This is a genomic window from Bacteroides sp. 1_1_30 (assembly GCF_020982715.1).
Taxonomy (GTDB): Bacteria; Bacteroidota; Bacteroidia; order Bacteroidales; family Bacteroidaceae; genus Bacteroides; species Bacteroides xylanisolvens.
In genome coordinates this window covers 1-57,671 of sequence record NZ_JAJKHN010000035.1, presented here as the reverse complement: position 1 = coordinate 57,671, position 57,671 = coordinate 1, and the positions used below count along the sequence as shown (strand labels likewise).

Genomic DNA, 57,671 nt, shown 5'->3' with positions numbered 1-57,671 from the left:
GCACGCAGACGAATACGGTTAATAATTTTGCGAGCCTCTTCCAGTCCGGTAGCTTCGCCAATCTCTATCAAGGCTTCAGCCTTCCATAACAATACATCAGCATAGCGAATTATCTGCCAGTTGAGATGAGAAGCTCCCCAAGGCCAACCTTGGAACATATCTTCACTTTCAGGCGAGATGTAGAAGCGCTTTGTACAATTAAAGCCATATTCACCGCTGTTACGTATCCAGTTTGCTTTACAAGGCTCAACGGTATATGTTTTCCAAGTGATACCAGGACGACCGGTAACGAAATCCAAACGAGGATCCACAGTTGCATCAATGTTGGTGAGCTCACTTCCTTCGTATATTCCATAGTCATCGGCGTTGAAAGTATCAAACAAAGGCAATCCATAGTTATCTGTCTTATAGGCATTGATCAAGTTCTGACTGGGTAAGAAAAATCCGTCGCCACCATAAGGACCTTTAGGAGCATTCAACAGATTACTCCAGTTTATATTCCCGGCACCATCGGTTTCATCATCCATCGAATATTGTACAGCAAACACAGACTCTACCCCATTTTCATATTCCAATTGATCAAGTTTCTGAAAATCGTTCAAAAGAGTATATGCCTTTCCTTGCGCACCTACTTTGTCGCAAAGAGTCACCACTTCAGCTAACAATTGTTTATCAATAGCAACCACTTGGTTATTATCATCTTGTCGGTAAGCCTGATAAAGTCTAGCTTTGGCAGCATAAGCATAAGCAATGTTCTTAGTGACACGCCCTACTTGAGATTGAGTATCAGGCAAATCGTTAGCAGCATCAAGAAATTCTTGTGCTATTTTACCCAGAAGTTCTTCACGGGTAAACTGATTGTTGGGAATGTACTTATAGTCATCATTTTCCACATTCTCATCAAAATAAGGTACTTGCTTGAAAAGGCGAACCAGTTCAAAGAAGAAGTGTGCACGAATCACTTTCATTTCGGCTTTACGACTTTTAATCATCGGCAAAGCGTTCTCATCAAGCGTATTCATTACCCGCAATGCGCTGTTACAACGTTGCAAGCAACAATAAAGTTGAAACCATTTTTCGTCGGCATTGCCCCATGTAGCATCTATTTTAAAGGTTTCAAGCAGCGTACAAAAGTCTCCATCATTTACACCGCCACCACCTTTGTAGGCATTATCCGAACGTACTTCACCATACGTCCAATTGGTCATCGGCACCCAGTGCATATCACGATTAGGACCTTTCAATCCTGCATAAGCTGAAGTAACCAAAAGCTCTACACCATCGGCCGATGATAACAAATCGTCATTGAGTGTACCCTGAGGTTTAATATCTAGAAAACGACTCTCATCGCAACTTGCCAATAGTGCCATCACACCTACTGCAAAGATATATTTCAATTTCATAATGTTCTGTATTTAGGATAAAAATTAAAAACCAAGTGATAGACCGAATGTATAGGTACGAGGTTGGGGATATGGATAGCCCAATCCTTCCGGGTCGGCACCCGTATAATTAGTCAGCGTAAAAACGTTCTGTGCTTGCAGATACAAACGCAAATTGGAAAGATGCGCTTTCTTAATCCACTTATCCGGGAAAGTATAACCCACAGTTAAAGTTTTCAACTTCACATAAGAACCATCTTCAATAAAGAAAGTGGAACTGCGTGTTTCTACATTATTATCAACCACAGTCAATGCAGGGATATCACAATTATAAACTCCGGTTTGCTCATAAGCATTCCAAGCATGCATTGCATCCATCAAACGTACAGAGTGATTACCTGTCCAACCTTGAAAAAGGTCGGTATAAAACTTGGAATTGTTCCATGCATCGCGAATCATACCATTGAAGAATACAGAAAGGTCAAATCCTTTGTAAGATGCACCGATGTTCAAACCACCAATAAATCTAGGTTGGTCACTCCCTTGCCAATCCATATCAGCAGTATTGATAATGTTATCACCGTTAAGGTCTTTGTAGCGAATACGCCCTACGCCGGGAGCACCAATCTGTACATCATATTTGCTTAGGTATTCATATACCTCCTGTTTTGTTTTGAATACACCATCAGCTTTATAGGACATCCATGATCCGTAAGGTTGACCTACAATAGTTTTGTCCACACCATTACCACCTCCCCAAGTATATTTGATTACATCCGGAAGTTCGGTAATTTCATTTTTATAATAGGAAAGGTTGAACGAAATATCATACTTGAAATCCTTTATTTCATCTCGCCAAGTAAAGGTTGCTTCCACACCGCTATTATCCATACTGGCAGCATTGTACCATTTATATCCACCTTCACCGATCACTCCTATATAAGGTTTCTGGATTAACATACCAGTAGTCTTTTTTTGAAAATAATCCAGTGTCAGTCCCAAACGGTTGTCAAAGAAAGCAGCATCAATACCAAAGTTCAGTTGTTTGGTCTCTTCCCATTTCAGGTCGTTGTTACCCGAACGGTCTTTCTGTACTCCGGGCAATACCGTTGTACCATCCCCATTGAAATTGTATGAGCCATTGGACATGTTAGTGTAATAGAGGTTGTAAGTAGCATTGTTATCAATCTGATCATTACCATTTATCCCCCACGATGCACGCAATTTAAGATCTGAAAGCCAGTTTTGCGTACATTCCATAAATTTTTCACGCGATACTCTCCAACCGGCAGATACTGAAGGAAAGATAGCAGAATTATTCCCTTTACCGAAACGTGAAGAAGCATCACGACGCACTGTTCCTGATATAAGGTATTTATCATCAAACGCATAGTTCACCTTACCAAAGTAAGAGACCATAGCATAGGTAGAAGCATTGTTACTCACACTTTTTCCTTCAGTTACAGTGTCTAAGTAACGATAATCGAGATCTTCTATCACCAATCCGCGACCATATCCCTGTAAATGTTCACCATTCTCTTTCTTAGCTTCAGTTCCTATCACTGCACTGATATTGTTCTTCCCAAGGTCTATGCTATAATTGGCAGTGTTCGACCATACCCATTGCACGCTATTATCTTGTCGTACGGTCAGTTCATTTACATCTACCTTACGATCGGCTTCACTCCATTTGGGGACGAAAGTTGAGTTGAAACCGGTAGTATAGTTCAAACCAAATTGACTCTTCAACACTAGATTTTTAATGGGTTCCACTTCCAAATAAACATTGCCAAAGATACGCCAACTTTTGTGACGATTATTGGCTTCATTGTCTGTCAAGCGAATGGCATTCGGCTTATCCCCCAATATATCCACATAGCCACCGGCATACCCTCCATTTTCATCATACACAGGAATGGCCGGATGCTGGGCAATAACCAATTCTTCTATACCGGCAGGATTAAGATGCTCCAACCAGTGATTCACCGAAATACTTTCACCCACACGCACTTTACCATCTACAAAGCGAAAATTAGAGGCTAAACGCGAATTAAAACGTTCGTAGTCTGTATTACGGCAAAGACCATCCTGATTCATATAATTTAAGGTAAGAGCCACATTCCCATCCTTAAACCCTTTAGAAAGAGAAAGATTATAATTTTGCATTAAAGCCGTACCAAATATTTCCTTTGCCCAATCAGTGTTGCCCGACTTTATTTTCACTCCATTCTGGTCAAAATAATATTCTTGCAGTTGGGCCTTTTCTCCATTTCCATATACTACACTATTGGGATTGGTTCCAAAAGTATTTTTATAAGCCTGCCAATACACATCACCCCATTGGTAAGCGTCAAGCATATCAATACCACCAGTAAAAGTCTGGGCAGTGAGCGACATATCAAAACTTACTTTTACATCGCCTTCCTTAGCACGTTTTGTGGTGATAATAATGACACCATTGGCAGCTTGCGCACCATAAATGGCAGCCGAAGCTGCATCTTTCAACACCTGAATGGATTCAACATCATTGGATGAGATAATAGAAGCCACATTATCATGTGTCTGAACACCGTCTATTACATAAAGAGGAGAAGAATTGTTGATGGTAGTAATACCACGTAACTTAGTATCTGTGTTACCACCTCCGGGTTTACCATCAGTTGTTACGTTCATACCGGCTACACGTCCCTGCAAACCTGACATCACATTACCAGTAGGTATGTCAGCCACCTCTTTCATCTTCACTACAGCTACCGAACCTGTCAGACTGGCTTTCTTTTCAGCCATATAACCTGTCACAACCACTTCGTCAATCATCTTAGCATCCTCTTCCATCACTATCTTCAATGAAGGTTTAGCGGCAATAATTACTTCTTTATATCCTATATAAGAAATTGCCAATAATGCATTCGTTGGTACACTAAGAGTAAAGTTACCATCCAAATCTGTGATAGTTCCAGTTGATTTAGAATCATTTTGCACTACGGAAGCACCAATAATTGGTTGACCATCAGTCTTTGAAGTAACGTTTCCTTTCACTGTTATGTTTTGCCCCCAAAGGACTGACATGAAAGTAAACAGGAAACAAACGCTACAAAGAAGTTTTTTGTTCTTCATAATACTAAGCATTAGTTTGATGTTATTAAATTAAAAGTACGAATTTTACTAAATCGATGATGCAAATTACGGTTGATTTATATCAAACGACTGAAAAAAATGTTTCAAAGGCTATAACATTTGTTGCATAGAACGCTATTTTATAGGGTTTTATACATTATTCTTCGAAATAGAAGAATTATAGAATATCTATTCTCCAGTAAGTATGGAAAATATTACCTTTGCAGGTGATAAGAACTTAAAAAATGGAGTTAACTACTGGTTGTAGTCAACTGAAAAAATCAACGATATGAAAACAATCTCCAACAAACAACTCACGATTCAAGTATCTCCTCACGGAGCTGAACTCTGCAGCATCGTCGCCAATGGAAAAGAATATCTGTGGCAAGCCGATCCTGCTTTTTGGAAGCGACACTCTCCTGTCCTATTCCCGATTGTAGGGAGCGTATGGGAAAATGAGTATCGGAATGAAGGGATTCCTTATACGCTTACTCAACATGGTTTTGCCCGTGACATGGAATTTACTCTTATTTCTGAAAAAGAGGATGAAGTACGTTACCGCCTTGTCAGCAATGAAGAAACTTTGCATAAATACCCTTTTTCATTCTGTCTGGAAATAGGCTATCGCATCCAGGGAAAGAAAATTGAGGTTATGTGGGAAGTAAAGAATAGCGGTGAAAAGGATATGTATTTTCAGATTGGGGCACATCCAGCTTTCTATTGGCCGGAGTTCGATGCAAGCAATTCTGAAAGAGGGTTCTTCGGATTTGACAAGGAAAACGGTTTGAAATATATTCTCATTTCAGAAAAGGGATGCGCTGATCCTTCCACAGAATATTCTTTAGAGTTGACAGACGGATTATTACCACTGGACACGCATACTTTTGATAAAGATGCTTTGATACTGGAAAATGAACAGGTCCGTAAAGTTACCTTATATAATAAAGAGAAACAGGCTTATCTTAGTTTACATTTTAACGCTCCGGTAGTCGGTCTTTGGTCTCCACCTGCAAAGAATGCTCCTTTCGTCTGCATCGAACCTTGGTACGGACGTTGCGACCGCGCACATTATACTGGTGAATATAAAGATAAGGACTGGATGCAGCACTTACAACCGGAAGAGATATTCCAAGGAGGATATACAATTGAAATTGATGAATAATTGATGAATAAAAAGTAGCTGCCGGATTTCACATCTGACAGCTACTAAATACCTAATTCTAATCTACAAAACCTAACTTATAAATCTAACCTATGAATCCTTAAAAAGCAATCAATACTTGTTGCTTTTACTGAATCTATGCAAACATCTATTGTGTAACTTCTATTTCTATTATAAACCCAACCGATACGCATTGAATGAATCTACTTGAAATGAACCTCCTTTGCTATAAAAACACATACGGTTGTATGGTTCCGATGGAAAGATAAGATTAGTCATTGCTACCTTTCCTCCATTCAGGAATATTTCTACAGAACATTTATCAACAAAGACATCCAACGTATATTTATTCTCTTTCTTTATCGGTGCCCAGGTAGCTAATGCGAAATCATCTATATAATTGATGGAAGTCGTCTTTCTGCGGTCGTGAACCTCTATTTCATGAGGTACACTCTTCTTTCCGAAATCCACGATACCACTTTTCGTCCGGTCCATAACCAATCTCTTTTCCGGAAGATTGAAGTAGATATCCACCTTTTCCCCTTTATCATTAAAGAGGCTGAATCCCATTATCTCCGCTTCTCCGGCGGTAATTTCCAATGCCAGTTCATAAGCACCATCATTATCAGCCAATAAAGAATCAATATGATAATCATTGGCAACCGTAAATGCCGGAATCTCTTTCTTTTCTTTTCGCAGAGTCTTTATCTCCAGTACCGGAGCTGCTGAAAGATAAATTTCACCGTCTTGTGTATAAAGGCTTAACTCACGCGGCAAAGCGTTAGCACTACGAAATTGCTTTGTCGGGACAATATTACAATATTGCCAGTTACTCATCCAAGGAACAGCAATCGTCCGTTCTCCAGTGTTTGAGAAACAAACGGTAGCATAGTGATCTTTGCCCCAATCCAACCATTTCGTGACATTCGACTGACTATCACAACTGAATTTCTTTCCATCAAAGTCTCCTGTAAAGTATTGAGTGGCACTTCCTCCAAAATAACATCCTGGATTGACGTTCACTATCAATGCCCATTTCTTACGGTTCAGATCTCCATCTACCGGAAGTTCCACCATGTCCGGACATTCAAATTGACAAGGTTGCACTCCGTATCCTTCTCCGAAGCTGCTCATATAGTTCCAGTCCTTCAGATTCTTAGAGTCATAGAAACGCATTTCTTTATCGGCGGAGACAATCATCACCCATTTATCTTCCGGTTCATACCGGAACACTTTTGGGTCACGGAAATCTCTCAAACCATCAGCAGGGCACAAGATGGGGTTCTTCTCATATTTAATAAATGTCCGTCCATTATCCTTGCTAAAAGCAAGACATTGGACCTGCCCGTTTTTGTCACTGGCAGAAGTATAAAAAACCAGGATGCTCTCTACTCCATACCCCGCTACATTCTCCTGATCGACAATAGAGCTGCCGGAAAAGATATGTCCCAATGTATCACGGGCAATAGCTGGGGCCAAATGTTCCCAATGTACAAGGTCCTTACTGACAGAATGTCCCCAATGCATATTTCCCCATTTAGAACCGTAAGGGTTATATTGAAAATACAAATGATATTCTCCATCTTTATACACCAATCCGTTGGCATCATTCATCCAGCCATAGAGAGGAGTATGATGGTAAACAGGGCGGAACTTTTCCGTATTGGCTGTATCAAAAGTATCAGATAGCTTGATTTCTTTCCAGCAAAGTGCATCCTTTGATTTATTACGAACACGGACGGTGGCAGCCTTCGCTCCGGCAGGCAAAGCAAAGGGAACAAAATAGTCCACTTGAGTCTGTGCCAGACGAATATCCATATCGGTATCCGCAGCCTCTCCGGTATCAAGCAGAACCTGACTTTCCGCAGCTTCCTCTTCTATAGGAAGCAATATATAATTAGTCGGATTGGTAATGTGGATGACAGTCAGGCTATCCCCTTTCTGTTCCAAGGTCAACTTGCTTTTAGTGGTGTGGCAATAAGTCAGTCCGTAAGAGACTGCCAATGCAAGTATTGCACCTTTACATAGTTTCATCCAAGGGTTTGTTTTCATGGCAACAAAGTATTCCTAGTTTATACAAGCTTTTAATCCAAAATAGACGAAGGCAAAGATAGGGGGTATCTTCGCCTTCGCCTATAAACTTTGTTTCAAAGGGTATCAAATTTGATACAAATCCTAAGAATTTTCTTTTATCATCCAAGAATAAAGACCTGTAACCTCTTTGTTTTCCTGAATTTATTTTTCTACTTTTGAAGCCAATCTTTATTCTTCTACTTATGCCAGCAAATAGAAATGCCTTAATCCGTTATAAAACAATTGATAACTGTCTGCGTAATCCTTATCGACGCTGGACGTTGGAAGATTTGGTAGATGCTTGCTCGGATGCCCTTTATGAATACGAAGGCATCGATAAAGGCATAAGCAAACGTACGGTACAAATGGATATACAGATGATGCGCAGCGAGAAGCTGGGTTATAACGCTCCGATTGTGGTGTACGAAAATAAATACTATAAATACGAAGATCCGGAATACAGCATTACACAAACTCCGCTGAACGAACAAGACCTGAAAACGATGTCGGAAGCAGTGGAAGTGTTGAGGCAGTTTAAAGGCTTCTCCTATTTTACGGAAATGAGCGATATTATCAACCGCCTGGAAGATCACGTTGCTTCTGCCCGGATGAAAACCACTCCTGTCATTGACTTTGAAAAGAATGAATCATTGAAAGGACTGGATTATCTGGATACGATCTATCACGCGATTGTAAACGAGCATCCGATACAGCTCAAATATCGTTCGTTCAAGGCACGTTCGGCCAACAGCTTTATTTTTTATCCTTATCTATTAAAAGAGTATCGCAACCGATGGTTCGTTTATGGTGTCAGAGGAAACGGACGGATCTTGCAAAATTTAGCTTTGGACAGAATACAATCATTGGAGGTTCTGCCACAAGAACATTACATAAAAAATACGTTCTTCGATCCGAACACGTTCTTCGATGATCTGGTAGGAGTCACTAAAAACACTGGAAGTGTAGCGGAGAAAGTCGGTTTCAAGGTAGCGGCTGCCGAAGCACCTTACATCATAACCAAGCCTATACACCGCAGCCAGCAAGTGGTGGAAAGATTAGCTGACGGAAGTGTCATACTGGAAATTGAAGTCGTCATCAACCATGAGTTAGAACGAGTATTCTTCGGATATGCCGAGGGAATACAAGTTCTTTATCCGAAGACTCTGGTAGAATTGATGGGTAGGAAACTAAAAAAGGCTGCTGAACAATATACCCATTCGAAATGAAAAGGGAACACGCCCAATTATCCTATCTGACATTCAAGAAAAACAAAAAAGCATGGAGAGCCTGTCTATTGTTCAACTATGGAAACTTTATTCTTCAAGTAAGGCTCTCGCACATTCGTACCCTTCCTGATAAAACTCTGTCAGCTTTTGCACATCTTTCTCGATGCGGTCTACGGCTACAGGTTTTAACGGGCGAATAACAATAATCTGTCCTTCATCCTCCATGCGCTCTACCATTTCCAACTGCTCATTATAAACAGCACACCGCCGACTTAACGCTTCGCGCAACTTCGGATATTTCCGATATACAAATGAAGGGATACGAATGTCTTTCGAATCTTTCCGATACCCTCGGTTACGGGTGAGTACCACAACATTTCTCGTGCAGCCATCCGTAATGGCTCTTTGCAAAGGAATGGAATCTACAATTCCTCCGTCGAGCATGGGAACCCCGTCTACATAAGTAATAGGACATACAAAAGGGAGACTGCTGGATGCGCGGACAATATCAATCACCCTGCGACTGTCTTTTTTCTCTTCGAAATAGTTGGCTTCTCCCGTGATGCAATTCGTAGTCACCATCACAAAACGTTCCGGTGAAGCAAAATATGTTTCATAATCGTAAGGAAGAATATGTTCGGGGAATTCATTGAATAACAGATCAAAGTCCAGTATATTACGCTTTTTGAGCAAATGTTTCAGACCGATATAATCATACTTCTCCAACAAGTCAATGTTGCTGTACTTGGCACGTCCCCGTTGCCGTGATGCATACGACAACCCGTTGCACGCACCGGCAGACACTCCTATCGCATAGGGAAACCGGATATCGTGATCCATAAAATAATCAAGCACACCGCAGGTGAATACTCCACGCATTCCCCCGCCTTCCAACACTAATCCCGTAGATTCATCAATTTTCAAGTCCTTCATTTTTATCTCCCGTATTCTTATTCCGGCGGATTACCAGCAAAGATGACAATTCACGCATCACAGCCTCATCCTCGGATAATTTCGTATAAGAAAGATGGCTCATTATCAATAACCCGTCTTTCTCTTCAGTCACTAAATCTTCTACTCCCGCAAACCACACTATCATCGTTTGTTCCGGATAACGCACCTGCAAATCGTCAATGCGTCCACGGAACTCTTCATCGTCCGTATCAAAAAGGAAAAGACGTACCGAGTGTCCGTTCTGCAACATCTTATCCAAATAGGAAAAAAGAAACAGATCAATCATTCCGCCGAATACGAAACTGACCGTCGTGCCTTCCCGATACTGACGATTGACAAATACGGCCACCGGACACTTCACCTGCTCCATAATCTCATCAATCTTATCCCGGAAGAGCGTTAACCATAAAATTGCTCCCGGAGTTCCCGGCATATCCGAACGATAATGACTCCCGGCTCCCAAAAGCAGCATATCAGGATGTTCGTTACGGACAAAGTGGATGATTTCCTGTACAAGTTTGTCTGTCACCCGATAATGGTTATCTACCTGGATATTCAATTTCGCTGCCTGTTGATTGAGCAAAGCAAAACTCTCGCTGGCATAATGTTCGGCATTCAACGGATTCAGATCCGTGCCCACCGTATAGTGTGCTGCAATCAAATGATTTTTCTTCAACTGCTTCCCAAATAACAAATCATAAATGGAAAGCAACACACGCCCGGATTCCGGACGCCCGAAACAAAATATCAATTTGTGCTTCAAAGATAATTTTTCTTCCCGACGTACGAAAATATGTTCCACCAAATGAAGCAAAGGAGTAGTCATAAAGGTCGTAACTAGCGCCATAATGACCAAAATTACAAATATAGAAGGAGGAAGAACTCCCATTTCATAACCGATATTCAAAGCGACAAGCTCCATTAATCCCCGTGTATTCATCAATGTCCCTATCGTCAGACTATCCTTCCACGACTCACCCACCAAACGGGCGGCAATGGCACATCCACCCAGTTTGCCGACAACAGCAACCGTCACCAACAGTAAACATACCATCCACAACTCCGGACTGTTTATCAAACCGATTTCCGTGCGCAATCCGGTGAAGGCAAAGAACAGAGGTAAAAAGAAGACTAATGAAATATCTTCCACCTTCTCCATCATCACCTTCCGGAAACCCAGATTGGACGGCATCACTAGCCCTGCCATAAAGGCTCCGAATAGTGCATGAATACCAATAATTTCGGTCAGACAAGAAGAAATAATAAGAATGAGCAGAATAAATGCCACGAATGTTTTATTGATTGCTTCCCGGTTGGCATATACTTCTCCCACTTTCTTCAGAAATGGGCGAACGACCAAAAACATGACCGCAATATAGACAACTGCCAGCCCCACTGAATAAAGTGCACTGGCAAAACTTCCTGCTTTGGAGATAGCAATCACCACTGCCAACAGACACCAGGCTGTCACATCATCATTGGCAGCGGAAGCAATGGTCAGCGTCCCTAAAGGAGTCTTCGTCATATTCCGCTCCTGAATGATGCGCGCCAATACCGGAAAAGCGGTGATACTCATAGAAATACCTATAAACAAAGCAAATGGAAGAAACGGAGTTTGGGCAGCTGCATATTCTTCGTACACCCAGTAAGAAGACAAGATGCCCAGAAAGAAGGGTACTAGGATTCCGGCATGACTAATCACCAGCGTTTCATTGATTTTATTTTTCAGTACACTGAAATCCAGCTCCATACCGATGACAAACATAAAAAGGATCAGTCCCACCTGACTCAACAGTTCAAGATTGGTAAGCGAGTGTGCCGGAAAAAGGAAATGAAAAGCATCCGGAAAGAAAAAGCCGAGTACGGAAGGTCCTAACACAATACCGGCAACAATCTCTCCAATCACTCCCGGTTGCCCGATCAGACTGAACAAATAGCCAAAAAGACGCACCATCAGCAGTACGGCTATAATCTGAATCAACAAGGTAGTGAGCGGATGATGAAGATTATCCTGTATAAACTGGAGAAACATAGTGAATGGATTCCCCTGTACCATGTTCTGCGCATTTACCGCATAGTGCGAAAACCGGTCACCCTCTTCAATAGCAACATAAATCAACCCTCCAAACAGGAGTAACATCAGTACATAAATGACATAATTCTTCCGGGCCCTGTTCCGCATAAACTTTATTTTTACGATTTGTGCATATTTATGGTAAAAACAAACGAAAAAGGCAGATAGTTTGGCGAAAATAACAAATTCTCAAACAAAATCTTGTTTTTTTGCTTCAATCTATGTAACTTTAGGCTAGCTTAATTGTTTAAGGAGGAAAAAATCAAAAAAGTCCTGCCCGCAGGCAAGCACCATGAGAATACAGTTTGAGATTAAAGAAAATTTGCCGGAAATTATCGAAGAAATCTTACACTCTGATAAGTGGCAAACTTCCGTGAAGGAAGAACTGAGCGGTCGGACGACCGTTGTGATCCGTGACCAAGCGTATGGTTCAGAAGCTACCATTGAAATTTATGCTACATCTATTGAAATCAAAACCGCATGGTCAAAGTACTCCTATCGTATATTTGTAACCAACGATATCGTATGGTGCGAATATAACGGTGCCTATCGTGGTCTGTTGGAACAAGTGCTCCTACCTACTATTACTCCTAAAGAAAACCTGCTCAATTCTGACGTGACTGAAAGTTCGCTCTACGGAAATGAGCATAAGAAATTGAGAGAGTATGCAGAAGATAACCTGAAACTGAAACAATTCCGCAGGGAAAACTTCAATGAACAGAAGAATGGAACCGCTCCATTCGATCATCCCAAGCGTGTGTATGATGAGTTTATTAAAGAAGATTATGTAGTAGCACCCAAAGAAGAAGAGAACAAATAATCTGTACTTAATGCTTTACCTTGTGCCATCGTATTGGCACTCCAGTGCCACCATATTGACACAGTCGTGCCAGTAAGGTGGCATGATTGTGCCAATAAAAAAGGTTGAACAATTATCAAACGCTCTCTCTCATAAATTTTATAGCCGTACCCACTACCTCCAACCCGGGTCACTTCCAAACGGTATCTATTTACCGGATGCACATACACATACATGATTCCCACTAAAAGCAGTAAGACAAAGCAACTAACACCTATTACTTTTTTATTTCTCTTCATATTCGTATGGTTTCAACTCCCAGGTATCATCGTAATAATAAGTGGAAGATCCTCCTGTAGCTATAATTCCCCGTTTTCCGGTAGAAAAACATACAGCTTTCGAGCGTGTGCTTCCTTCGAAATCGGTCAAATCCTCCCCATCTCACAGGTCTGTCAAAGGGTCGTAAATCCAGTAGTTAGAGCGGTAACTGCTTCCTGCAGTCTGTCCTGATCTCAATTTTCCTTTATCTTCCTCTGTGTCCTCTGCGTCCTCTGTGGTGAAATAATCTGTGTAAATCTGTGTAATCTGTGGTGAAACTTTCCTATATTTGTAGCCAAAACAATTTAATATTAATTTCATAGGAATGAAAAAGACAATCCTTATTGCTGCTTTAGGCTTGTTCAGCCTAAACATCATGGCACAAGATGCAAAACCTGAAGAAGGTTTTGTTTTCACGACAGTGAAAGAAAACCCGATTACTTCTATCAAGAATCAAAATCGTTCGAGCACTTGCTGGAGTTTCTCAACTCTCGGATTCATTGAATCAGAATTGCTTCGCTTAGGTAAAGGCGAGTATGACCTGTCTGAAATGTTTGTCGTACACAAAACGATGCAGGATCGCGGAGTAAACTATGTACGCTATCATGGTGACAGTTCTTTCTCCCCGGGCGGAAGTTTTTATGATGTAATGTACTGCATCAAGAATTATGGTATTGTTCCTCAAGAGGTGATGCCGGGTATCATGTACGGTGACACGTTGCCGGTGCATAACGAACTGGATGCTGTTGCTTCCGGTTACATCAATGCTATTGCGAAAGGTAAGTTGAGCAAACTGACTCCGGTATGGAAAAACGGACTAAGCGCTATTTATGATACTTATCTGGGAGCATGCCCGGAGAAGTTCACATACAAAGGCAAAGAATATACTCCGAAGACTTTTTCTGAATCACTGGGATTGAACTGTGACGACTATGTATCACTGACTTCTTATACACATCATCCATTCTATTCTCAATTCGCAATCGAGATTCAGGATAATTGGCGCAATGGTTTATCCTACAACCTGCCTATCGAAGAGCTGATGGCTGTGATGGACAATGCTGTAAAGAAAGGTTATACTTTTGCATGGGGTAGTGACGTCAGCGAACAGGGATTCACACGTGACGGTATCGCCGTTATGCCAGATGTAAACAAAGAATCTGAACTTTCCGGTTCGGATATGGCTCGCTGGACCGGCCTGACTGCTGCTAACAAACGTCAAATGATGACAACCAAACCATACCCGGAAATCGACGTCACTCAAGAAATGCGCCAAGTTGCTTTCGACAATTGGGAAACTACGGACGACCACGGAATGGTAATCTACGGTATCGCTAAAGACCAAAACGGAAAAGAATACTTCATGGTGAAGAATTCTTGGGGTAAATCAGGCAAATACAATGGTATCTGGTATGCTTCCAAAGCATTCGTTGCTTACAAGACTATGAATATTCTTGTACACAAAGACGCACTGCCTAAAGAGATTGCTAAAAAACTGGGAATCAAATAAACGAGTACCCATCCTTTATAAATAAAAAGCCTCATTAGCTACAAATAGCTTCTGAGGCTTTTTTAAGCAGTTATTTTCCGGGATTACTCCATGTTATCGAAACCAAAGTAAGACTGCTGCTTTTTTCCTCCAAATAGAATCGACCAAAGAACGGATTTCAACGGTAAACAGTTTTGTTCTATTTTTAAGATTCTACCGTTTGACAGTGGCTATGAATCAAATCAAGCAGAGAATAAAATGCATGAATTAATGCAAGATTATACACATACAGCCCCTTATTATGCATAAATACAAGGAAAAACAGACGGTCTTTATGGTATAAATGCACCCTTGCTTTTAATGAAACGCAGGCTTGGTCGGTGAGAAACGCATCCTTGCTCACCGACCAAGCCAGCGTTCATCGGTGAGAAAGGATTTTGGGGCTGAAAGAAGAGCCATTTCCAAGTTATTTCACTTCAGAATCCATTGATTCTTTATATAGCAAATAGCTATATAATAGGAAAAGAATCATTCATTTACTCCGACTCTGAAAGCAAATAAGTACCAAAAGGATCTTCCATCAGCAAAGCGCTGTCTTTTCGCATTTCCCTGATACATATTTAAGCGATTTTTTATCAACCTCTTGCATACCGGCTCTGATTGACAGCAGGGAGAATGTATAAAACATCCCATTTTTATGTATAGTCCAATTTTAAGCAGACGCAGATTTATTTCTCGCGATATTCCAGCGGAGTCATCTTCACCTTTTTACGAAAGTATTTATTGAAAAAAGAATGATTGTTAAAGCCTAACGAGAAAGCTATTTCTTTCACCGGCAACCGGGTGGTTTTCAATTGGGCCTTCGCATTCATAATAATAATTTCTGTAATGATTGCCAACGGACTGTATCCGCTTGCCCGACGGATGGCACTTGAGAAATGTGCCGCAGTAACCCCACACTTCTCCGCATAAAACGCCACTTCATGCTCTTTGGTATAATGAACCATCAACAACTGTATAAACTGCCTGTACAACTCCTGTTCTCTTCTCAAAGGTTCATCGAGCTTCTTGCCATAGCGTTTATACAATTCTTTCGTTCCCTGCAAAAAAATAGCCAGTACGGAACGTATGATCTCTTTATTTTCTAATGAATGTGGGAGTGTATAAGCACGAATCAGTAAAAGATATACATTCCGGTATAAGCCGGCAACATCCTCTTGCAGAGAAATGACCGGACTGTTCAATATCATAGGCATAAAGTCCAGCAGGATTTCCACATAATTGCCCGAAAGCATAAAATCGGACGAGAAACCGGCAAAAGAAATACGGGTATCGGACGAAACTTCGTGTATCTGAATGAATGAATTAGGAAGAACAACGATGAAATCATTCTTACGAATGACAATCTCCAACAAATTAATGGTAGCTCTGACCATCCCTTCCGTACAAAGCATAAAGACACCGGCTTTTATTTTACAGGGGAAATTACCATAGTAGTTTAAGATATCTCCGGTGATACTGTCATCTGCTATAAAATCAACCGGAAGGTCAAATTTAGGAAAGGATTCGTTAGTTGTCATCGTCAGTTCTTTTTTAATTTACCAAAAATATCCATTTCATCCGGATTCCGGACAACAAGTTCAAAAATGGTATATTATATCCTACAAATAGAACATTATTTTCTTCTTTATTAGAATTGTATTTAAGAAAATAGCAAATATAGAATATTGAATCCCAAGAATGGAGCTTGACGGCAGTCACCTATTAGCCGTACTTTGCATCGTTTTAATAAATATGTTGAAATAAAACCTAGAAGAGAATGAGAACTTTAAAAAGACTTTTTTATGTAGCTTGTACGGCTTTCCTCCTTACATCTTGCGAGGAAACCTATAATGGCAAGCTATTCTGGCCGGGTGAACTCTGCCAGGAGTATGGCTCATACATCAAACCGGCTACCTTGAACCTGACCTACAGCGGGGAGAAACTCGTTGGAAAAACTGTCGATTTTAAAACAGAAGACAGTGAAAAAGGAACCTTGACACTGAATGACATTATCCCGGGAGAGAAACAAACTCCTCTTCCAATCAGTCTGTGCGAACAGGAAGACTCTTATACATTTAGCGGCAAAAACGTCACGATGGGAGGAGCAACCGTGACATATAGCGGTGCCATCACTCCGAAAACAATGAAACTAGATTTGGATGTAGTAATGCCGCAAAGTAAATGGAAGAAAAGTTATGGCATATCCAATTTCACTAAAGGAAAGAAAATGACTGTCACTTACAGCGGAGGGCAATATGTATGGAAAGAAACGAATGAAATCTTAACCGGAGGATTTTATGTCCATCTGGATGACGTGGAACTGACCAAAGCGGGCAGTACACTGTTTTTAAGGATGAAACTGATTCAAAATGCACTTTGCTATTTCATACCGCAACTTCTTCAGACAATCACCCTACAACCCGACGGTAACCTTGTAGCCAATTATACGACGAGTCCCGTTTACATCGGCAGCGTACCGATCAATAACATAGATCCGGATAAAGACGTCGGTACCATCGCAACATTTGTCACCAAGTTTATGATTGGTTTACTGACGGAAAAAGATATCAATAATGCATTGACAGACCGTACGTGGACCGCTTCACCAATTAATCTAATCACCTGGACAGAGGAGAGCGATAGACTTAAAATAAACCTGAACTTACCGGCAATTATCAGTCTGGCAACCAAGGACGGTGAAACTCCTATCGATTCAGGACTGGTTTCCGGAATTATGGAAGCTCTTGCCCAATCCAATCCTGTACAACTGAAACTGTTGCTCGGAATCGTAAACTCCATGATCGACAATCCATTGCTCGGTATCATAACCAGCATGGATACGGCGAGCTTCCAGCAGGTATTCTACTTACTGACTGAAGGAATTATCTTTCATATAGAAGAGGAAGACGGACATACCCATCTTTACTTAACCAAAGAGTCGACAACTGCTTTCATTCAATTATTGCCCGGACTGCAACCAATAGTGGAAGGAATGTTGCCGGAAAGCATGGCCAACAATACTGTATTTAAAAACCTGCTCGGACTTCTCATGGGAAATGACGAAAATGGTCTGCCGGTTTTATGGAATGCAGCCAATACTATTGACTTAGGATTGGATCTTCTGCCACAAGAATAAACATCAACTATGAATATCAAAAAAGAAAACAATGAAGAAAATATATATTCTAACTTTGCTACTATGCTTCACCAGCCTTGGGAGTAGTTTTGCCCAAACGCTGAAAGGACATATATATGATGCAAATACCAATGAGCCATTGGTGGGAGCAGCCGTTACGTATAAGTTACAGGGTAACCAGGGAGTAGTGTCCGACATCCATGGGGCTTATGAAATCAAACTGCCCGAAGGGGGTGTCGATCTCGTATTCAGTTATGTGGGCTACGAAGATGTACTGATGCCGATCGTAATCGACAGACGTGAGGTAATCACCAAAAACGTCTACATGAAAGAAAGCACCAAACTGTTGGAGGAAGTCGTGGTCAGCGCCGGACGTTTTGAACAGAAATTGAGTAATGTCACAGTTTCCATGGATGTAGTGAAAGCCGGTGACATTGCCCGCCAGGCACCAACAGATATATCGTCTACCCTCCGCACTCTTCCGGGAGTGGATATTGTAGACAAACAACCTTCCATACGTGGTGGTAGCGGATGGACATACGGAGTAGGTGCACGTAGTCAGATTCTGGTGGATGGTATGAGTACCCTGAATCCCAAGACAGGCGAAATCAACTGGAACACCGTACCTTTGGAGAATATCGAGCAGATTGAAGTAATCAAAGGAGCCTCTTCCGTTTTATATGGTTCATCGGCTTTGAATGGTATCATCAATATCCGCACCGCACGTCCGGGGTTAGCTCCGAAAACACGTTTCAGCGCATATCTCGGTATCTATGGCGACGCGGAGAATGACGAATACCAATGGAGTGACAAGAGTTTCTGGAAAGAAGATAAATATTCGGTCAAACCGATTCTGCGCGGAAATCTTCTTAGTGGTGTGCGTAATCCGATTTACGAAGGATTCGATCTCTCCCACGCCCGTCGTATCGGTAATTTCGACGTCAGTGGCAGCCTTAATCTTTTCACCGATGAAGGATACCGCCAGCAAGGATATAACAAACGTTTCCGCATGGGAGGTAACCTAACCTATCACCAACCGGACATGGGAATGAAACTGTTGAACTATGGTTTTAATATCGATTTCCTGTCTAATCAATATGGTGACTTTTTTATCTGGCGTTCACCGACAGAGGTGTACAAGCCCTCTCCTTTCACCAACATGGGCAGGGAAGATAATAATTTCCATATCGACCCGTTTGTCAACTATGTGAATCCGGAAAACGGTACGTCACATAAGATCAAGGGACGTTTCTATTATAGTGCCGACAATATCGTACGTCCTAACCAGGGAGCATCCATCATGGATATTCTGGGCAATATGGGGACAGATGCCCAAACGATACAGAATATTGCAGGCGGTGATTACAGCTCGCTCTATCCGGCATTGGTGGGAATCGGTTCAGGACTAATCAATGGTAATCTGGAAGACGCCATGAATGGAGTATTCACTTCATTAGGCAATATCTTCCCTAACGCGACGACTGCCGATTATTGTGATCTGATTTCCTGGGTGATGGACAGCGGGCTACCCAGTGATTTGGGAGGACTGACAAACGGACAATTGCCTGGTGATCTGATTCCCTGGGTGTCCGACGTACTCAATCCTTCACGAAATACTCCTAAGACGCAGACTGATAAAAGCACTAACTATTATCTCGATTATCAGTTCAACAAGAAATGGGACAGTGGCGCACAAATCACTACCGGAGCCACTTATGAGCATGTACGGTATAATTCGGCCATCATGGACGAAGTCTACAAAAGCGATAACATAGCTGCTTTCTTCCAGTACGACCAACGTTTTTGGGATCGTCTAAGCGTATCTGCCGGTGTGCGTGCCGAATACTATCGTGTAAACAATCACCATCGTGAAGCAGAAACAAAGATATTCGGAACTAAAGTTCCATTCCGCCCCGTGTTCCGTGCCGGACTGAACTATCAGTTGGCTGATTACAGTTTTATCCGTGCCAGCTTCGGACAAGGTTACCGTAACCCGTCCATCAACGAGAAATACCTGCGCAAGGATATTGGAGGAGTCGGCGTTTACCCGAATCTGGATATCAAACCGGAAAAAGGGTTTAATGCGGAATTGGGATTCAAGCAAGGGTATAAGATTGGCAATTTCCAGGGATTTGTAGATGTCGCAGGATTCTATACACAATATAAGGATATGGTCGAATTCCAGTTCGGACTATTCAATAATGCGGACTATACGATGATTAACAGCATCAGTGATGCCATCCGGATGATAACCGGTGGTCAAGGTTTCGGAATCGGAGCACAGTTTCATAACGTATCGAAAGCACAAATCTACGGAGTAGAAATATCGACAAACGGTGTTTATAACTTCAATAAGAACACAAAGTTGTTCTATAACTTAGGATATGTATACACCGAACCCCGTGACGCGGATTATAAGGAACGCAATGAAGCGGAAGATCTTTATACCGATCCTCTTCAAATGAAAGAAAAATCGAACACCGGAAAGTATTTGAAGTATCGTCCGAAACACAGCTTTAAAGCGACGGTAGATTTCCAGTGGAAACGTATCAATCTGGGTGCAAACGTTGCCTGGAAGAGTAAAATCCTCGCAGTGGATTACCTGATGATGGATGAACGTCCGAAAGCACAACTCGACTTGATGGATTACGTTCGCGGCATCGCGTTCGGTTATTCTAAAGGAGAGACTTTGGCTACTTATTGGAAAAAACATAATACGGACTATGCCACAGTAGATATGCGCCTTGGAGTAAAAGCGTCCAAAGAAGTAGCTTTTCAGTTTATGGTCAACAACTTGTTAAATAAAGAATACAGCTACCGCCCGATGGCAGTTGCCGCTCCACGCACGTTTGTTGTTAAGATGGATATTACTTTCTAAATAACTTTTAGAATTTACAACCGATTCAGAAGCGGCTGCACGATGCAGCCGCTTTCTTTTTTTCCGCATCTGTCATCATTTATCTATATATTGCGTATCTTTACCCCGCGAAAACGAGAAAAAACAGTCGATAAAATGAAAAAACAAATCCTACTTATTGCCATCTTATTATGTTCAGCCTTTGTACAGGCACAAGAAGTTTTTGTAACCGCAGATTTTGTAAGTAGCTACATCTGGCGTGGTATAGACAGCGGCAATGCAAGTGTGCAACCCTCACTCGGCCTCAACTGGAAAGGCCTGACCGTCTATGCATGGGGTTCTACCGAATTTCGCGAAAAGAATAATGAGATAGACTTGTCACTGGAGTACGAATACAAAAACCTGACTCTCTACGCCAACAACTATTTTACCCAAACAGAAGAAGAACCTTTCAAATACTTCAATTACAATTCACATTCCACCGGACATACTTTTGAAGTAGGAGCCGGATATATGCTTAGTGAGAAATTTCCATTATCAGTCAGCTGGTACACCACCTTTGCCGGAAACGACTACCGTGAAAACGGAAACCGTGCCTGGTCCAGCTATTGCGAATTGAGTTATCCGTTCAGCGTGAAAGATGTAAATATGAGCGTCGAAGCAGGTTTTACCCCTTGGGAAAGTATGTACTCCGACAAATTCAATGTAGTCAATATCGGATTATCCGCAACGAAAGAAATCAAAATAACGTCCAACTTCTCTCTGCCCATATTCGGAAAGCTAATAGCCAACCCCTATGAAGAGCAACTTTATTTTGTATTCGGAATTACGTTGTAGATGATTCTTACACTCAATTATTAACTAATAAATTACCCCCATGAAAAAACACTTTCTTATTTTCGGAGCAGGCCTCCTTCTATTAAGTGCCTGTAATTCGGTCAAAGCACCGGAAGCTATCCTGCCCATTCCCGAAGCCAAGCAGGTAGAATGGCAAAAAATGGAAACGTACGCTTTCGTACACTTCGGACTTAACACATTCAACGACCGCGAATGGGGATACGGTGATTCCGATCCTAAAACATTCAATCCTACCCGACTGGATTGCGAGCAATGGGTACAGACCTTTGTGAAATCCGGCATGAAAGGAGTGATCCTGACAGCCAAACATCACGACGGATTCTGCCTGTGGCCTACTCAACTGACAGAATATTGCATCCGTAACACCCCGTATAAAGACGGAAAAGGCGACATCGTTCGCGAACTATCGGATGCCTGCAAGAAGTACGGCATTAAATTCGCAGTTTATCTTTCTCCCTGGGACAGGCATCAAGCCAACTACGGTTCTCCCGAATACGTAGAATACTTCTATAAACAGCTCAACGAGCTATTAACCAACTATGGTGATGTTTTTGAAATCTGGTTTGACGGTGCCAATGGCGGAGACGGCTGGTATGGCGGAGCAAAAGACAGCCGTACTATCGACCGCAAAACTTATTACGATTATCCGCGAGCCTATAAGTTGATCGACGAGTTGCAACCACAAGCTGTTATCTTCTCGGATGGAGGTCCGGGCTGCCGTTGGGTAGGTAACGAAAACGGATTTGCAGGAGCTACCAACTGGTCTTTTCTCCGTGCCGGAGAAGTTTATCCGGGTTACCCCAAATATCGTGAATTGCAATATGGCCATGCCGACGGCAACCAATGGGTAGCCGCAGAATGTGACGTATCCATCCGTCCGGGATGGTTCTATCATCCGGAAGAAGACGACCGTGTGAAAACAGCGGATGCATTGACCGATCTGTATTACCGTAGCGTAGGTCATAACGCAACATTGTTACTCAACTTCCCGGTCGATCGTGACGGACTGATTCATCCGACAGACTCTGCCAACGCCGTAAACTTCCACCAGAACGTACAAAAACAACTGGCACACAACCTATTGGCCGGACTTTCTCCCAAAGCATCGGACGAACGGGGAAAAACATCCTCTGCAAAAGCGGTGACCGATGGTGAGTATGATACTTATTGGGCTACCAATGACGGTGTCAATTCTGCCACCATCGAGTTTGACCTGCCTCAAACGGAAAAGATTAACCGCATGATGTTACAGGAATATATACCTCTGGGGCAACGTGTCAAATCATTCGTTGTAGAATACAACCAGGAAGGCGAATGGCTTCCGGTAAAATTGAATGAAGAAACGACCACTATCGGATATAAACGCCTTCTTCGTTTCGAGACAGTCACCACAGATAAGATCCGTGTCCGTTTTACAGATTCGCGAGCTTGCCTCTGTATCAATAACATAGAAGCCTATTATGCAGGAGAGAGTTCCGATACATATACCGCAAAAGCAGAAGAGTTGAAGAGTTATCCGTTCACGCTCATTGGAGTAGATGCGGAAGAAGCACAGAAATGTATGGATAAAAACAATCAGACCACCTGCTTCATCAACGGAAATACATTATTGATTGATTTGGGAGAGGAACGCACAATCACCTCCTTCCATTATCTCCCCGACCAGAGTGAATATAATAAAGGAATAATCAGCTCTTATGAAATCTCTGTCGGCACGGATAGTAATGCTGTCAATCAGGTAGTAGCCAAAGATGAATTTTCCAATATAAAGAATAATCCGATTCTGCAATCGGTTTACTTTACTCCGGTAAACGCCCGCTATGTTCAGTTGAAAGCAACACGGATGATACATGATAGTGAACCGATGGGACTGGCCGAAATCGGTATACAATAAAATAAGTAACTGTCATTTTAACACTTAAAGAGAATAAATAGCTGTATCTCTTGGCTTCTCGAATAATTTATATAACTTTGTTCGTAAATAAAAAGCAATAAATATGAAACGTCCACAAATTGTAGAACGAATACGGAAGGCTTTAACACAGGTGGCACCGGAAGCTCAAGCCATTTTATATGGTAGTGAGGCACGTGGGGATGCCCGTCCTGATAGCGATATTGATTTATTGATATTGGTTGACGGTAATAAATTGACCGTCAAAGAAGAAGACCGTATCATCACTCCGCTCTACGATATAGAAATAGAAACGGGAGTGCAAATAAATGCACGTGTCTTGCTGAAAAAGATTTGGGAAAACCGTCCTTTTCAGACACCTTTTGGTATGAATGTAATGAAAGAGGGGATCGTACTATGAAAGAACAATTAAACAGGGAAAATATTGAGGCACTGTCAGCTTACCGTTTTCTACGTGCTAAAGAAACGCTGAAAGAAATACCCTATCTAAAACAACAAGGCTATTATAATACGGCTGTAAACCGTCTTTATTATGCCTGTTATTATGCAGCAGTCGCTCTGCTTATTAAACACGAGATAAATCCTGGTACCCATGCAGGTGTCAAACAGATGATAGGATTGCATTTCGTCGCTACCGGTCGTATGTCACGTGAATTGGGACGTTGTTTTTCCTTACTTTTCGAACGTCGGCATAGTAGTGATTATGATGATTTTGCCTATTCAAGTGAGGAAGAAATAGACGAATTGCTGCCTAAAGCAACTGACTTTATTGAAGCCATCGAAGTTCTGCTGAAGGAATAAAAGGATGTTATATTTGTAACTTCCATTTCTATTCCGCCATTTTAAGAACCCTATAAAAACCCTCCTATTTTGCTCAAAATTCTTAAACCTGTGCATTTTTTACTCGGATTTCTTGTCAGAACCAAGCGTTTGAGTAAATTTGCACGCTGATAGTTAACCGGATAGTTTGGATAGCAAGAGATTACTACTTGACTACTGGCTGCTAACTTGTAGAAATACTAATACTAAAATTTATAGCATGAGTTTGAAAATTGTTGTATTGGCAAAACAAGTTCCCGACACACGTAACGTTGGGAAAGATGCCATGAAAGCCGACGGAACGATTAACCGCGCGGCACTCCCCGCCATCTTCAACCCCGAAGACCTGAATGCTCTCGAGCAAGCTCTCCGATTGAAAGATGCTCATCCAGGCTCTACCGTAACCGTTTTGACAATGGGACCGGGACGGGCAGCCGACATTATTCGTGAAGGACTTTTCCGTGGTGCAGATAACGGTTACTTATTAACTGACCGTGCTTTCGCTGGTGCAGACACACTGGCTACGTCTTACGCACTTGCCACTGCCATCCGCAAAATCGGTGAGTATGACATTATTATCGGTGGCCGTCAGGCAATCGACGGTGACACGGCACAGGTAGGTCCGCAGGTAGCAGAAAAGCTGGGATTGACGCAAATCACATACGCAGAAGAAATTCTGGAAGTAGGCGATGGTAAGATTAAGGTGAAACGTCACATCGACGGTGGTGTTGAAACTGTAGAAGGCCCGCTGCCTATCGTGATTACTGTCAACGGTTCTGCAGCTCCTTGCCGTCCGCGTAACGCTAAATTGGTTCAGAAATACAAGCATGCCAAGACTGTGACTGAAAAACAGCAAGGCAATCTTGACTATACAGACCTGTACGACAAGCGCGATTATCTGAATCTGGCAGAATGGAGCGTAGCCGACGTAAACGGTGACCTCGCACAATGCGGTCTGTCCGGTTCGCCGACAAAAGTGAAAGCCATCCAGAACATCGTGTTCCAGGCTAAAGAGAGCAAAACCATCAGCGGCAGCGACCGTGACGTGGAAGACCTGATTGTTGAACTATTAGCTAACCACACCATCGGATAATCATGAATAACTTATTTGTATATTGCGAAATAGAAGAAGGTAACGTTTTAGACGTCAGCCTCGAACTTCTGACCAAAGGTCGTTCGTTAGCCAACCAGTTGAACTGTCAGCTCGAAGCAGTGGTTGCCGGAACCGGCCTCAAAGATATTGAAAAACAAATCCTTCCTTACGGAGTAGACAAACTTCACGTTTTCGACGGCGAAGGACTTTACCCTTATACTTCACTTCCTCACACAGCTATCCTGGTGAACCTTTTCAAAGAAGAGCAGCCACAAATCTGTCTGATGGGTGCTACTGTAATCGGCCGTGACCTCGGTCCGCGCGTTTCTTCTGCTTTGACCAGCGGATTGACTGCCGACTGTACTTCACTTGAAATCGGTGACCACGAAGACAAGAAAGAAGGTAAGACTTACAAGAACCTGTTGTATCAGATCCGTCCGGCTTTCGGCGGTAACATCGTTGCTACGATTGTGAACCCGGAACACCGCCCGCAGATGGCAACCGTTCGCGAAGGTGTGATGAAGAAAGAAATCCTCTCTCCTACTTATCAAGGAGAAGTGATCCGTCACGATGTGAAAAAATACGTAGCCGATACGGACTATGTAGTGAAAGTAATCGAACGCCACGTAGAAAAGGCAAAGAACAACCTGAAAGGTTCTCCGATTATCGTAGCCGGCGGATACGGTGTAGGCTCGAAAGAGAACTTCGACCTGTTGTTCGACCTCGCTAAAGAACTTCACGCAGAAGTAGGTGCCAGCCGTGCTGCTGTTGACGCAGGTTTTGCAGATCACGACCGCCAAATCGGTCAGACAGGTGTAACGGTTCGTCCGAAACTCTACATCGCTTGCGGTATCTCCGGACAGATTCAGCATATTGCCGGTATGCAGGAAAGTGGTATCATCATCTCCATCAATAACGATCCGGATGCTCCGATCAACACGATTGCCGATTACGTAATCAACGGAACTATCGAAGAAGTTGTGCCGAAGATGATTAAGTATTATAAACAAAATAGCAAGTAAGGAAAGATGGCTAATTATTATACAGACATACCGGAACTCAAGTTTCACTTGAACAATCCGATGATGAAACGTATTTGCGAACTCAAAGAACGCAATTACAGAGATAAAGATGAATTCGATTATGCTCCACTGGACTTCGAAGATGCTGTAGACTCTTATGACAAAGTGTTGGAGATTACCGGAGAAATCACAGGAGAAATCATTGCCCCTAACGCAGAAGGTGTAGACGAAGAAGGTCCTCACTGTGCCAATGGTCGCGTAGAATATGCATCAGGAACCAAACAGAACCTGGACGCAATGGTGAAAGCCGGCTTGAACGGTATGACCATGCCACGTAAGTTCGGCGGTCTGAACTTCCCGATCACCCCGTACACCATGTGTGCAGAAATCGTGGCTGCTGCCGACGCAGGTTTCGGAAACATCTGGTCATTGCAGGACTGTATCGAAACTCTTTATGAGTTTGGTAACTCCGACCAACACAGCCGCTTTATTCCACGCATCTGCCAAGGTGAAACCATGTCAATGGACTTGACAGAACCGGATGCTGGTTCCGACCTTCAATCTGTTATGCTGAAAGCTACTTACAGCGAAAAAGACGGATGCTGGTTACTGAACGGTGTGAAACGTTTCATCACAAATGGTGACGCGGATATTCACCTCGTACTGGCACGTTCGGAAGAAGGAACAAGAGACGGACGCGGTTTGTCTATGTTCATCTATGACAAGCGTCAGGGTGGCGTGAACGTACGCCGTATCGAAAACAAACTCGGTATCCACGGTTCTCCTACCTGCGAATTGGTATATAAGAATGCAAAAGCTGAACTTTGCGGTGACCGCAAACTCGGTTTGATTAAATACGTAATGGCTCTGATGAACGGTGCCCGTCTGGGTATTGCCGCACAATCTGTAGGATTGAGCCAGGCAGCTTACAATGAAGGTTTGGCATACGCTAAAGACCGTAAGCAGTTCGGAAAAGCAATTATCGAATTCCCGGCTGTGTATGACATGCTGGCTATCATGAAAGGCAAACTGGATGCCGGACGTGCTTTACTGTATCAAACATCTCGCTACGTAGACATCTACAAAGCATTGGACGACATCGCCCGCGAACGTAAACTGACTCCGGAAGAACGCCAGGAACAAAAGAAATATGCTAAATTAGCAGACAGCTTTACTCCGCTGGCTAAAGGTATGAACTCTGAATATGCGAACCAAAACGCTTACGACTGTATTCAGATTCACGGCGGTTCAGGTTTCATGATGGAATATGCTTGCCAACGTATCTATCGCGACGCACGTATCACCAGCATCTACGAAGGAACTACCCAGTTGCAGACAGTAGCCGCTATCCGTTACGTAACCAATGGTTCGTACATCGCTACCATCCGCGAGTTCGAAACCATTCCTTGCTCACCGGAAATGGAACCGCTGATGTCTCGTCTGAAAAAGATGGCTGACAAATTCGAAGTCAGCACCAATGCAGTGAAAGAAGTACAAGACCAGGAATTGCTTGACTTCACCGCTCGCAAACTGGTGGAAATGGCTGCTGACATAATCATGTGTCACCTGCTGATTCAAGATGCCAGCAAGGCTTCCGAACTGTTCTCCAAATCTGCACATGTATATTTGAACTATGCAGAAGCGGAAGTAGAAAAGCACTCAAACTTCATCGAAAACTTCGATAAAGAAGACTTGGCATTCTACAAAAAGTAATAAATACTCTATCAAATCTCATAAAAGCATCCCTTCTTAGGAAGTGGATGCTTTTTTATTTGTCACATTCTATTATTTTTCATTATTATTCTATACATTTGTCAGTGAGATAAGTAATTTTTAATCGACGACTCTATATAAGAATAGAAATATGGCACTCAAACCTTCATATAACGACCAACTGCATTTACCGGGTTTATCAAAAACAGAAATCCTTATACTAGCTCTCGAAGCTTCGCAAAAGCTGGAGTGGAATATCGAGGAAGTGACTCCGGAAGGAGCACGATTCGAAGTCCCGTTCAATATGTATTCTCATGGAGAGGAAATAACCTTCACCATAGAACCGGGAAGCGACGGAGAAGTAGCTGTGCGCAGCCAATCCTCTTCCGTACAATTTGTAGACTATGGAAAGAACAGAAAAAATATACAAAAGCTACGCGAGACGATGGAAGAAATAAAAACATCCCTTACCCCGGAAGAGCTAACCCAAAAGGCAAAAGATTTCGAGGAAGAGTGTAACCGTCCGCTCACAGAAGAAGAGAAAGCCTATCTGGAGGAAGAAAAGAAAAGGAACTCTTTCTGGTCGTTCTTTATTCCCCGCAAAGGTTTTATGGCAACACCTATCCTGATAGACCTCAACATCCTTGTATTTATTGTGATGATTGCATCCGGAGTGGGAATCATGTCTCCTTCCACCTTATCACTGCTGAAATGGGGAGCCGACTTCGGACCGCTGACCCTTACAGGCGACTGGTGGCGTGCAGTGACCTGCAACTTCATACATATCGGTGCTTTTCATCTCCTGATGAATATGTACGCTTTCATGTACGTAGGACTTCTACTGGAAGGACTGATAGGAAGCCGTCGGATGTTCATGTCTTATTTACTGACCGGATTATGCTCGGCAGTATTCAGTCTTTATATGCACGGCGAGACAATCAGTGCCGGAGCCTCCGGAGCCATCTTCGGACTCTACGGTATATTCCTCGCCTTCCTGTTCTTCCATCGCATCGCAAAGGAACAACGGAAAGCGTTATTGACCAGTATCCTTATTTTTGTCGGTTACAATCTGGTTTATGGCATGAAAGCCGGGATTGATAACGCTGCACATATCGGCGGGTTATTAAGCGGTTTCCTACTGGGAATCATCTATGTATGCAGCTATAAATTTGAAAAAGCCGATGCGCAACGCACCGTTTCAATCCTTGGGGAGCTTGGTATCTTTTGTATTTTCCTGTTCAGCTTCTTGATGCTTTGCAAGAACGTTCCCCCTCTTTATCAGGACATACGCGGCGAATGGGAAAGCGGTATTGTAGAAGCCTATCTGAATGGTGAACTGGAAGAAGAAAACGAAAATGGTAACCAATCAGGCAGGGAGACTGCCAACAGTTCTTCTACCAGTCAATATCCTCCATACGTTCCGGTAGGCAATAACGATACATGGCTTTCTTATTACGATGCAGAAACAAATTTCAGTTGCCAGTATCCTACCAACTGGAGGAAAATAACAGGAGCGAAAGGATTGACTCCCAGCGCAGAACCTCCGTTGCTTAGGCTCGTCAACGGCGCCAACCAACTGACGATTACCGCTCTGACCTACGATACACAAAAAGAGTTTGAACATATCAAGAAGTTATCGCTCACTCTCCCGCGAAATGCACAAGGAGAACCAGCGGAAGACTATAAGCAGAGCAATGTCAACATCAACGGGCTATCCATGACAAGAACTACAAACCCTCTGCACATCGGAGCTCCTGATGAACCGGGAGAAGACATACAACAAATTGTATTACACTATTTCCAAGAAAGCAAGAAGCGAACTTTTACCATTGTTATGCTTGTCTATGACGAAGAAGCCGAAACCGATCTGAATGCTATTACATCAAGTATTCAGATCACCCAATAAAGAGAATATGAGAGTATATGTCCAAGTCAAACAGTTAGGAAAGCGAAAGTGCAATATCGAAAAGATTCCTGTCGATTTTCCTGTTCCGCCTGTCGATGTACAGGGGTTGATTGAAGCCATCGTCAGTTGGCAAGTCTGTGAATATAATGAACGCTTGCAACAAAGCGAAGTACTGAAATACCTCACACAGGAAGAAGTGGAAAATAAAGCAACTTCCGGCAAGGTTGGGTTTGCAGTAAACTATAACGGCAAACCTGCCGCAGAAGTAGAAGCAATCACCAACGCCCTGCAATCTTACGAGGACGGAATTTTCCGTATCTTCATTGACGATACGGAAACTGAAGACTTATCCTCTCCCACCGGACTCAAAGAAGAATCTACCATCACCTTCATCCGATTGGCTATGCTGTCGGGAAGACTTTGGTAATCATTTTCTTATAAACACACTTAAAACGAAAATAATCATGAGACTCATTTATAATGACGCATTAAACAAACGGATTGCTCCGTACCTGGAAAGGTTAACGAAAAAGAGAACCAGTTTAGACAAAGAGACAATGACACTGTTGGATGTATTTATGCAATACTTCAACATGGATACCCGGTATGGCACATACAGCGATAAACTAGAGCCTTGCATCATACATATTATTCAGGAAGAGAAGATAAAGAGTGTTGCCAATCTTTTCGACGGAAAGTTGAATAAAGTGCTCCGTTATCTATTGGGAGACGAATATGCTAACCTGTTCCACACCTATCTGAAGCTCAAAGCACGGTGTCCGTACACTCATGGATATTCGCGCCGGTCACAGCGGTCGGCGAATCCTCTTTTGCATTTCAGTCACATCATAGATGCGCTGACGGAATTTCTAAAACTACGTGCCACCGGATTCAGCGAACAAGCCATACTGAACGGAGGAAACACTCCGGAAGAAATAGAAACATACAAGGATGCGATGAACTGCCAAAACTGGATGGCCGCCCAAATAGCAGAAGGCAACCAAACTGTCATTGAATACCTCAACAACGTATTGACCAGCGAGAATAATGCCAACCGCCTCAATCAGGGACATCTCCAGGCTATCGCCGTGAGCGGTTACCGCCCGTTGCTGGAACTGGAAGGGAAGTTACTGCTGGCAGCCAAACTGCAGGAAGGTCTCCGTCAAGCTATCGTGGAAACGATGGACGAAGGATGCCCCGAAAGTTATCTCCATCTGTTCTCGGTGATCTGCGACAACGGCCTGCAACGATTTGCCTCCGTGAAACGCGGCATTGCAGTCTGTACGGGTATCGGAGAACAAGACAGCAGCGAGCGTATCACCAACAAATATGTGGAACTGATCCGCCGTTTTCTGAACGACCGGGAAGAAGCACGCAAAGCCCTCCAAAGCAAAGATACGGTCGAACTTTATCTGGCTCTATGGAGTATCGGATTCTATAATACGGAAGAAATCCAGACACTTGTTCCGGGAATAATTAAAGACGGTGCCAAATATCAGGTACAGACCTTACTTTACTTTTTACGCTGTACGCAATACTCCGGCATGAACCACCGTATCAGTAAAGATGCTTTTGAAAAATGGTATAACGAACCGTCGGTAGTAGCGGCTATCCTGCCACTGTATCTGTCCGGACTCTATCTTAGCCGGTACGGAGGACATAAGGACGCCCCGTCGCTCCATGATTATTTTGATAGCAAAGAAGAAGCGATCCGCCATTATGACTATCTGAAGAACGTCTATCAGTCCATCTCTGCCAAAGAGATTTATTCTCCATACGTATTCCCCTGGGAAAGTGCAGAGCTCACCCGTTCGGAAATCGTTCTCAAGATGGCGTATATCACCTGGATGACCAACGATTCTGCATTAAAAGACGATCTTTGCACTTGTCTGCCTTCTTTGGATACCTATATGCGGGCAGGCTATATCGGCGTCGTATTAAATCCCCCGACCAGCCATTTACAGGAAGAATATGTGCTGCAATCACTGGGCGACCGTTCGCAGGACGTTCGTGACGAAGCCTACAAAGTATTGTCCGAGATGACCTTGTCGCCCGAACAGAATCAGAAAGTAGAAGAGTTGCTGCGCTTCAAATATAGTGAGATGCGTATCAACGCCATCAATCTATTGATGAAACAGCCGAAAGAACAATTGTCCGGCAGTATCCGCCGCTTACTAACAGACAAGGTGGCCGAACGCCGCCTGGCCGGATTGGATATGATGAAGACTATCCACAACGTAGAATTTCTGCAAGATACCTATCAGGAACTGATCCCCACCGTCAAAGAAATTCAGAAACCGAACGCGAAAGAAAAAGTGTTGATAGAATCTCTGATTGGAGACGGAACGGAAGAAAACACCGCACAGCACTATACCAAAGATAACGGCTTCGGTCTGTACGACCCGGCTCTTGAAGTCAATCTGCCGGAGATTACCCAGGATAAAGGATTCAACGTGAAAAAAGCATTCGAATTCATTTGTTTCGGAAGGGCCAAACTCGTATTTAAAAAACTAAGCAAATACATCGAAATCTATAAGAACGAAGAGTTCAAGAATGGATACGGAGAAGCACGCCTGGTAGGCAACAGTGTCCTGATAAACTGGAGTAACTACGGAGGATTGAGCGGACTCGGTTTCCCGGAGCTGTGGAAGGCCTTCTACGAAGAAGAAATAGGAAGCTATGACAAATTACTGATGATGAGTTTCATGCTTGCATCGACAGGCGCTCCTAAAGACGATGACGACTACGATGAAGAGGATGAAGAAGACATCAAGGCAGACCAGAAATCAAGCAACACTTTCGAGCCGCTTGTTAACCGGATGTATGCCGGCATCACTTACCGCGGATTGCAGAAGGAACTCCGCAAGATGCCGTACTACGAACAGATGAGTGATATTATCGAAGCATTGTCATACGAGTATAAAGACGAAGCAGTCTACCAACGATTGGCTGTCAATATGCTGCTCCAACTGTTGCCTTTGCTGAATACTAAAAACATTTTCCGCCAGTACACCAACAAGCATGCATGGCTTCGGGACAAACTGGAATATGGAGAAAAAGAGATCATTTATCCGATACATAACAACAAGTTCGTAAACTTCTGGCTTGAAATGCCTCAAAAGCCCATGAGTGATGATCTGTTTATCCGCTACTTCACGGTGCGCTATCAACTTTACAAGCTCACCAACTACATGGAACACACACCCGAACTGGAAGAAACAGACTCTTACCTTCATGCCACGGACTTCGCCCGTGCATGGATGCTCGGAATCATCCCGACAGAAGAAGTATACCGCGAAATGATGGGACGCATCAGCTCGCCCGCCCAGATCAAGGCAATCACCACGGTATTGAACGACAACGTTCGTTTCAATAAGGAAAAAGAAAGATACGCCGACATCAAAAACGTCGATTTCTCTCTCTTCCGTTCTCTTGCACAGAAGATAGTAGACCGGATTCTTGAAATCGAACTAAAACGGGGAGACTCCGAGACACAAGTCACCAGCCTTGCGGAAGAACTAAGTTATATTTATGGAGCGGACACATTTATCCACATTCTGCAAGCATTCGGCAAAGATACGTTCATACGCGACAGCTACAACTGGGGCAGCACCAAACGAGGTGTATTGAGCAGCTTGCTCCATGCTTGCCATCCCCTACCAACAGATACCAGCGAAAACCTGAAGAAACTGGCGAAGCAAGCCGAAATCAGTGACGAACGACTAGTAGAAGCCGCCATGTTCGCTCCGCAATGGATTGAACTGACCGAAAAGGCAATAGGCTGGAAAGGACTGACAAGTGCCGCCTATTATTTCCACGCCCATACCAATGAAACATGTGACGACAAGAAAAAAGCAATCATCGCCCGCTACACCCCTATCGACGTGGAAGACTTGCGGGAAGGTGCTTTTGATATCGACTGGTTCAGGGATGCATTTAAGACAATTGGCAAACGACGCTTCGAAGTGGTCTACAATGCCGCCAAATATATCTCATGCAGCAATAGCCATACCCGTGCCCGCAAGTTTGCCGATGCCACCAACGGCGCGGTGAAAGCGGCAGATGTAAAGAAAGAAATAGTTGCCAAACGCAACAAAGACTTATTGATGAGCTACGGCCTCATCCCATTGGGACGGAAACCGGACAAAGAACTGCTGGATCGTTATCAATACCTGCAAAAGTTCCTGAAAGAGAGTAAGGAGTTCGGTGCTCAAAGGCAGGAAAGCGAAAAGAAAGCGGTAAACATCGCCCTGCAAAACCTGGCACGTAACTCCGGCTACGGAGATGTTACCCGTCTGACCTGGAGCATGGAAACGGAACTAATCAAAGAACTTCTCCCCTACCTGTCTCCCAAAGAGATAGACGGCGTAGAAGTGTACGTGCAAATCAACGAGGAAGGCAAATCGGAGATTAAACAAATCAAAGACGGCAAAGAGCTCAACAGTATGCCTGCCAAACTGAAAAAGCATCCGTATATAGAAGAACTGAAAGCGGTACACAAAAAGCTGAAAGACCAGTACACCCGCTCCCGCGTGATGCTGGAACAGGCGATGGAAGACTGTACCCGTTTTGAAGAAAGCGAATTGCGCAAGTTGATGCAGAACCCTGTCATCTGGCCATTGTTGAGACATCTTGTCTTTATCTGTAACGGACAGACAGGCTTCTACACCGACGGATTGCTGGTGACTGTGAATGCCGTTTGCCTACCGTTAAAACCGAAAGACGAGTTACGCATCGCCCATCCCACAGACTTGTACGCAAGCGGTGACTGGCACGCCTATCAGAAATTCCTGTTCGACAAAGCAATCCGCCAGCCTTTCAAACAGGTGTTCCGTGAGCTCTATGTTCCGACTCCGGAAGAAGTGGAAGCCACTCAATCCCGCCGTTACGCCGGCAATCAGATCCAACCGCAGAAAACGGTTGCCGTACTGAAAGGCCGTCGCTGGGTAGCCGACTACGAAGACGGTCTCCAAAAGATCTATTACAAAGAGAACATCATCGCCACCATCTACGCCATGGCAGACTGGTTCTCTCCTGCCGACATCGAAGCTCCGACGTTAGAATATGTCTGCTTCCACAACCGCAAGGACTACAAGCTGATGAAAATCTCGGAGATTCCTCCTGTCATCTTTTCGGAAGTGATGAGAGACGTAGACTTGGCAGTAAGTATAGCCCATGCCGGAAGCGTCGATCCGGAAACCAGCCACTCTACCATCGAGATGCGCAGCATGTTAGTGGAACTGACAATGCCGTTGTTCCATTTCAAGAACGTGACGATAAAAGGAAGTTTCGCTCACATCGAAGGCAAACTGGGTAAGTACAATATCCATCTGGGCAGCGGCGTGATCCATCAGGAAGGCGGCGCGCAGATTGCCGTTCTTCCGGTACATTCGCAAAATCGCGGACGCCTGTTCCTGCCTTTTGTAGATGAAGATCCGAAGACAGCCGAGATATTGACTAAGATTATCTTCTTTGCAGAAGACGATAAGATAAAAGACCCAAGCATCCTGAACCAAATCAAATAGAAAAGAGATGGCAGAGAATTTAATCATCGGCACAGGAAATAAGGAAGAGAAATACCGGGAGTTACTTCCGCAACTACACGCTCTGGTAAGTACGGAAACGGATCTCATAGCCAATCTTGCCAACGTGGCAGCAGCGCTCAAACAGACTTTCGGTTTCTTTTGGGTAGGCTTTTACCTTGTGAAAGAGGATGAACTCGTACTGGGTCCGTTTCAGGGTCCCATTGCCTGCACCCGCATCCGCCTCGGCAAAGGGGTTTGCGGCACAGCTTGGAAAGAGGCCCGGACACTGATTGTACCTGACGTAGAACAGTTTCCCGGACACATTGCTTGTAGTTCGGACTCGAAATCGGAAATAGTAGTACCGATCCTCCAACAAGGTGAAGTTGTTGGAGTGCTGGATATTGACAGTAATGAACTAGATAGTTTCGACACCATCGACGCACGCTATCTGGAAGAGATTTGTACGTATATTGGATAAGTTGACAACCATGCAAACGTCCTGAAAAAACAGAGGCTCTGATTGAGTGAATCAGAGCCTCTGTTTACTATAAATAGAGCCTCTGTTCAGGTCAAACAGAGGCTCTATTTTTTTACCAGTCCATATCTTCTATTTCCCGTTCCCGGTACAGTAGAAGTTGTTTGCGAAGCGAACTCATTTCGCGTCTCATATCTTCCATCTTTTCCAGTAAATGATGAATGGCATCGATACCTTCCATATTGATGGATAAGTCGTAGTACATTCTGCTGTAACGCTCCACGTTCGGGAGTTCCGACAAAAGCAGATAATGTTCGCCGCCTTCGGTATGTACGTTAATCAAACCGCCCTCTTCCAACAAGTCGATGAATGAAGGCTCAATATGACATTTGTGACAGTATTCACTGACAATAATTAATTCGGTCTGCATAGTGCTCATTCATTTTAGTTCATACTCTGTAATTGACGGAACAACTCTTTCTGTTTGTCGGTCAAGTTCGTAGGAATCTTGACGGAATAGGTCACAATCAAGTCACCGAATTGTCCTTCCTTCTTATAAACCGGGAATCCTTTACCTTTCAGGCGGACTTTCGTACCGTTCTGCGTTTCCGGTTTTATCTTCAGTTTCACTTTACCGTCCAGCGTGTCGATTACTTTCTCACCTCCCAATACAGCAGAATAAAGGTCTACTTCCACATCTACGTACAGGTCGTCGCCCAGGCGTTTGAACACCGGGTCTTCGGCTATCACAAACGTAATGTACAAGTCGCCCGCAGGTCCTCCGTTGACACCTTCGGCTCCGTAGCCTTTCAGTTTAATAACCTGTCCGTCGGCTACACCGGCAGGAATGGTGATACGCACTTGTTTACCATTGACGGTCAATATCTGCTTATGCGTTTGAGCAGCATCACGAAGGGAAAGATGAAGTTCGGCATTAAAGTCCTGTCCGCGGAATCCCGCAGAGCCTTGTCCTCTTCCTCCCCGATGTCCGAACATGGATTCGAAGAAATCTGAAAATCCACTGGCATTGCCACCGGAGAATCCCTCTCCATCGGAACTATACCAATAACTTCCGTTACCGTCGGAGAAACCTTGACCTGCACCACCGAATCCGCCGAAACCTCCCGCACCGCCATAGCCTCCGGCTTGTTGCTGTGCACGTTTCTGCGCTTCGAATTCATCGGCATGTTTCCAATGTTCTCCGTACTCATCATACTTTTTACGTTTCTCTGGATCACTTAGTACTTCATTGGCTTCGTTGATTTCCTGAAATTTATCCTTTGCACTAGGGTCATTAGGATTCAAATCAGGGTGATATTTCCGGGCCAACTTACGAAAAGCCTTTTTGATATCATTCTGCGAAGCACTTTTGTCTACTCCAAGAATCTTGTAATAATCTATATAGGCCATGTTTTATGAATTTAATCGTTCATACATCATACGGCAAATAACACGCCAATCCCGCTTTTGGATGCAAAAATTAACAAGGATTAATACCTAATACTTAATACTTGATATTCCTCTTTTCCAGCATCCGGAAGTCTTGCTTCTTCATACCCAAATCATCCAACGGACGGGGGTCGTTGTGATCGTTCAGATAAACTCTCGGTTTTAGGACGTAGTGCGGAGCCGTTACAGATTGCGAATCATCCCGGTAAGGAGTTTCTATTCCGGCTAAAGACAACATGGTCGGGAAGAAAGAGCTGCTGGAAGAAATATTCTTATCCTTATTATCCACAGCATTTTTCCAATGTTCGGGATAGGTTTCAAGGTAGTTGTCGGACATCCAGATGAGGAACGGCACGTGAAGTTGATAATAAGAAGGTACGGGAGAAGCGTGGAGGAACAGATGGCGGGAATCGTCGAAAATATCCTCACCATGATCGGAAGTGTAGAGCATAGCGGCATCTATCTGCTGTTTTTCCAACATGTGGATAAGGCGTGACAAGAAACCGTCCGTATAACGGATGGAGTTGTCATAGGCATTGACCAGGTTATCCCGGTATTTTCTTTCTGCTTCCATCGGATAATCGGGCGTAAAGAAAGCACTTTCCGACGGGTAACGTTCGCGGTAATTAAAGTGAGAACCGTAGGTGTGGAGCACGATAAATTGTTTCGTCGCACCTTTAGCCAGTTCCTGCTCCACCAATTTCAGAAGTTCGTCGTCAGAAGGATTATAGGAGGAACTGACAGAATCTTCTTTTATAAAATCGTACGTATCGGCTTCCATTCCGAAGAAGTCGATAAACGAATGGTTGTAACGTTGGTTGGAGAAAAAGGCTGTCCGGAAACCTGCCTCTTTGAAAGCGGTGATGATTCCTTTCTGATGATAGATAGAGTCGTAGTTGCAAGCGGTAGCGTCCGACATCAACATGGGGACACTTTTATGTGTCGTATTCGACTCTGTCAGTACTTTCGGGAAAGCAATCAGACCCGATTGCCGGGATAAGAGCGGGTTTGTTTCACGTTCGTAACCATACAGTTGCCAGTTCAGGGCACGGGAGGTTTCTCCTACGACCATTACGTATACTTCCCGTTTCTCTTTCGGATGCGTAGGCAGGGCATGGAAAGTAAAGTCCTTCGAAGTACGGTGATAATTCTGCGTCAAGGCGGTTCGTTGGAAGGCAAGACCTACGTTATAACACACGTTCAGCGGATATAAATCGGACTTCAACTCATATCCCGGGTCCTGCATATATGCTCCGACAAGGCTAAGGAGGGAGATTCCAAAGACTATGGAGGCTCTCTTCCGTTCTCTGCGGATAAATTCTGCCGTGAGTTTCCGCTTGCGTACAATTGAAATGGTCCCTAATATCAGGGCAGGTACGTAGAGTATGATGACAGCAATAATGGCAGGTGTGAGATTATCAAGCAATTCGAGGGCTTCACTCGAATTGGTAGTCACCAAGTTCAGAAACATATCGACAGCGATAATGGACTGGCCGAACAAATAAAGCAATACAATCTGAAAGGCTCCGAAAAACAGGAACAGGAATAAAATCCAAAGCATCTTGCCACAGTTTCTCGACAAAGTCATCAACAGATAATAGCAGCCGAAAGGCAAAAGCACATTACACACCTTTGCCATCAACGATAAAGGCTCTGTCAAACAGAGCACAAGGTTGGGTACTATCAAGATGAAGAGGAACAGATAAAACAGATGTTCCTGATTCTCCAACCAATTCTTTATATTCTTAAAAAGCTTCATTGATATTAAAAATAAATCCGGTCTGGTGTTTGCCAAACCCTAAATCCAAACGTACATTTACTCTCTTCTTAAACTCCCAACGATAACCGAAACCATAATTAGGCAGAATATGCTTCGGAGTAAACTCGGAGAGTCGTGGAAAAATCGTTCCCGCTCCTGCCCATACTGCTATTCCATTCCGTTTCCAGACGTGTTGCCGGAGTTCTATTTGCGCATCCATTGCTCCTTTGTCCCGATAGCGTCCTTCGTAATATCCGCGCATGGAGTAAGAGCTTCCCAGCGTTGCCATCAATCCCCACGGGGTATCGCCATAGGTGAGCAATGTGTGGAATTGTCCTGCCAGCACTCCGCCTTTCCATACGGGCTGATAATAGCTGGTAGTCAGTTCTGTGCTGCTAAACGCATATTTATTGCCGAGAAAAGCCGGGCTGAATCGCAGGTCTATCCGCAAGTAGTAGCCGTGAAATGCATTTGTCAGGAAATCACGTGAATCGTAAAGGAGGGAAAGTCCCAGGCTGGTATTGGTGGTCCGTGCCGCCATCCCTTCCCATAGTTCCGGTTTATCAAAGTCCCGTCCGTCAATATAATCAAATATGGCCATCGGGCCGATGTAGAAGTTCTTTGCCAGCCGGAACATAAAATCAACTTTCACCTGTGCTTGAAAACGTTTATAGTCGCTTTCATTATCAGAGTTGGCTCCATTGTCATATCCCCGTCCCCAATACAGGCTGGGGAAAGAATAGAAATAGAGATTGTAATTAAAGCGGTATTTGTCTTGCGGAAACAGATGGTTCCCACGGATTCCCAACAGGTAGAAGCCGACCGTCGACACATCTCCGTAAAGAGAGACATTGGAGGGAGGAAGAAGCGAATCGTTCCGATCGGTGCGATATAGTCCGGCTGCCACCAGTCCGAGTCCGAACTTGGTGTCACTGGAGTAGTGAGGACCACCTATCACACTGAAATCAAACTTTTTATTCTTTTTTTCCTTATTGGCGTCATTGAAGTAATCAAGAAACTTTTTAAAGAAGCTGCGCTTTGCCGGAATGGAATCTTCCATGGTTGCAGATATAGAATCCTCCGGCAGTTCAATTTTAGTAGAATGCAGCTGTGCGCCCAACGGGGTTTGTGTCAACAACAAAAGCGCGAATATGATTAGCCTGTTCTGTCTAGTATTCATAATCATAAGAAGTAGAAAACTTTGCGGACAAAGTTAGTTTCAAACTTCTTATTACAACAGAGTTTCAGAGGCTTTTGTTGTCCTGAATTTCCTTTTTAACGTTTCAAAAGTCCTATAAACTCGTCAACATCTTCTTCTGTCGTATCAAAAGAAGTTACCAAACGGATTTCATCCTTCTCTTCGTTCCAGAAATAAAAGAAATAAGACTCCAGCATCCGGTCGATAACCGGGCGGGGCAGGATGAGGAATAGTTGGTTGCTCTCGGCTTTTTGAGTAAAAGTGACTTCGGGCAGTTTCTCTAATTCCGCACGAAGTTTGGCAGCCATCGCATTGGCGTGGCTGGCATTCTTCAGCCAAAGGTCGTCAGTGAGGTATGCCGTAAACTGGCAAGAGAGGTAACGCATCTTCGAAGCGAGCTGGGCGGATTGCTTACGGATGAAACGGGCTTCCGGTTGCAGGTCTTTATTAAATACAATCACGCACTCTCCCATCATCAGTCCGTTCTTCGTTCCGCCGAAACTAAGAATATCGACTCCGCAATCCACCGTCAGTTCTTTAAGGGAAAGATTCAGGGCGGCACAGGCATTGGCTATTCTGGCTCCGTCCATGTGTACATACATACCATTCAGATGGGCAAAGTCAGTCAGGCGTTTCAACTCTTCGGGAGTGTAGATGGTGCCAAGTTCGGTACATTGGGAGATGTAGAGAGCTCTAGGTTGCGAATGGTGTTGGTCGCCGAAACCGTGCAGGTAAGGTTGCATCAATTCCGGGGTAAGTTTACCGTCGGGAGTAGCAATCGGGCGAATCTGACAACCTGTCATTTTCACGGGAGAGCCACACTCATCGACATAGATATGAGCAGTTTCCGCACAAAAGATAGAATGATACGGGCGGGTCATCAGTTGCAATGCTACTACATTGCTGCCTGTTCCGTTGAATACAAACAAAGGGACACAGTTCGGGGTGAAGGTTTCTTTAATCTTCGCTACGGCTTCTTCTGTCCATTTGTCATCGCCATATCCTAAAGAATGGTCTATATTGGCCCGGTTCAAGGCTTCCATTACCAACGGATGCACACCGGAATTATTGTCAGAGGCAAAACTTCTCATTGTTTCTTGCATTTTAATTCGTGGTGCAAAGTAACAGAATTATTTCCGGAAATCAATTGAAAGGAAGATACATTAAAAGGAAAAAGGATAAAAAACGGGAATCTCCGAAGGGCTGACCGGGCTGTCATCCCTCCGGAGATTCTGCTGTTTTCGTTAAAGTGCCAAATTCTTTTAGCCAATATAAACATTCACACAGAGATATACATAGAGTTCTTCATCACACTGATCGAACTCAATCTTGCTCTCTCTTGACAACCACCCTAAAGCGGCACCCAGCTCTTTATCTTTCAACCCGGATTTTCTCTTCAGAAGTCCGTAGCTCCACTTTTCGTTATTGCTAAGCAGTTGCCAAACCTTACCGGCATTTACACCGATTTCATTTCTATTCATTTTTCTAGAGTAATTAAGAGGTTTAATACATTAGGTTAAGATTTCGCCTATAAAGATAACAAAAGGATATTGCAATTGTTTATACGTCTTTACTAAAAAGTTGTTACAAAATTATTTTTAACATAAAAGCGGTGATGTGTCCCGACACAAAGGCGTTATTAGCATATGTTAAATTAGAACTTTTCCTTGCAGACATCTGTTATTACATAAAAATCAATCCTAAACCAATTACAGCTATGGCAAAAAAAATAGCAGAACAACTGATAGATACTTTGGTTAAATCCGGAGTTGAACGCATTTACGCCGTAACAGGCGACAGTCTGAATGAGGTAAACGAAGCAGTCAGAAAAAACGATCAAATAAAATGGATACATGTGCGCCATGAAGAGACAGGAGCGTATGCCGCTGCTGCAGAAGCACAACTGACCGGCCGTCCGGGATGCTGCGCGGGAAGTAGCGGACCAGGACACGTTCATCTTATCAACGGTTTGTATGACGCGCACCGTTCCGGGGCACCGGTAATCGCCATCGCTTCTACGATTCCTACCGGAGAATTCGGTACGGAATATTTTCAGGAGACGAATACAATCAAACTTTTTAACGATTGCAGTTATTATAATGAAGTAGCCACTACTCCCAAGCAATTTCCACGTATGCTCCAATCGGCCATACAAACGGCTGTCACCCGTAAAGGGGTGTCCGTCATCGGGCTGCCGGGAGACTTGGCAAAGGCTTCTGCCGTTGCTGTCGACTCGTCGATCCGGAACTATCCTGCCCCACCGGAGGTTTGCCCGTCGGAAGAAGATTTGGCTCAATTGGCCGACTTATTAAACAAACATACACGTATCACTCTTTTCTGCGGCATCGGTTGCCGGGGAGCTCACGAGGAAGTAATCGCGCTTTCCGAGAAGCTGAATGCTCCGGTGGTATATACTTTCAAAGGAAAGATGGAGGTGCAATATGAGAATCCGTATGAAGTGGGTATGACGGGATTGTTGGGAATGCCTTCGGGATATTACAGTATGCATGAAGCCGAAGTGCTTCTCATGCTCGGCACTGACTTTCCGTATTCTGCTTTCCTGCCGGATGACATCAAGATAGCACAGATTGATATAAAGCCCGAACGTCTGGGACGTCGTGCAAAGGTGGATATCGGACTTTGCGGTGATGTTAAACTGAGCATCCAAAGTCTATTGCGTATGCTGAATCCGAAGACAGATGATTCGTTCCTGTTGAAACAACTCAAAAGATATGAAGGCGTAAAGAAGGATCTGGCTGCTTACACGGAAGATAAAGGCGACGTAAATAAGATTCATCCCGAATATGTGATGTCCGAAATAGACAAACTAAGTTCGGACGATGCTGTGTTCACAGTAGATACGGGAATGACTTGTGTGTGGGGAGCACGTTATCTGCAAGCGACAGGCAAACGCCACATGCTGGGTTCTTTCAATCATGGTTCTATGGCAAATGCTTTGCCGCAAGCCATCGGTGCCGCACTAGCTTATCCGGATCGCCAGGTAGTGGCGCTTTGCGGAGATGGTGGCTTGTCTATGACTTTAGGAGACTTGGAAACCGTTGTACAATATAAGTTACCAATTAAAATTATCGTATTCAACAACCGTTCATTGGGAATGGTGAAGTTGGAAATGGAAGTGGACGGATTGCCGGACTGGCAAACGAACATGTTGAATCCTGACTTCGCCCAAGTGGCCGAAGCAATGGGAATGACCGGGTTTAATGTCAGCGATCCGGAAGAAGTGTTGACTACTTTATTGAATGCATTCGAGTTGGATGGTCCGGTACTTGTTAATATCATGACCGATCCGAACGCACTAGCCATGCCTCCTAAAATTGAATTCGGGCAAATGGTGGGCTTTGCACAGTCAATGTATAAGTTGTTAATCAACGGCCGTTCACAAGAAGTGATTGATACGATCAATTCTAACTTTAAACATATACGGGAGGTATTTTAAGTTATTCTATTTTGAATATTTTCATAACCTCTCTCAAGGTATGACCTACTATTATTGTCAATTTCAATAAGGTAAGTCATACCTTTTTATAGTCTATCTTGAGGTGATAATCATTTTATTTTCTTATGTTTGTAATCATCAAAAAGCAAAAACACATGGAAAAGACCGACTCTTCGCCTTTATCCCGACAAGCGCTGTACGCAGATAAAAAACAATGGAATCAATTCCTTTCTATTTTTTTATTGGCAGTGGGCGTTGGTTTTACAGTGGCAGGAATTATCTTCTTCTTTGCCTACAACTGGGAGGAATTACCCAAATTTGCAAAGTTAGGAATAGTAGAAGTGTTATTAGTAGCTTCTGTCCTGCTCGCTACATTCACGCATTGGAATAAGCTCGTCAAACAAATTCTCCTGACCGAAGCTACATTCCTGATAGGCACGCTTTTCGCTGTCTTCGGACAAATCTACCAAACGGGAGCCGATGCTTACGATCTTTTCCTGGGATGGACTCTCTTCACTATTCTCTGGGCGGTTGCTATCCGTTTCGCTCCGTTATGGCTGACGTTCATCGGATTACTTTGTACTACGATATGGTTGTACAATATACAGATTGCCAGTGCCAACTCCTGGGAAATGACTTTGCTGGCCAATGCAGTAACCTGGATATGTGCCTTAACAACGATCATCACGGAATGGATGAGTGTAAAAGGTCATTTGGACAGAAACAATCGCTGGTTTGTCAGTCTTCTTTCACTGGCTACTATTATACATACCAGTTTTCTGTTAATGATGGCAATCTGCGAAGAGAATGCCATATTGTCTGTTCCTCTCATAAGCACCCTCCTTTTATTCTCTGCGGGACTTTGGTATGGATGGAAAGTAAAAAGCCTGTTCTATCTGGCTATCATTCCGTTTGCTGCGTTAATGATTCTATTGACTACATTCATATCACAAAGCGGTCTTAGGGATGTTCAGATATTCTTCTACGGAGGGGTTATTGTCATCACCGGAACAACTTTACTCATTTACATCATTCTTCATCTAAAAAAGCAATGGTATGGCACAGAAGCATAACCTCACCATTCAAGCCGTATCTATTATCGGAGGAATCCTGACGGCTATTTTCTTTCTGGGATTTCTGGCACTTGCCAGAATCCTCCGCTCCGATATTTCTTGCCTGATTGTAGGAAGTATATTAATTCTCACTACCCTAACAATCAGCCGCATGGTGATTCGGTCTTTTCTGGATGCAATGAACATCACTTTATACATAGCCGGGTGTGTATTGATTGGTTTTGGTATAAATGCCAGCATTAATATCCTCTTCACTACACTTATGGGAATCAGTATTCTCACATTCTTGTTATCAAGAGGGTTTATCCTCCCCTTTCTTTCAGTCATTCTGTTTAATATATCTTTCTTCGGAGAAGCCGCCCATGTCTTTTCTTCGTTTTATCCCTTGCAAATAGCTGTAGTTCCTATCCTTGCACTATTTTTATTTGCCAACATCTTTGAAACTAAGTTGTTTGAATGTATAGGAACAGAGAATTACTTTTCCAAATACAAACCATTTCATTTCGGATTATTCATATCCGGTATCGTCTCACTGGGAGGATTATCAATCAATTATCTGATATCAGAAACAAATAGCTGGCTTGTATCCTGCATACTGTCTGTTTGTATATGGATCGGTATTCTTATAATGGTTCAACGAATCATGCAGGTCATGAAAGTGGATCATCCGGTGAACCAGATTGGTATCTATATTCTTTGTATTGTTATCTGTCTGCCCACCGTGTTTGCTCCTTATTTATCCGGTAGTTTGTTACTAATTTTAATATGTTTCCATTATGGTTACAAAGCGGAGTGTGCTGCCTCGCTCCTTCTCTTTATCTATGCTGTTTCCAAATATTATTATGATTTGAATTTGAGCTTGCTCACAAAATCTATAACGCTTTTCTTCATCGGAATTGCATGTATTGCAGCCTGGTATTTCTTCACTCAAAAAAGAACAAGACATGAAAAAGTATAGCCGAATATTGATTATCGCAAACCTGATACTGCTATTGGGGTATTTCAACTGGTCGGTTTATCAGAAAGAGCAAACCTTGAAAGACGGACAGTTGGTTTTGTTACAGCTAGCCCCCGTCGATCCCCGCTCTCTTATGCAAGGAGACTATATGAGACTTAACTACAAAGAAGCCTCATCAAATCTGCCAGATGAGCAAACCGACACACGCGGTTATGCTATACTCCGAACGGACAGTAATCAGGTAGGAGAAATTGTACGATTACAAAATACGTTGGAACCTGTAAACGACAATGAGCTAGTCATCAAATATAAAATAATAAATAGACGCCTCTTCCTCGGCGCCGAATCTTTCTTCTTTGAAGAAGGACAGGATACTCTTTATCAAAAAGCCGTATATGGCGGACTGAAAGTAGATGATAAAGGGCAAAGCTTACTCGTGGGATTGTATGATGGGGACTTTCATCTTATTCAATCCGATAAATAAAGACTAATAAGAAAACCCGGACTTTCGCAAGCCCGGGCTTTCTATATTCTCAAAACATCTCCTTAATCTATAGGGAAATAAGGGACTAGCAAATTGGGTTCTAGTGCAAATAAGGAGACGTTATGAAATAAAAAAAAGGGATACCTGTGGGAAATAAGGGAGGTATCCCTTTCTATAAGAAGAACAGAATTGGAAGGATTGACTTTCACAAGCCAAATCCTTCACTCTGTTTCTTCTCGGCGTATTCTTCACACAAGGTGAAGAAGGGTTTTCTTTTTATAGTTACTTAGTTAGCTCCATCAGCTTTCATTACTATCGGACATTTAACTTCTGTAACAGCTCCCCATGTATCTGTAATCTTCACTAAAGCATAACCTTCAACTTTAGATGCAATGGATAGGGTAGTAGCTTTCAATTGTACAGTTAATTCACCTTCAAACGCAACGGGAGTAGAAGTTGCCCCGGCTATTTCAGCATATTTGGCAATCTCTGAACTTAGTTCTATAGTAACATCTGTAACTCTACTATCTCTACTTGTCTTAGCAATTGTCACGGCAACGTCTTTTACATCTTTAACAGTAAAATCAGCAGGTTTAATCTTGAATAATTTTTCAGATTCCTTTATTGACAATACTTTAGCTTTACTAGCAGCAATATCAGGATGTGAACCTTCTTTGATTGCAGATCTTACAGTTAAGTTAAACTCTTTAGAAATTGTAGCCAAACGTTTATTTCCAAACGGCTGGTATGCAATAGTCATACGACGCGTTGAATATACACCATCATTCTTAGTTGATTTGTACAACGGAACTGCAATTACAGAGTTTGTTTTGTTAACTAACCAATTTGCACCCATTTCCGGATTATCATCAGTACCAAAGTTAGGAGCTTTCTCATCAAAAGATATATGTCCCTTATCTTCAGCGCTCATTTCATCAAAGAGTGCATACAAGTCTTGATTTACAACTGCATTAGATTTATCAGGGGTACCATAAGCAATAGCAGTTTCAGAACTTGTGAAATAAGCACTTAACGGTGTAAATGCAAATATACCTGCATTCTTAACTTCCACTTTCACATTTACCTTCTTAATTACTTCATCTCCCAATGTTGGTTGATAGTCCGGATTAATAATTTCCAAAACAGCATTATGCATTACAGCTGCAACCATAGTCGGATTAAATTGGAAGGCAATCTTATATCCTGTAACTTTACCTTTATTATCTGTTATAGTAACAGGTTGCTCACCAACAAGATCAATAGAACCACTTTCATAAGCATACTCATTGCCATTAACAGAAATCTTATCTCCAGCGGCAAATCCAATGCTCTTCAATCTTACAGTAGGTTTCTTCTTGCCAGTAAACTCTTTGTTCAGAATAGCGAATAAATCATCGGTTGAGTTAACAACAAGATCAGAGGTATTATTTGAAGGATCTGTGGCATCTGCACCCTTAGTCAGATTCCAAACAACAGCATCAGCGATAGTAATATCAGCACCCGTGTCATAAGTAAAGTTCACTGTAAAGGTTTTAGCATTACCTCCTTCAACTTTTGTACCGTCTGTTTTCAAGTAATTAACTTTCACTTCAATAGTACCTTGTTTTGTAGGTGAGGAAATAGTATTTGTAGCTTCGTCAAATACAGCACCAATAGCTTCCAAATCAGCCTTTTCAATAGAATAATAATGAGCTGCAACTTTGGACAATTCAGCAGCAAACAATTCATCAAGTTTTGCAGATGATGTATAAACCACATCTACTTCTTTATTAGTAATATCCAAAGCCTCATTTTTAGCAATAACCTTCACATCATAATTTGATATGATATTATTTCCCCAAGCATCTTTAGCACGTAAAGCATAAGCTATCGCTTTATTATTCAAACTATTATCGGCTGCTTTATCAGCAATCAAAGAAACTGTAAGATCATAAATTCCCTGATTCCATTTCTTTTCGCCATCCGCACGGGTGGTTAAAGGATTTTCAGAAAGATTCTTTTCTTTTGATAGAACTGTATAACAAACCTCCCCATGAGAATTAATCAATTCAACAGGATATTCAGAGAAGTCAACACTAACCGGATTGATTAATGCATGCATTACAGAGCTATTTGCACCAACTAAAGTAGTAGCTTTTTCTGTAGAACCATAAGTTACATTATGGAACTTAACAGTAGTACCTTTAGCCAATATACCATAATACATTGTTACCTCACTCATACCTTCACTAATTTTTCCATCAGCAATTGACACAACAGTCATACTTGACAATTTATCTGCTGTTGGCAATATAATAGTTTTATCAGTATAAGTTCCATCTTCATTAAGTGCACCGACATGAAGTTCCCATGCTGGTCTGTCTGCTGCTTCAACAACATATACACTTGTTTGGGCATAATCTCCACGTACTAACTTACCTTTAGTTCCGTCTTCATTTTCAGCATTGATATCCCAATAACACCAATAACCATCTTCGTCAATGAAAGGAGATACTCCGTCTGTACCTGCAGCCTGAGAACCTTTTACAAATTTGCCGGCGGCATCATCATAATAATACCAGTATCCATCTTCAATATAAGGAGACTTGCCATTTGTTCCTTCCGTGACTTCGCCGCGGTCGCCTTGTGCTTTATCTCCTTTTACGAAACCGCCCTTTCCATCATTAGCCTTATCATCCCCAAAATACCAATAGCCTTTATCACCATTAGTTCCATCCGCGATGTAAGGTGAATGTCCGTCTGTGGCTTTTGCATACCATCCGGTACCTTTTTTATCAATCAACCATTCTCCGGTCTCCGGATCAATAGTCACTTTCGATCCCGGAGTTCCCTGTCCACCAGCTACTCCCGGAGCACCTGTATCACCCTTGTCACCCTTATCACCTTTAGCACCATTTATGATACTATAAGATTTTCCATCGTTAAATGTTACCTTGAATCCACCAGTAACAGGTTCTACACTCTTCACCCAATTACCAGCATCTACAAATTTCTGCAGATCAGCGATGCTAGCCTTATTAGCATCAATCTGTGTTTGCAGATTGTCGATGTCATCATCATAGTCTTTACAGCCTACATAGGTGACAGTAGAAAGTGCCAACGCCCCGAAGAACATCACTTTTACAAATTTTCTTTTCATAACTACTTAAAAATTACATTAATAATATATTATTAAACACTAAGTTTCAATAATAGCATGCCCGTTACTTTGTAGGTAACGGAAGAACCTTTGTCCTGCTCTTCGGGAGTAGTCAATACTGAAAAACGATACGATATGCTACGAAACTTTTTTACCCCTGCTTTTGAAAGCAAGTAGCGGGGAGGGGAAATCTTGTGCAAAATTTAGAAGTTAACAAAGCCCTAATACAAAGAATCCGCGTGTTTTATCTGTCCTATTCCTTTTTTGAGTGGTTTATTAGAAAAAATGTATGATTTCGTTTGGTTGTTTTAAGAAATATGCTCATATTTGCACCGGTATTTATTCCCGTTACCTACAAAGTAACAGACTATTTATCAAGCGATTAATCCACTAATAGTACGCTTCACAAAATCAACGACCTGTCTATTAGCTTCATCTATTTTCTTATTCCTGAAAGGCTTCAGATACGTTTCAGTCACAGTGATGGAAGAGTGTCCCATTGCTTCGGAAATAATACCCGGATGAATCTCACAATAATAGGCTGTCGTAGCCCAAGTGTGACGTGCCATGTAAGTAATATTTAGAAATGCAATAAAAAACAGAATGACGATAATTAAACGTAAAACGTTTATAATTAAGCATTTTGCGAGAATTGCAGAACAGACAGACCTGCAAAAGAAAACAAAATATTGCGACGTTTCAGTTACCAGACTGTTAGCCGCCTGTTTCGGAAACGACGGCAGGTAACCGAATTTTTACCGATAAGAACAAAGCGGATTTGTATTCACTGTTTCTCAATGTTTTGCATGCCAAAGGACGCTTTTCAAAGGAGTATTTTTACAACCTAAAAAAGAGCGTTATGAAAGTGGAAAAATTCAAGGTGCTGCTCTACCTGAAAAAGAGCGAGCCGGACAAGACCGGCAAAGCCCCGATCATGGGACGGATCACCCTCAACCGCACGATGGCGCAGTTCAGCTGCAAGCTCTCCTGCACCCCCGGGCTGTGGAACGCGCGTGAGAGCCGGCTGAACGGCAAGAGCCGGGAAGCGGTGGAGACCAATGAAAAAATAGAAAGACTGCTGCTTGCCGTACACTCGGCCTTCAATTCCCTCATGGAAAGAAAAAGGGATTTCGATGCCGCCGCGGTCAGGGACATGTTCCAGGGCAATGCGGGCATGCAGATGACCCTGCTCAAACTTCTCGACCGGCATAACGGGGAAATGAAGGCCCGTGTCGGTGTGGACCGTGCGCCCACCACACTCTCGACCTACCTCTTCACCTACCGCACGCTTTCCGAATTCATCAAGGCGAAATTCAAGGTTCCGGACCTTGTCTTCGGGCAGCTCAACGAGCAGTTCATCCGCGACTATCAGGATTTCATCCTTCTGGAAAAGGGATATGCCGTGGACACGCTTCGCGGCTACCTGGCCATCTTGAAAAAGATCTGCCGCATCGCCTACAAGGAGGGCCACTCGGAGAAATACCATTTCTGCCACTTCAAGCTGCCCAAGCAGAAGGAGACAACACCGAAAGCACTCAGCCGTGAGAATTTCGAGAAGCTGCGTGATCTGGAGATACCGGAAAAACGCAGGTCACATGTCATCACCCGGGACCTCTTCCTCTTCGCCTGTTACACCGGCACCGCCTATGCCGATGCGGTAAGCATCACCCGGAAGAACCTCTTCCGGGATGACGAGGGCAGCCTCTGGCTGAAATACCAGCGAAAGAAAACCGACTACCTCGGACGTGTCAAGCTGCTTCCGGAAGCCGTCGCGTTGATTGAGAAATACCGGGACGATACCCGCGAGACTCTTTTCCCGCCGCAGGACTACCACACGCTCAGGGCCAATATGAAATCCCTGCGCCTGATGGCAGGGCTGAGCCAGGACCTTGTCTACCACATGGGACGGCATTCTTTCGCCTCGCTGGTCACGCTCGAGGAGGGAGTGCCGATAGAGACCATCTGCAAAATGCTGGGACACTCCAACATAAAGACCACCCAGATATACGCGCGCGTAACCCCGAAGAAGCTGTTCGAGGACATGGACAGGTTCGTCGAGGCAACCCGCGATTTGAAACTTATCCTTTAATCCCTAAACAATCATTATCATGCGCAGTACATTCAAGCTCTTATTCTACATCAACCGTAACAAGGTGAAATCGGACGGCACGACCGCCGTCCTCTGCCGGATCAGCATCGACGGAAAGAAATCGGCAGTCACGACAGGCGTCTATTGCAAACCCGGGGACTGGGACAGCAAGAAGTGTGAAATCAAAACAGCCAGGGAGAACAACCGCCTTGCCGCCTTCCGCAGCCGGTTGGAAGAGGCGTACGGGAACCTGCTGAGGAACCAGGGAGTGGTCACGGCCGAACTGCTCAAGACCACCGTGTCAGGCGCCAATTCCGTACCGGAATACCTCCTGCAGGCCGGAGAGGTGGAACGCGAACGGCTCAGGGTCCGCTCCAAGGAGATCAACTCCACTTCCACCTACCGCCAGTCGAAGACCACCCAGCTCAACCTCAGGCAGTTCATCGAATCCCGCGGGATGAAGGACATCGCCTTTTCGGACATCACCGAGGAGTTCGCCGAATCGTTCAAGGTCTTTCTCAAGAAGGAGCTGGGACACAGGAACGGACACGTGAACCACTGCCTGTGCTGGCTCAACCGGCTCATCTACATCGCCGTGGACCGGGAAATACTAAGAGCCAATCCGATAGAGGACGTGGCATACGAGAGGAAAGAAACACCTAAACTAAGGCATATCAGCCGCAGTGAACTGAAGCGGATGATGGAAACCCCGCTGCCCGACCCGATGATGGAGCTGGCACGCAGGACGTTCATCTTCTCCTCGCTGACCGGTCTGGCCTACGCGGATACGAGGGCTCTCCATCCCCGTCACATCGGAACGACTTCGGAAGGAAGAAGGTATATCCGCATCCGCCGCGCCAAAACGGACGTGGAGGCGTTCATCCCGCTGCATCCCATAGCCGGACAGATACTGGAGCTTTACAACACCACGGATGACGACAGGCCGGTATTCCCGCTGCCGGTCCGCGACGTCCTCTGGTATGAGGTACATGGAATGGGCGTGGCATTAGGCATGAAAGAGAACCTGTCCTACCACATGGCCCGGCATTCGTTCGGGACCCTGACACTGACCGCAGGTATTCCGATAGAGAGCATCGCCAGGATGATGGGCCACACGAACATCGACAGCACGCAGGTCTACGCCCAGGTCACCGACCGGAAGATATCCTCGGACATGAACCGGCTGATGGAAAGAAGAAAGCCCGCGGCCGGCAAGGAAGCCGCAGGCTAAATAAAAACTGCCGCCGGAATCGTAAATGCAATTCCGGCGACAATCCTTAAACTTAAATACGATATTATACCAATGCAGGGTGATAGTTCTCCTCCAGCAGCCTCTCGATGTCCGACTGCCTGTACAGGATCTTCCCGCCAAGCTGGATATAGGGAATCCGTCCTTGGTCCCTGTAATCCTGCAGGCACCTGCGGCTGATCTTCAACATCCCGGAAAGCTCCCTGTCGGTCAGGAACCGTTCCCCGTTGAAGGGAGGACGGTTGTCACGGGCAAGACGTTCCACTTTTTTCTCCATGTCGTCCAGCAGGGCAAAGAACCTGCGGACACGTTCGTTCTCCTTGTCGATAATGCCTTCCATCTCTTCCGCTCTTTAAAGGTTTCCGTTCTTCCTTCTTTCTCTCACCTCCTTCTCCTTGCGTCTGATGCCGACGTAGACCATCAACTTCTCCACATCCCCGGGCTTGTAATAGAACTTGCGCTGGAGGCGGGTGAACGCCAGCCGTCCGGTATCGCGGAGAGTCTGCAGGGTACGCGGCGAGATGTCAAGGCGCAGGCAGACATCCTGGCCGTCCAGTCACTCTCCGGGTTCCTTACAGCGGTTTCTCTCATACAATCTGTCCACACGTGCGGACAGGTTCTCGGCGCGCGCCAGCATCCTCTCAAGGACACCGGCCTCGATGTAGCATATTTCCATATTTTCAACTCGTTTAAATATCAGTGCGAATATAAGGGAAGAAACCATGAGAGGCAAGCACGACCGGCACACTGGCAGGAATAGTCATGGATAGTCGGTTTTTGTCATATGGGAAGGAAAAAGAAAGCCGAAGCAGGTCTGGATCCACTACCCCCTTTGGGTATGTGAAAGGAACGTTGTGGTGAAAGAAAAAACTCCTTTTCACACATGGATGAGGCAATGCCGGAAGTCCGGCAATAAAAAATGTGGCTTCTCTATCCGGGTAAATGCCATGATTACAGACTTCTTCCTGTTCCTATACCATCAGGTCGGTTACCTTCAGGTTAACAACTTATCCAACCTGTGATAGATCCGGATGTGAAAAGATTACTTTGGCTGGCTATTACAATATAATAAGTAGAATCATGTCAAATCTACTGCTGCTATTGTTTGTTGATAATGGCTGGCAGTAGAACAAACTTTCGTTAAACCAATACGTTCATTCTTTATTATCAAGTTTTTAGACTACCTTTGTATTTTATTAACTCATTTACCAAACATTATGGGACTACTCAAACCGAATCAAGTTTTGAACAAAGCATATAGACAGGTTGCGATTGAAACAACAGATTTTGACTTATTCAAAAATGCCCTTCGCACATTGAGAGACAATATTGTGGATGGGCAAAGAGAACACACGCAAAAAGAACATTTACGTAATTTTCTGAGTGAAACGTTCTACAAGCCATACTACATGGCTCCCGAAGAAGATATTGATTTGGCTATCCGATTGGATAAAACTATCAAGTCCAATATAGGGTTATTGATTGAAGTAAAGAGTACCACCAACAAAGGTGAGATGATTTCTAATGACAATCTTAATCGTAAGGCTTTGCAGGAATTATTGCTATACTATCTTAAAGAACGTGTCAATAAGAAGAACAATGATATTAAATATCTCATCGCTACTAATATTCATGAATTCTTTATTTTTGATGCCCATGAGTTTGAACGCAAATTCTATCAGAACAAACAATTACGTCGTGAGTTTCAAGACTTTGTGGATGGACGCAAAACCAGTAACAAAACCGATTTCTTCTATACTGAAATTGCAACAACCTATATTGAGGAGGTGAAAGATAGCCTTGAATACACTTACTTCAACTTACAAGACTATCAACACCTGCTTGATAGAACAGACAGTAGCGCTTCACGCAAACTTATCGAACTTTATAAGATATTCAGCGATACACATCTTTTGAAGCTATCGTTCCAAAATGACAGCAATTCGCTCAACCGTGGATTCTACACTGAGCTGCTACACATTATTGGTATTGAGGAACGCAAAGAGAATAATAAAACCGTGATTGTACGCAAAGCTGTGGAACGGCGTGACGAGGCTTCATTACTAGAGAATACTATTAACCAACTGGATGCAGAAGATTGTTTGCGTCACATAAATGGTCGTTTGTATGGGAATGATTATGAGGAACGGTTATTCAATGTTGCAATGGAATTGTGTATTACTTGGATGAATCGTATCCTTTTCTTGAAACTGTTGGAGGCTCAGATGTTGAAATACCACAATGGAGATGCAATCTATAAATTTCTTTCAATAACTAAGATTCATGACTATGATGATCTCAACACACTCTTTTTCCAAGTGCTTGCACGTGACATGGGCAGCCGCACACACTCCATTATGCGTGATTTTGCTTACGTTCCCTATCTTAACAGTTCTCTTTTCGAGGTGACAGATTTGGAAAGTAAAACAATTAAGATAAACAGCCTTTCACAACGTACGGTACTTCCTGTCTTGGCGAGTAGCGTATTACGAAATAAAAAACGCAATCTACAAGTCAACGCATTACCCACCCTGCAATATTTGTTTGCTTTTCTCGACGCTTATAACTTTGCGAGCGAAGGCAGTGAAGAAGTGCAAGAAGAGGCTAAAACACTCATCAATGCTTCTGTTTTAGGGCTTATATTCGAGAAAATAAATGGTCACAAGGATGGTTCAGTATTCACTCCAGGCTTTATCACTATGTTCATGTGCCGTGAAGCAATCACCAAGACCGTGTTGCAAAAGTTTAATGGTTATTATGGCTGGAATTGTACCACCCGTATAGAACTATACAACCATATTGACAATATAGTCGAAGCTAATGAACTAATTAACAGTTTGCGACTGTGTGATCCAGCTGTTGGTTCGGGTCACTTTCTTGTGTCTGCTCTCAATGAACTGATACTCTTGAAATACGAATTAGGTATTTTGGTAGATGCTACCGGTAAGCGTATCCGCAAAGCGGACTATCAACTTGCCATTGAAAATGACGAGCTGATTGTTACCGATACCGAAGGTAATTTATTTGCTTACAACCCACTCAATGCGGAAAGTCGCCGCATGCAGGAAACTCTTTTCAAGGAGAAGCGTCAAATCATTGAGAACTGTTTATTTGGCGTTGATATTAACCCCAACTCTGTGAAGATTTGCCGCCTACGACTGTGGATTGAATTGTTGAAGAATGCTTACTATACGGCTGAAAGTAATTACACTTATTTAGAAACCTTACCAAATATCGACATTAACATCAAATGTGGAAATTCTTTGCTTCACCGATTCGCTTTGACAGACAGTATTCAGACCGTACTGCGAGAGTCTAGTATCAGCATCAGCCAATATAAGGAGGCTGTAGCTAAATATAAAAATGCCCAAAGTAAAAGCGAAAAGCAGGATTTGGAAACGTTTATAACAGAAATCAAGTCGAAACTGAAAACAGAGATCAACCGCCGGGATGCACGATTGGTTAGATTGAACAAACGCCGCTCTGAGTTGGCAAACTTACAAGCGCCTCAACTGTTTGAACCGACAAAAAAGGAAAAGAAAGCGTCGGACAAGCGCATTGCCGATTTAAAGAAAGAAATTGCGACTTTAGAAAATATATTTGAGGAAATACGCTCCAACAAAATTTATCTTGGTGCATTCGAATGGCGTATAGAGTTTCCAGAAGTACTCGATGCCGAAGGCAACTTCTTGGGATTTGACTGTATCATTGGCAATCCACCTTACATTCAGTTACAATCTATGGGTAAGAGTGCCGATGTATTAGAATGCATGGGTTACATAACTTATGCACGCACTGGTGATATTTACTGCCTCTTCTATGAGTTGGGTATGAACCTGCTTACTCCCAATGGTTTTCTTTGCTATATCACGTCTAATAAATGGATGCGTGCAGGGTATGGTGAAGCCTTGCGAGGTTATTTCGCAAGCAAGACCAATCCTATTATGTTGGTAGATTTTGCAGGTATAAAAATATTCGATGCAATAACGGTAGAAGCAAATATTCTTTTATCTCAAAAAGCAGCAAATATTTTTAACACACAAGCTTGTTTGGTACAAGATTCGAATGGCTTGAATAATTTGAGCGATTTCGTGCAGCAACAAGGCGTGAAGTGTAACTTTGCAGATTCTATCCCATGGGTGATATTGTCTCCCATTGAACAGAGCATCAAGCAGAAGATTGAGTCTGTGGGAATACCCTTGAAGGATTGGAACATCCAAATCAACTATGGGATAAAAACTGGTTTCAATGATGCTTTTATCATTTCTACCGAAAAGCGTGATGAGATACTAGCGAATTGTCAAACAGAAGATGAACGTGTTCGGACGGCTGAACTTATACGACCGATTCTTCGTGGCAGGGATATCAAGAGATATGAATATGAATGGGCGGACTTGTGGATTATAGCCACATTTCCTTCGCGGCATTATGATATAGAAAGTTATCCTGCGGTGAAAAATTATCTTCTGTCAATTGGCATAGAGCGTTTAGAACAAACAGGAGAAACTCATATTGTTAATGGCAAAAAAATAAAAGCCCGAAAGAAAACTAGTAACGAGTGGTTTGAAACACAAGATAGCATCAGTTATTGGGAGGATTTTTCTAAGCCAAAAATTGTATGGAAAATAATCGGAAACCAAATGGCTTTTGCATATGATGCCAACAATTATGTAATGAACAATGCCTGTTATATTATGACAGGCGATCATTTGGATTATCTGTTGGCAGTATTGACTTTTCCAATAACTGAAGTAACCTTCGTGTAATCATACGAGTCTGTGATTTCTTGCGTTTACGCAGTTTGCTATAAGCAAGATAGGCACGGCGTACATCAAGATACTTGTTACGGGGACGTTGTATGTGC

42 protein-coding genes and 1 pseudogene (1 of these 43 running past the window's edge) are annotated in these 57,671 nt (G+C 43.4%); 25 read left to right on the top strand and 18 right to left on the bottom strand.

All coding sequences use genetic code 11. The features are described 5' to 3' along the window. Positions 1–1,403: the 5' portion of a RagB/SusD family nutrient uptake outer membrane protein gene (locus LPH68_RS12350; protein WP_117683572.1), read on the bottom strand. It extends 355 nt beyond the left edge of the window; only the first 1,403 of its 1,758 coding nucleotides appear in the window; it begins with the start codon at positions 1,401–1,403; its stop codon lies off the left edge, out of view. Positions 1,404–1,427: 24 nt separating this feature from the next. Next, complete coding sequence (locus LPH68_RS12345; RefSeq protein WP_117683571.1) at positions 1,428–4,511, bottom strand: TonB-dependent receptor; 3,084 nt, start codon at positions 4,509–4,511, stop codon at positions 1,428–1,430. Positions 4,512–4,788: 277 nt separating this feature from the next. On the opposite strand from LPH68_RS12345, the gene LPH68_RS12340 reads away from it, so the two are divergent. Beyond that, complete coding sequence (locus LPH68_RS12340) at positions 4,789–5,661, top strand: aldose 1-epimerase family protein (protein ID WP_009039311.1); 873 nt, start codon at positions 4,789–4,791, stop codon at positions 5,659–5,661. Between the two features lie 171 nt (positions 5,662–5,832). Here LPH68_RS12340 and LPH68_RS12335 read toward each other — a convergent pair whose 3' ends face one another. Continuing rightward, positions 5,833–7,713, bottom strand: a complete 1,881-nt coding sequence (locus tag LPH68_RS12335) for a DUF4980 domain-containing protein (protein WP_151923448.1) — start codon at positions 7,711–7,713, stop codon at positions 5,833–5,835. Positions 7,714–7,937: 224 nt separating this feature from the next. Between LPH68_RS12335 and LPH68_RS12330 the strand changes: the two genes are divergently transcribed. Then, positions 7,938–8,960, top strand: coding sequence for a YafY family protein (locus tag LPH68_RS12330; RefSeq protein WP_015531547.1), 1,023 nt, complete (start codon positions 7,938–7,940; stop codon positions 8,958–8,960). Positions 8,961–9,047: 87 nt separating this feature from the next. Here LPH68_RS12330 and LPH68_RS12325 read toward each other — a convergent pair whose 3' ends face one another. Both LPH68_RS12325 and LPH68_RS12320 read right to left on the bottom strand, forming a co-directional pair. Continuing rightward, positions 9,048–9,893 carry a patatin family protein gene (locus LPH68_RS12325; RefSeq protein WP_004321607.1) on the bottom strand — a complete coding sequence of 282 codons (846 nt, stop codon included), beginning with the start codon at positions 9,891–9,893 and terminating at the stop codon, positions 9,048–9,050. After that, positions 9,874–12,096 (bottom strand): cation:proton antiporter, encoded by a 2,223-nt coding sequence (locus LPH68_RS12320; protein WP_015531548.1) that lies wholly within the window; start codon positions 12,094–12,096, stop codon positions 9,874–9,876. The genes LPH68_RS12325 and LPH68_RS12320 overlap by 20 nt, the downstream gene beginning before the upstream one ends. A 184-nt stretch (positions 12,097–12,280) precedes the next feature. Here LPH68_RS12320 and LPH68_RS12315 point away from each other — a divergent pair, with 184 nt between their 5' ends. Beyond that, positions 12,281–12,808, top strand: a complete 528-nt coding sequence (locus tag LPH68_RS12315) for a hypothetical protein (RefSeq protein WP_004314253.1) — start codon at positions 12,281–12,283, stop codon at positions 12,806–12,808. Here the strand turns inward: LPH68_RS12315 and LPH68_RS12310 are convergent. Next, complete coding sequence (locus tag LPH68_RS12310) at positions 12,772–13,086, bottom strand: hypothetical protein (RefSeq protein WP_008025926.1); 315 nt, start codon at positions 13,084–13,086, stop codon at positions 12,772–12,774. The genes LPH68_RS12315 and LPH68_RS12310 overlap by 37 nt on opposite strands. Then, positions 13,073–13,297: pseudogene (locus tag LPH68_RS12305) on the bottom strand (hypothetical protein); the annotation flags it as partial. The gene LPH68_RS12310 and the pseudogene LPH68_RS12305, both read right to left, overlap by 14 nt. A 133-nt stretch (positions 13,298–13,430) precedes the next feature. Between LPH68_RS12305 and LPH68_RS12300 the strand changes: the two are divergent. Beyond that, on the top strand, positions 13,431–14,615 hold the full coding sequence (locus LPH68_RS12300) for an aminopeptidase C (protein ID WP_004314251.1): 1,185 nt from the start codon (positions 13,431–13,433) through the stop codon (positions 14,613–14,615). Positions 14,616–15,322: 707 nt separating this feature from the next. On the opposite strand, the gene LPH68_RS12295 is transcribed toward LPH68_RS12300, so the two are convergent. Then, positions 15,323–16,174 carry an AraC family transcriptional regulator gene (locus LPH68_RS12295; protein ID WP_032851078.1) on the bottom strand — a complete coding sequence of 284 codons (852 nt, stop codon included), beginning with the start codon at positions 16,172–16,174 and terminating at the stop codon, positions 15,323–15,325. Positions 16,175–16,413: 239 nt separating this feature from the next. On the opposite strand from LPH68_RS12295, the gene LPH68_RS12290 reads away from it, so the two are divergent. From LPH68_RS12290 to LPH68_RS12230, 13 genes are all read left to right on the top strand, one after another. Then, entirely contained in the window at positions 16,414–17,772 is a 1,359-nt protein-coding gene (locus tag LPH68_RS12290; protein WP_151923449.1) for a DUF4925 domain-containing protein, read from the top strand. A gap of 31 nt (positions 17,773–17,803) precedes the next feature. Next, a complete protein-coding gene (locus LPH68_RS12285; RefSeq protein WP_151923450.1) occupies positions 17,804–20,650 on the top strand; it encodes a TonB-dependent receptor in 2,847 nt (948 codons plus the stop codon). Positions 20,651–20,785: 135 nt separating this feature from the next. Continuing rightward, complete coding sequence (locus LPH68_RS12280; RefSeq protein WP_151923451.1) at positions 20,786–21,466, top strand: hypothetical protein; 681 nt, start codon at positions 20,786–20,788, stop codon at positions 21,464–21,466. Positions 21,467–21,506: 40 nt separating this feature from the next. After that, positions 21,507–23,381: an alpha-L-fucosidase gene (locus tag LPH68_RS12275; RefSeq protein WP_230296944.1), complete on the top strand. Its 1,875-nt coding sequence runs from the start codon at positions 21,507–21,509 to the stop codon at positions 23,379–23,381. Between the two features lie 103 nt (positions 23,382–23,484). Beyond that, positions 23,485–23,799: a nucleotidyltransferase domain-containing protein gene (locus LPH68_RS12270; RefSeq protein WP_009039295.1), complete on the top strand. Its 315-nt coding sequence runs from the start codon at positions 23,485–23,487 to the stop codon at positions 23,797–23,799. Next, the gene (locus tag LPH68_RS12265) at positions 23,796–24,200 is read left to right on the top strand and encodes a HEPN domain-containing protein (protein WP_009039294.1); all 405 of its coding nucleotides are present in this window, start codon (positions 23,796–23,798) and stop codon (positions 24,198–24,200) included. Before LPH68_RS12270 ends, LPH68_RS12265 begins: the two co-directional genes overlap by 4 nt. A gap of 238 nt (positions 24,201–24,438) precedes the next feature. Beyond that, a complete protein-coding gene (locus tag LPH68_RS12260) occupies positions 24,439–25,311 on the top strand; it encodes an electron transfer flavoprotein subunit beta/FixA family protein (protein ID WP_004314244.1) in 873 nt (290 codons plus the stop codon). Between the two features lie 2 nt (positions 25,312–25,313). Continuing rightward, a complete protein-coding gene (locus LPH68_RS12255) occupies positions 25,314–26,333 on the top strand; it encodes an electron transfer flavoprotein subunit alpha/FixB family protein (protein WP_055278939.1) in 1,020 nt (339 codons plus the stop codon). Between the two features lie 6 nt (positions 26,334–26,339). After that, positions 26,340–28,046, top strand: coding sequence for an acyl-CoA dehydrogenase family protein (locus LPH68_RS12250; RefSeq protein ID WP_120067358.1), 1,707 nt, complete (start codon positions 26,340–26,342; stop codon positions 28,044–28,046). A gap of 151 nt (positions 28,047–28,197) precedes the next feature. Further along, positions 28,198–29,952 carry a rhomboid family intramembrane serine protease gene (locus tag LPH68_RS12245; protein ID WP_120067359.1) on the top strand — a complete coding sequence of 585 codons (1,755 nt, stop codon included), beginning with the start codon at positions 28,198–28,200 and terminating at the stop codon, positions 29,950–29,952. Positions 29,953–29,959: 7 nt separating this feature from the next. Continuing rightward, positions 29,960–30,379, top strand: coding sequence for a hypothetical protein (locus LPH68_RS12240; protein WP_004314240.1), 420 nt, complete (start codon positions 29,960–29,962; stop codon positions 30,377–30,379). A gap of 37 nt (positions 30,380–30,416) precedes the next feature. Beyond that, the gene (locus LPH68_RS12235) at positions 30,417–35,477 is read left to right on the top strand and encodes a DUF4132 domain-containing protein (RefSeq protein ID WP_151923453.1); all 5,061 of its coding nucleotides are present in this window, start codon (positions 30,417–30,419) and stop codon (positions 35,475–35,477) included. A gap of 7 nt (positions 35,478–35,484) precedes the next feature. Then, positions 35,485–35,955, top strand: coding sequence for a GAF domain-containing protein (locus LPH68_RS12230; protein WP_120067361.1), 471 nt, complete (start codon positions 35,485–35,487; stop codon positions 35,953–35,955). Positions 35,956–36,067: 112 nt separating this feature from the next. Here LPH68_RS12230 and LPH68_RS12225 read toward each other — a convergent pair whose 3' ends face one another. The 6 genes from LPH68_RS12225 to LPH68_RS12200 all read right to left on the bottom strand — a co-directional run bounded on the left by LPH68_RS12225 (position 36,068) and on the right by LPH68_RS12200 (position 41,839). Further along, the gene (locus LPH68_RS12225; protein ID WP_008025905.1) at positions 36,068–36,382 is read right to left on the bottom strand and encodes a chaperone modulator CbpM; all 315 of its coding nucleotides are present in this window, start codon (positions 36,380–36,382) and stop codon (positions 36,068–36,070) included. Between the two features lie 14 nt (positions 36,383–36,396). Then, positions 36,397–37,362 carry a DnaJ C-terminal domain-containing protein gene (locus LPH68_RS12220; protein ID WP_007748510.1) on the bottom strand — a complete coding sequence of 322 codons (966 nt, stop codon included), beginning with the start codon at positions 37,360–37,362 and terminating at the stop codon, positions 36,397–36,399. 94 nt (positions 37,363–37,456) lie between these two features. Then, entirely contained in the window at positions 37,457–39,160 is a 1,704-nt protein-coding gene (locus LPH68_RS12215; protein WP_151923454.1) for a phosphoethanolamine transferase, read from the bottom strand. After that, the gene (locus LPH68_RS12210) at positions 39,147–40,346 is read right to left on the bottom strand and encodes a BamA/TamA family outer membrane protein (protein ID WP_192923101.1); all 1,200 of its coding nucleotides are present in this window, start codon (positions 40,344–40,346) and stop codon (positions 39,147–39,149) included. The genes LPH68_RS12215 and LPH68_RS12210 overlap by 14 nt, the downstream gene beginning before the upstream one ends. A gap of 89 nt (positions 40,347–40,435) precedes the next feature. Beyond that, complete coding sequence (locus LPH68_RS12205; RefSeq protein ID WP_118407329.1) at positions 40,436–41,449, bottom strand: low specificity L-threonine aldolase; 1,014 nt, start codon at positions 41,447–41,449, stop codon at positions 40,436–40,438. Positions 41,450–41,620: 171 nt separating this feature from the next. Continuing rightward, a complete protein-coding gene (locus tag LPH68_RS12200; RefSeq protein WP_004301053.1) occupies positions 41,621–41,839 on the bottom strand; it encodes a winged helix-turn-helix domain-containing protein in 219 nt (72 codons plus the stop codon). 236 nt (positions 41,840–42,075) lie between these two features. On the opposite strand from LPH68_RS12200, the gene LPH68_RS12195 reads away from it, so the two are divergent. From LPH68_RS12195 to LPH68_RS12180, 4 genes are all read left to right on the top strand, one after another. Then, positions 42,076–43,815: a thiamine pyrophosphate-dependent enzyme gene (locus LPH68_RS12195; RefSeq protein ID WP_004314000.1), complete on the top strand. Its 1,740-nt coding sequence runs from the start codon at positions 42,076–42,078 to the stop codon at positions 43,813–43,815. 155 nt (positions 43,816–43,970) lie between these two features. Then, on the top strand, positions 43,971–44,888 hold the full coding sequence (locus LPH68_RS12190; RefSeq protein ID WP_032852997.1) for a DUF2157 domain-containing protein: 918 nt from the start codon (positions 43,971–43,973) through the stop codon (positions 44,886–44,888). Further along, positions 44,872–45,846, top strand: a complete 975-nt coding sequence (locus LPH68_RS12185) for a DUF4401 domain-containing protein (RefSeq protein WP_151923455.1) — start codon at positions 44,872–44,874, stop codon at positions 45,844–45,846. The genes LPH68_RS12190 and LPH68_RS12185 overlap by 17 nt, the downstream gene beginning before the upstream one ends. Beyond that, positions 45,833–46,330: a GDYXXLXY domain-containing protein gene (locus tag LPH68_RS12180; RefSeq protein WP_151923456.1), complete on the top strand. Its 498-nt coding sequence runs from the start codon at positions 45,833–45,835 to the stop codon at positions 46,328–46,330. Before LPH68_RS12185 ends, LPH68_RS12180 begins: the two co-directional genes overlap by 14 nt. 286 nt (positions 46,331–46,616) lie before the next feature. On the opposite strand, the gene LPH68_RS12175 is transcribed toward LPH68_RS12180, so the two are convergent. Then, complete coding sequence (locus LPH68_RS12175; RefSeq protein WP_151923457.1) at positions 46,617–49,469, bottom strand: PL29 family lyase N-terminal domain-containing protein; 2,853 nt, start codon at positions 49,467–49,469, stop codon at positions 46,617–46,619. 374 nt (positions 49,470–49,843) lie between these two features. Continuing rightward, positions 49,844–50,038, bottom strand: a complete 195-nt coding sequence (locus LPH68_RS12170; RefSeq protein ID WP_271690650.1) for a hypothetical protein — start codon at positions 50,036–50,038, stop codon at positions 49,844–49,846. 290 nt (positions 50,039–50,328) lie between these two features. Between LPH68_RS12170 and LPH68_RS12165 the strand changes: the two genes are divergently transcribed. Together LPH68_RS12165 and LPH68_RS12160 are read left to right on the top strand one after the other, a co-directional pair. Next, positions 50,329–51,558 (top strand): site-specific integrase, encoded by a 1,230-nt coding sequence (locus tag LPH68_RS12165; protein ID WP_004311259.1) that lies wholly within the window; start codon positions 50,329–50,331, stop codon positions 51,556–51,558. Between the two features lie 19 nt (positions 51,559–51,577). After that, positions 51,578–52,789: a site-specific integrase gene (locus LPH68_RS12160; protein ID WP_004311260.1), complete on the top strand. Its 1,212-nt coding sequence runs from the start codon at positions 51,578–51,580 to the stop codon at positions 52,787–52,789. A 64-nt stretch (positions 52,790–52,853) separates the two neighbouring features. Here the strand turns inward: LPH68_RS12160 and LPH68_RS12155 are convergent, their stop codons facing one another. After that, on the bottom strand, positions 52,854–53,147 hold the full coding sequence (locus tag LPH68_RS12155) for a helix-turn-helix domain-containing protein (RefSeq protein WP_004311261.1): 294 nt from the start codon (positions 53,145–53,147) through the stop codon (positions 52,854–52,856). A gap of 12 nt (positions 53,148–53,159) precedes the next feature. Next, positions 53,160–53,363, bottom strand: coding sequence for a helix-turn-helix domain-containing protein (locus LPH68_RS12150; RefSeq protein WP_032849094.1), 204 nt, complete (start codon positions 53,361–53,363; stop codon positions 53,160–53,162). Between the two features lie 298 nt (positions 53,364–53,661). On the opposite strand from LPH68_RS12150, the gene LPH68_RS12145 reads away from it, so the two are divergent. Both LPH68_RS12145 and LPH68_RS12140 read left to right on the top strand, forming a co-directional pair. Further along, entirely contained in the window at positions 53,662–53,829 is a 168-nt protein-coding gene (locus tag LPH68_RS12145; RefSeq protein WP_004311262.1) for a hypothetical protein, read from the top strand. Positions 53,830–54,024: 195 nt separating this feature from the next. Further along, on the top strand, positions 54,025–57,573 hold the full coding sequence (locus LPH68_RS12140; RefSeq protein WP_151929107.1) for an Eco57I restriction-modification methylase domain-containing protein: 3,549 nt from the start codon (positions 54,025–54,027) through the stop codon (positions 57,571–57,573). Positions 57,574–57,671: the final 98 nt, after the last annotated feature.

Coding starts and splice junctions, on each gene's coding strand:
- LPH68_RS12240 (WP_004314240.1), top strand. CDS start 29,960: ATGAGAGTATATGTCCAAGTCAAACAGTTAGGAAAGCGAAAGTGCAAT.
- LPH68_RS12330 (WP_015531547.1), top strand. CDS start 7,938: ATGCCAGCAAATAGAAATGCCTTAATCCGTTATAAAACAATTGATAAC.
- LPH68_RS12265 (WP_009039294.1), top strand. CDS start 23,796: ATGAAAGAACAATTAAACAGGGAAAATATTGAGGCACTGTCAGCTTAC.
- LPH68_RS12195 (WP_004314000.1), top strand. CDS start 42,076: ATGGCAAAAAAAATAGCAGAACAACTGATAGATACTTTGGTTAAATCC.
- LPH68_RS12270 (WP_009039295.1), top strand. CDS start 23,485: ATGAAACGTCCACAAATTGTAGAACGAATACGGAAGGCTTTAACACAG.
- LPH68_RS12315 (WP_004314253.1), top strand. CDS start 12,281: ATGAGAATACAGTTTGAGATTAAAGAAAATTTGCCGGAAATTATCGAA.
- LPH68_RS12210 (WP_192923101.1), bottom strand. CDS start 40,346: ATGATTATGAATACTAGACAGAACAGGCTAATCATATTCGCGCTTTTG.
- LPH68_RS12205 (WP_118407329.1), bottom strand. CDS start 41,449: ATGAGAAGTTTTGCCTCTGACAATAATTCCGGTGTGCATCCGTTGGTA.
- LPH68_RS12175 (WP_151923457.1), bottom strand. CDS start 49,469: ATGAAAAGAAAATTTGTAAAAGTGATGTTCTTCGGGGCGTTGGCACTT.
- LPH68_RS12345 (WP_117683571.1), bottom strand. CDS start 4,511: ATGCTTAGTATTATGAAGAACAAAAAACTTCTTTGTAGCGTTTGTTTC.
- LPH68_RS12180 (WP_151923456.1), top strand. CDS start 45,833: ATGAAAAAGTATAGCCGAATATTGATTATCGCAAACCTGATACTGCTA.
- LPH68_RS12155 (WP_004311261.1), bottom strand. CDS start 53,147: ATGGAAGGCATTATCGACAAGGAGAACGAACGTGTCCGCAGGTTCTTT.
- LPH68_RS12220 (WP_007748510.1), bottom strand. CDS start 37,362: ATGGCCTATATAGATTATTACAAGATTCTTGGAGTAGACAAAAGTGCT.
- LPH68_RS12245 (WP_120067359.1), top strand. CDS start 28,198: ATGGCACTCAAACCTTCATATAACGACCAACTGCATTTACCGGGTTTA.
- LPH68_RS12140 (WP_151929107.1), top strand. CDS start 54,025: ATGGGACTACTCAAACCGAATCAAGTTTTGAACAAAGCATATAGACAG.
- LPH68_RS12190 (WP_032852997.1), top strand. CDS start 43,971: ATGGAAAAGACCGACTCTTCGCCTTTATCCCGACAAGCGCTGTACGCA.
- LPH68_RS12285 (WP_151923450.1), top strand. CDS start 17,804: ATGAAGAAAATATATATTCTAACTTTGCTACTATGCTTCACCAGCCTT.
- LPH68_RS12260 (WP_004314244.1), top strand. CDS start 24,439: ATGAGTTTGAAAATTGTTGTATTGGCAAAACAAGTTCCCGACACACGT.
- LPH68_RS12280 (WP_151923451.1), top strand. CDS start 20,786: ATGAAAAAACAAATCCTACTTATTGCCATCTTATTATGTTCAGCCTTT.
- LPH68_RS12185 (WP_151923455.1), top strand. CDS start 44,872: ATGGCACAGAAGCATAACCTCACCATTCAAGCCGTATCTATTATCGGA.
- LPH68_RS12290 (WP_151923449.1), top strand. CDS start 16,414: ATGAGAACTTTAAAAAGACTTTTTTATGTAGCTTGTACGGCTTTCCTC.
- LPH68_RS12255 (WP_055278939.1), top strand. CDS start 25,314: ATGAATAACTTATTTGTATATTGCGAAATAGAAGAAGGTAACGTTTTA.
- LPH68_RS12310 (WP_008025926.1), bottom strand. CDS start 13,086: ATGAAGAGAAATAAAAAAGTAATAGGTGTTAGTTGCTTTGTCTTACTG.
- LPH68_RS12225 (WP_008025905.1), bottom strand. CDS start 36,382: ATGCAGACCGAATTAATTATTGTCAGTGAATACTGTCACAAATGTCAT.
- LPH68_RS12300 (WP_004314251.1), top strand. CDS start 13,431: ATGAAAAAGACAATCCTTATTGCTGCTTTAGGCTTGTTCAGCCTAAAC.
- LPH68_RS12275 (WP_230296944.1), top strand. CDS start 21,507: ATGAAAAAACACTTTCTTATTTTCGGAGCAGGCCTCCTTCTATTAAGT.
- LPH68_RS12165 (WP_004311259.1), top strand. CDS start 50,329: ATGAAAGTGGAAAAATTCAAGGTGCTGCTCTACCTGAAAAAGAGCGAG.
- LPH68_RS12235 (WP_151923453.1), top strand. CDS start 30,417: ATGAGACTCATTTATAATGACGCATTAAACAAACGGATTGCTCCGTAC.
- LPH68_RS12200 (WP_004301053.1), bottom strand. CDS start 41,839: ATGAATAGAAATGAAATCGGTGTAAATGCCGGTAAGGTTTGGCAACTG.
- LPH68_RS12230 (WP_120067361.1), top strand. CDS start 35,485: ATGGCAGAGAATTTAATCATCGGCACAGGAAATAAGGAAGAGAAATAC.
- LPH68_RS12250 (WP_120067358.1), top strand. CDS start 26,340: ATGGCTAATTATTATACAGACATACCGGAACTCAAGTTTCACTTGAAC.
- LPH68_RS12320 (WP_015531548.1), bottom strand. CDS start 12,096: ATGCGGAACAGGGCCCGGAAGAATTATGTCATTTATGTACTGATGTTA.
- LPH68_RS12170 (WP_271690650.1), bottom strand. CDS start 50,038: ATGGCACGTCACACTTGGGCTACGACAGCCTATTATTGTGAGATTCAT.
- LPH68_RS12340 (WP_009039311.1), top strand. CDS start 4,789: ATGAAAACAATCTCCAACAAACAACTCACGATTCAAGTATCTCCTCAC.
- LPH68_RS12335 (WP_151923448.1), bottom strand. CDS start 7,713: ATGAAAACAAACCCTTGGATGAAACTATGTAAAGGTGCAATACTTGCA.
- LPH68_RS12325 (WP_004321607.1), bottom strand. CDS start 9,893: ATGAAGGACTTGAAAATTGATGAATCTACGGGATTAGTGTTGGAAGGC.
- LPH68_RS12215 (WP_151923454.1), bottom strand. CDS start 39,160: ATGAAGCTTTTTAAGAATATAAAGAATTGGTTGGAGAATCAGGAACAT.
- LPH68_RS12295 (WP_032851078.1), bottom strand. CDS start 16,174: ATGACAACTAACGAATCCTTTCCTAAATTTGACCTTCCGGTTGATTTT.
- LPH68_RS12160 (WP_004311260.1), top strand. CDS start 51,578: ATGCGCAGTACATTCAAGCTCTTATTCTACATCAACCGTAACAAGGTG.